This window comes from Natrinema pallidum DSM 3751, assembly GCF_000337615.1.
Taxonomy (GTDB): domain Archaea; phylum Halobacteriota; class Halobacteria; order Halobacteriales; family Natrialbaceae; genus Natrinema; species Natrinema pallidum.
Genome location: NZ_AOII01000021.1, coordinates 1 through 57671, shown reverse-complemented (window position 1 = coordinate 57671; position 57671 = coordinate 1). Strand labels below are relative to the sequence as shown.

Genomic DNA, 57671 nt, shown 5'->3' with positions numbered 1-57671 from the left:
CGTGGACGCTGCACTGGATATAGCGATATATCGTGTATACCGGTTCGGACGGGTACTCCGCTTGAAATCCGAATGGCCGAAAGCACCGTTGAACGTGGCTCCGCGAAACTCATACCCACGCAGTGCCGAGATGGATCGCCCGAACGGTTCCGATACCGAAGTCCGCACCCTCTCCGCTGAAACCCGCTCAGTGGCGTTCTGAGGGGGCCGACCGGGAAGGTAAGCACCAACTCCGATCCGATGAACATCGCCGCCAGCGGAGTGTACGAGAAGCCACGGGCGACCTGTGACGTCCAGACGGGCACGGCCGCTGTGGTTGCCCTCGAGACCGTCGCGGTCGAAGCCAGTTGTCTTCCAACGATTCCTTCGGATGACTCGCCCACTCCCGTCGACGGTTGAAAAAGACGCGACCCCACCGATGGCCTCTCGACACCGAACTGAACGAACGCTGGCAAGTCGTGATACCACAGCAGTCCACTTCGCCGCAGAATCGGGCCGCTCGAGGCAGAAAGTGGCGACTCGGTAAGACAGCGGGTACTGTACCCCGCCGGATAACAGTCGGATCGACGCAGAGCTGGGTCGGGGCTGGTAGCATGTCGGCCGTGTCGACGGATCGTCGCTCTATCCGACGGAGCGACAGGTCGACTCGAGCACTGGAGAGCTACCACCACCGGTCGGGAAATCGACGATTCGACGCACAGTAGCCAACCCGACAGGGACGATGACCGCGACAGTTGCGTGGAACCCGTTCCCTCAAACGCGTTCGACCTCCAGCACTCGAAGGCGAGATCGATCTGATCGGATTGGTGGATGAATCACCCTCAGCAGGCAGTAGAGGCTGGGACCGCGAGTGACGAGCGACTATCGTTTACCGGCCGCTCGACCATCTCTTGTATCTCGATCTTTGGTACCAACACCGGCTTGTTTTTATCTCTACCTGTATACCTGTTGTCTTCGATTATCCCTACCTCTAGCCCTAGTAGCTGCGCAGTATCGGTGCTATGGATAGAGATAAACTCACTATGATCAAATTATAGGCCGGTCATTTCTTGATTATATGTGTCTGATTAAAAACCTAACCTAATACAAGCCAACAGATAGGCGTCTAAGGAGGATTTGGGAATTACGGCTAACTTGTCGAAATACACTATAGAACTACTACACAATCGAACTATGGCCATACAGAGGCTACTGAATATGTCCCTCTGCACCTCGTGGGGATAGTAATTGAGATAATGAGTGTTCCCATCATATGGCTAACCTATCGAAATCGGACTCTACCGAGTAAATTCATTGAAATCTTTTGATAAACTAAGTCGTCACTCTATGATCGGCTACCACCGCACCGAGCCGGTAGCCACAGCCCATTGACAAGTTTTGGTGATTATTTTCCACGCCCCAATGGAAGGGGGGAAAACTTTGGTACTTTGAAAGGGGGGATGGAAACGGTAAACTGTAGCTTCGCTACAGGTAAACGTTGTCCGAATTCCGGCGGTCGAAACTTTGGCGACGGGAAGGAGAAAGCCACACACTCCGCAGCCCACTCCGCACCCTGTATAGAATCTATTTCTCTCCCTCGCAGCATTCGTGACAAGTCGATCAGCCGGACTCAATGGAAAGACATGGTCAATGGCCTATCCCGTTCGATCAATCCGACCAGCACCATTCTCAATGCGATTAATTGGTACTCTCGCGCAAAGGTGATAGTATCAGTTCCGCACCCTGTATAGAATCTATTTCTAACCCAACCAGCATTCTTCACAATTCGTTCTCTCCGATTCTTTGAGGAAACACGACCAGTGACCCTTACCGATCTGGTAGTTTGTTCAGGATCATTCACAAGTTGTTCTGTTGACCTTCTTGGCGATCTGGCTACCACCGCACCGAATCGGTAGCCGCAGCCCCTCGGAAAATCTGAAAAATTTGCGAGCAAGTTGCTTTAGTTTCAGACCCCCACCCTTTCCGTCAATGTTCTAACCCGAACGTCTTGGTCAAAACTATTACTGTAAGTAATTAATTAGTTGGATCGAAGTTAGTAGACTGACACTTGAAATCTTTTTCCACCCTGTAGTGCCACTATTCAGGCTAACCATATTTATCTCATAGTGTGGTCCCATATCTGGCTGATCTGTGGTACCACAGTTTGATCTTTAACCGAATATGGTACTATCAGTCAATATCAGATTCGTGAAGAACCATTATAGATAGGCCATATACAAAGATTCCATAGATTCAGGCCCTCTACCACCGACATTTGACTAATTACTCTATCTTTTCTATTGTTATTACTATATGGAATCTCCCAAACTGCGTGTAACCCCATTCGCATATCTTGGGTGTAGGGGTTACAGTCCCAAAACACCATTCCGCCGGGTTCTGTTACAACTATACCTTACAATTCCTACCATTCTCATTCCTATCATAGTTACTATGGTTTTCTATCTGGAAATTTTAGTGTGTTACACCTTCACTCGGGCTGTCCTTTAAGATAATTATCCGATTTGGGACCATTAGAAATGGATAAGAACCAGATTATATTACCGGAACCAAAAGAGGGCGTATATTGCGATAGAAAATTACTGAAAATAACTTTATTGCATGGTCATAATCCAACATTGACTCACTTAGCTCGAATAATAGGCAGATTGAATATCGTCGCCTCTGATGGATGGCGCATGGGCGATTCGACGGACACTGAGAAGACTGCGGTCAAAACATACGTTCCGACCTATCAAAAGGAGGAGTGGCAATCCCATGCTGACCGCCTCGACATGAGCCAAAGCGAGTTCGTTCGGACGATGGTTCAGGCCGGCCGTCGGGGGTTCGAATCCGGCTCAACGGAACCCGATTCCTCGGCCCCAGACCCTGGGGGTAACGGCCTCGAGACACAGGTCCTCGAACTACTGTCCGCTGACACGTATTCCTGGGACGAACTCCTCGAGGCGGTCGCCGACGACATCGAGTCGCGACTGGACGAGACGCTCGAAGAACTGCAGTCGGCAAACCAAATTCGATACAGCGGACGCCACGGCGGGTACACGACCGTCGACGGTGGTGGCGATGGTGACTGAACCGCGGACCGACGCCCCGGCGGACGTGGCCGATCCGATCGAGTACTTCCTCGACGATCAGCGATACCACGGGAAAAGCGAGCGGACCCTCGAGGCCTACGAACGTGTGCTCCGACGGTTCGAGACGTTCGTCCGGGAACGCTTTGACATTGAGGCGATCGGTGCGGCCCAGCGTCGCGAGTGTATGGCCTGGATTCACTCGCTGCGCGGCGAGTTCGAATCCAGCACGATCGCGACCTACGCCTCGTATCTCAACCGGTTTTACGATTACATGACCCGCGTCGGCGTCTTCGACGGCAACCCGATGGGGGTAGTCATGGAAGAGATGTCCGAATCGATCGATACGAATCCGACGAGACGGGACCTCTCGGTCGGCGAAATGCGATCGTTCGTCGGCTCGATCGCCCATCCCCTCGAGCGGGCCGTCGTCGTTACCCTCCTGAAGACGGGGATGCGTGTCGGCGAACTGTGCAATCTCGATCTGCGTGATCTTCACCTCGAGATCCCGGCGCTCGACCTCGAGTGGACGCCCCGTGTCGGACTCGAGCGGCGGCCGTCGTCGCTGTTCGTCTCGGCCGAGCCCGCCCGCGGAACGACCGTCAACGGTGAGGAACGGACGGCCTCGAACAAGCGAAAGCGGGAGACGGTCGTTCCGGTCGACGACGAACTTCGACGCGTACTGCTCGAGTGGCTGGCGATTCGACCGGATGCGGTCTCGGGGGCACGGCCGCTCTTTCTCGATACGCGCGACTCGTGGGGCCAGCGGCTCACGCCGTCGGACGTGCGCTATTTCGTCGAGACACACGCTCGAGAGCACGGGTGGTACCGGACTGGCGGCGGTACCGAGGAGAACGTGACGCCACACTACTTCCGGCACTTCTTCACCACGCATCTGCGGGACCGAACCGGCGATCGCGGGATCGTCCAGTACCTCCGCGGCGATGTCGCCGGCGACGTGATCGACACCTACACCCACAACTGGGGTGACCGGGTTCGAGAGACGTACCTCGAGTGTATCTACGAGGTGACTCGGTAACGAGAACGGATCGTGAACCGAGACCACGTCTGCGGTGGACCTGGGTCGCCGTTCGGTCAGTTCCGCGCCAGTCGTTCGGAACGTTGCGTATTTACTACGCTACGACTCAATCGTTCCGTCCCGAATACAACTCGTAAACCCCATAGTGCGATATCAATATGCCGCCGGCTTTCCTCATCGGGCTCGCTCGCGATCGTGGGTACAGCGCGTGCGACTCCGCCGCAGCGGTACTTATCGAACTGCAGGTGAACCGCTGATATCGATAGCATCGGCGATCCACTGCGGCTGCATCGAAAGGATGTCGGGCGGCAGGTCGTTCACGTCGAAGAATCCAACCTCAAGGGCTTCCTCCTCATCGGCTTCAGGTGTTCCCTCTTCGATGGTGCACCGGAAGCAGTTCGTGACGAAGTGGACTGTCTTCCCGGATGAGTACGAAAACACCTGCTGCGCCGGATGGGAATACACGCCCGCCAACTCCTCAACCTCGACGTGAAGCCCCGTTTCCTCCATGACTTCTCGTGAGATTGCCTCCCGAACCGGCTCGCACCGTTCGACCGAACCCATCGGAAGCGCCCACTGTCTCTTATCAGCGCGTTTCATCAATAGCACCTCATCCGCATCGTTACGCACGACCGCAGCGACGCCCGGACGAATCTCGTCCGGCCAAGAATACGGAGGTGATTCCCACGTTTCGATTCCCTCCGTGAACAGATCGGCAAGCGTCGAAATTGTCAGATCTGGCACCTGTAGGTCACGAGCGGATGCAGCAGTCGGTTCCTCATCAGCAACCAAAATCCCGGTGTGTCCCGCGCGGTGAGCACCGAGAACGTCCGTGGCCGGAGTATCCCCGATCACGACAGCGCGCACATCGTCACCCAGTCCATTGAGGGCCATCTCGAACATGAGTGGTTCAGGTTTCCCGACGACCGTCGGCTCCGTTCCTGCGGCCGCTTCGACCGCTCGGACGACGGCCCCGGCACCGGGTGCAGGGCCATCTGGAGTCGGGAACGACCCATCGGGATTGGTGCCCACGAACACTGCTCCCTGATCAATATGCCTCGTCGCCCGCCGGATGTCCCGATAGGACGTCCCTTCATCCGCGCCGACAACCATCGCTCCCGGATCTCTGTCCGTGACCTCAACCCCCTCTGACTGGAGTTCGGTTTCCAAACCCTCACTGCCGACGACAGCGGCCGTGGTCACACCCTGCTGGGCGAGATACTTCGCAGTCGCCCAGCCTGCCGTGACAATCTCGTCTTCCTGCGCGTTGATCCCCAACTCTCGAAGATCGCTCGCAATCGTCCGTCGCGTCGGACGTGGATCATTCGTCAGAAACCGTATCTCCTTGTCCAACTCGTAGAGACGGTTTATCGAGTCAACCGCATCAGGTAGTGGCTCATCCCCGAGGTAGACCACCCCGTCAAGGTCAAGCAGGAGCACGTCAAATCGCTTAGTAATCATACAACAGCGTATTGCGACCAGCCACTTATATTCGCGTGTAATACTCTACTAGGCTACCACGCTGGCCGTGTCGTTACGCGGCAAAGTGAGGCAGGGCGATTTTGTGATGTCCATGCTACAAATCAACCAGCGGACACCGTGTCAGCTGATGGACCCCGGTATTCGGCTCCATCTTGCTTTCGTAGGGTCGACGCGTCACGCGGAGACCCGTGGACGGCATCGAGTTGACGATATCGTCAGGTGTCGACGACCGAACGGGTCCGCTACCGGCTGACCGCGAGTTCCGTCTCGAGGTCGCCGCCGTTCAATAGCGCTCGAACGAGCGCAACCGTCTCGGTCGTCTCCGCTGCGTTCTCGAGCAATACCGTCTCGCTGGGGAACAACTGTTCGCCCAGCAAGAGTCCGTGTTCGCGTGCGGTCGAACCGGTCACCGTCAAGTAAACGCCCAGCCCCGCATCGGCGATGGCGGCTTCTTCTTCGCGGCCCTCTTCGGGGTAGCGGAAGTCGATCCCGGCCAGCGCTCGCGTGCCGAGAACCGCTTGTACGAGCCGTTCGTATCTCGGTTCGATACAGAGCGATCCCTCGTAGTACTCGAGAAAATCGCGATCGAGCGATCCAGAAGCCGGAGCGACTTCGGGCGTAGCCAACAGCGTGTGATAGACGGTATCGCCGAGGCCGGTGACGACCTGTACGTCGGTGTCGGAGGGATCGATCCGAGCGTTGATATCGGCGATCCGGCCGAGCGGCTCCGGCCTGAGTTCGACGACTTCCTCGAGGACGAGATCGGCGCTGTCGAATCCGAGCGCGAACTCGTGGGTCCGCAGGGAGCGAAACGGCTCTTCGCGACCGACGAGCTGGATCGTCGCGTCGTCGGGAGCCCCTTCGACGCCCGTCAGCGGAACCGTCACACTGTCGAAGACGATTCGGCGCGGTTTGCCGGCCCGGTCGTCCCGCACCAGCGTGTACTCGGGCTCGGTCGGATCGTCGACGGCGCTGTAGTCGGCGAGACGATGGTAGACGTCCTCCTCGTCGGGGTCTATGCTCCCCTTCGTGAGCGCCTTTTCGTGGCGAAGCGTCGACGTAATGTCGTCCGCGAGTCCAGGGACCCCGAGACGGTCAGCGAGTCGGTCGAGTACCGACTCGAGGGGTCTGCCTTTGCGCGGCACAGCGATCGGTATCGTCTCGCCCATCGACCGATGGTCTACTGCCGACGGATAAACGAGTTGTGTTTCCGGAATAGCCGCATCTCGGGCCGGAACCGTGACCGATTCAGTCCGAGAACATCGAGCCGAGTTGGTCGCGCCACTCCTGGATGTCCGTCACGTCCGCTTTCACGTCCTCGAGTTCGTCCTCGACCGACTCGACATCGTCTTCTACGTCTTCGAGGTCGTCCGCGACGTCTTCGAGTCCATCTTCGACGTCCGCGATGTCGGCCTCCACGGACTCGACGGCCCCCTCGACCGATTCGACATCCGATTCGACGGTTTCCAGGTCGCCCTCGACGGTGTCGACGGTTTCTTCGACCGTTTCGAGCCCGCTGGCTACCGTTTCGACCTCGTCGTCGACCCCATCGAGATCGGCCGCGAGGTCGTCGACGGTCGCTTCGAGGTCGTCCACGTCGTCGTCGACCGCGTTCAGATCAGCCTCGAGGTCGGCGTTCCACTCGCTGAGATCAGTGACGTCGCCGTCGAGGTCGGCGACCCGTGATTCCGTTCCGCCGAGTCGCTCGTCCACCGACGCGAGGTCGGCTTCCAGCGCCTCGAGATCGGTCTGGAACTCCTCGATAAGGTGTGCGCCCGTGCCGTTCTCCTCGAGGAACGTTTCGATCGCGTCGGTGTAGGCGGCGACTTCCTCGACGCGGGACTGGAGGTACTCGACTTTCGCGATCTCGGGCCCCGAAGGCTCGAGATCGAGTGCTGTCCGAACGGTTTCGAGATCGTCGTCGTCGACCGTCCCGTCGCGGATTTCGGCCGCGAGGCGGGTCGCGATCGAGCCGTCGATGGCCTCGGCGTTGGCCGCCGCATCGTCGGACGCGTCCGCGCGTGCCGGCTCGGTCACCGTCTCGGAAGCGTCGCTCGAGGCGTTGTCAGCCGTCGCGGAAGCGTCGTCGACCGATCCCTCGTCGGCAGCCGGCTCGTCGTCGCTCTCGACCGTATCGGTAGCTAACTCGGGTTCCGCGTCATCCGCGTCGGTAGCCGATTCGGCGTCCGCGTCATCTGTATCGGGAACCGGCTCGGCCTCCGTCTCGTCCGTGTCCGACTCGGGTTCCGAATCGTCAGCCTCGAGTTCGGTCTCGAGATCGGTGTCGAGCGCCGACTCGGCGTCGGCGTCCTCGCTTGCGTCGTCCGACTCGTCGGTTTCCGCGATGGATTCGACGGGGTCCGACTCGGGCTCCGACGCGATTTCGTCTTCGTCGGCGGCAGCAGCCGCCTCCTCGAGTCCGAGGTCGATTTCGGGCTCGGCGTCCTCGTCCGCCGTGGCGTCGTCACCGTCGGCCACTCCGGTCTCGCCGGGTCCGGCGTCGTCCGTCCCCGCATCGTCCGCGTCGGTGCCGAGATCGAGTTCGACCGCGGGCTCGTCGTTCGTATCGCCCGCAGTGACATCGATCCCGGCGTCGTCGTCGGATTCGGGTATCTCGTCTTCCTCGAACCCGAGGTCGATGTCGGGCGTGTCCGTTTCTTCGTCGTCACCCGCGTCGGTATCGGTCGACCCGGGGTCGGTATCGACATCGTCGAAGTCGAGGTCGAGGCCGTCGCCCCCGTCGTCGTCCTCGCTGGCGTCGGTCTCCGTATCGGCGGTTGCGGCGTCAGTCTCGTCGTCGTCCTCGAGTCCCGGCACGGTGTCGGAGTCGCCGGCGATCATGTCCTTGACGGCCTGATTGCGGTCCTCGGAGACGATACTGTCGATAACCTCATCATCGACTTCGTCGGCCTCTACCGTGTCGTCGCCGCCGGTCTCGCGTTCGACGATCGTCGGCTCGGTGAGAAACGCCGCGGCTCGACTTTCGTCGTCGATCTGGATGCCGTAGACCGTCTCGAGTCGCGCGCCTGGCTCGATCGTGGCGGTGAACTCGACGTGGTGGTCCTGATAGGCCGTCCAGTCGTCGCTGTGAAAATCGGGGTGGAACCCGACCTTGTCCATCGGGAACGACTCGGGAATATCCTCCGAGAGCTGAAACGTCACGGGATCATCGCGATTCGACTCGATTTCGAACCGAATCGCGGGGACGGGGAACTCGTCCGCCGTGAACGTCTTTCGGACGGCTATCCCGTCAGTACTGACCTCGATCACGTCATCCGTGTCGGCGGTGCTACTCATATGGACCCAACGTTACGATACCATTACTATAAATCGTGCGGACGGATTCACTCTCGATCTACGACAGATCGACGCGATCGCCGATCTCGACGATCTCGAGTCGTCGGGGATGATCGAAGCTCGCCGCGTGGTGGTGTAGCGCCGTTGGATCGGCGGTAAGCCCTTTCCACATGTCCCAGTGGCTCGGCAGGAGTCGCTCGCACTCGAGGGCGGCGGCGCACTCGATGAGTTGATTCTCGTCGTTGTACCAGCGCGTCCGCTTCGGGTCGCGGGTCCGCTTGTCCGGGATCTGCCCTACGGTGCCGAACGCGAGCGCCGCGAGATCGATCGCGTACTCGTTGCCGAGTTGCTCGAACTCGTCGGTGGGTTTCGTGTCCCCGCCGTGGAAGAACGTCCCCGCCTCGTGCTCGAACACGTAGCTCACGGGGTGGGTCGCATCGGGATCGTTCGCCTGCTCGACGTGAACGGTGAACTCGCCGATCTCGAGGGTGTCGCCCTCGGCGACTTCGGCTAGCTGGTCGCCGGCCACGTCCCACTCGTCGGTCCACGCCTCTTCGTCGCGGGCGACCGCGACGCTGTCGTCGGGTGCGTAGAACGGCGCGCCAGTGTTCGCGAGGATCGGCGCTTGGCTCGGTCCATGAACGTGGTCGGTGTGTTCGTGGGTTGCCAGCACCGCGTCGGCCGCTTCGACATCGTCCGGATCGAACGGCACGGGGATCATGCGAATCGTCCGCGGTGGATCACCCAGGCCGAGGTACGGATCGACGTAAATCGTCGTTCCTTCGCGGCCCTTGACAACGAAGCCGTTACAGCCGAGATACCAGATCGCGACGCCGTCCGGAGTCGCGTCCTCCACGTCGCGAACGAGCCAGTCGCCCCAGTCGCTTCGGATCATACGGGAGGATGCGGTGACCGATTGGGTAAGTGTTGTCGTCTCCGCCGACGCGGTGCCGACCCGCTCTAGCGCGGACGGCGTGGCGCGATCGGACTGAGAGGGACGCAGGTGGTGGACGCGGCCGCGCGTTTCGACCCCGTCGAGTGAGCCCGACTCGTATACCGCGAAAAGCGTCCGTCAGCGACCGTCGGCCGGAGCCTCGGAGACGGCATCGGCGATGCCAGCATCGGTCGGCTCCCGATCCGAACGCGTGACCACGGCTCCAAGGTCGTCGATCATCCGGCGATCGGCGACCCGGAGCAGACCGTTGTCGGTCTCCTCGAGCAGCCCCGCGTCCGTCAGGCGGGGCAGGTGTCGGTGGTGGAGCGCGACGAGCGCTCGATGATGGTCGTCGTCGGTCACCGTAGCGAGTCTTTTATCGGCCGTGACCGCCGCGAACCGGAGCGCAAGATCGTCTTTCCCGATTCCCTGGGGCGTTCGATCGCGGACGAGACGGAGAACGGTTCGGCGGCGGGTATCGGCGAGGGCGTCGAAGAGTTCGTCGCGGGCGGCGGCCGCGGACCCGCTTCGTGCTGTGTTACTCATCGACTACCAGTCGGGGACTCACGTGCAAAAGAACTCCTCCAAACCACTTTGGATGCAGTGTTTGTCCCCTCTCTGTGGGGTGAAATTCAACTAAAGGCGTTATTTCTTCGGAGAACGTCCTCTTTCGTTTCAGTCCGACTGCCGAGCACGCAATCGGTCGCTACCGTCGTTCACTGCGCCCCGACCGCATCGAAACGAATCGATCGGATCGACGAACGAGCGAGGCGCGGAACCGACCGTCTGTCGCTACCAGGTGCCGTGGAACGTATCGAACGAAAGGCTATCGAGCGGCTCGTCACCGACGGCGATCCGGTACTCGCCGGGGGTGAGCATCGGCTTGTGGAACTGCGGACCGTCGTCGGTCGTGATCCGCGGACAGCCGGTGTTGACGAACGCGTCCATATCGAAGTTCCGCAGGCGATCGGGCGTCACCTCGTCCATCGTGATGAGGTAGGCGTTATCGTTGTCGTCGAGGATCTCCTGGGCCATCTCCCAGCGGCCCTGGCCGATCTTGGTACAGAAGATGACCCCCCACTTCTCGGCGTCCATCGCGCGGTGGATGGCTCCGTAGCGTTGTTTCATGAACTTGTCCGTATCCGCGACGGTGACGACGTTGTTGACCGGGTCGGCGATAACGACGTGTTTGTCCGGGTGTTCCATCGCCAGTCCGAGGGGGTGGAACTTCCCGCCGCCGACGTACAGCACCTGGTCCGCGGGCACGTCCGCGCTCGCGTAGTTACAGCCGAGCACCTGCCCCTCGTGGGTGAGCCGATCGTCGCCGCGACGGCTGTGGACCTCGTATCCCTGCTCCTCTAAGAACGCCTTCATCTCGTCGTAACGGTTCATGTGCTGGGCCGTGGTGACGAGACCGACGCCCTCCGTCTCCTCGGGGGGCTCGAGCGTCTCGAGGGACTCCTCCATGATCGGCGTGACCTCGACGTTCGAGAACAGCGGGACGTAAATCACCTTGTCCGTGTCTTTCATCGGCGAGTGGCCGAAGTGAACGAACACGTCGGTGCGTTTCATCAGATAGGTATCGAGATCGCAGGCACCGTAACACGGCTGGCCCGAGAGCATGAACGTCACGTCGTCGTCGGCCAGTTCGCGGAGGTCGTCCGCGACGGCCGGGCCGCGCCGCTTCAGTCCTTCGGGGAACTGGAGTCCGACCTTCGTTGCGTCCCGTTCCTCGATCGCGTCGACGATCTCCTCGAGTTCGTAGTCCCATTCTCGATCGTGCTTGAGACGCATTCCCGTGTTCCGGAGGTCCCCCTCGGTGTACTCCGACTCCTGACTCATTGGCCGCCCTAACGCCCACGGACGTATATACTGCACGCTGTGCCGAGACACGCGTGTTCACCGTGCTCGCGGTAATCGACGGCAACGCGTGCCGGGACTGGGTCGGTCGCCGACCACTGCCGTTCGGCAACCGAAAGCGGTCGCCGCCGTCCGACGGTCGAGTCGACGTATGGGCCGTTCGATCGTTCGTTTTTCGTCCCAACAGTCATAGTACTGGAGCATAAACGAAGCGTTAATGGCAGCGGAACAGGCCGCAGACGGCTATCTCTTCGACCTCTATCGTCGATACATCGGTGAACCGGAGGACCGGACCGACGTCTACGTCGGCTTCGGTCTGTTTCTCGGCGGGATCGGGCTGGCGATCGTCGCCCTCGTACTCTTCGTCTGGGCTAGCACGTTCGAAGCGCGGTCCGGGAGCTACTTCGCGTGGGTCGGTCCCGCGTACGCGCTCGCGATGATGGCGCTTCCCGTAACCATGCTCGGAATCGTCGTACTCCTTCCCTCGGAGCGCCGGATGCTGTACACTTCGGTCGCCGGCATCGCCATCACTGCCGGCGCAGTCGTCGGCTTCCTGGTCGTCTATCCACACCACTGGAACGGCTACGGCGCGAATTACACCGTTCACGTCGTCGCGGTCTACGCCCTCGGACTCGCCGGGATCACCGCCTCGACGGGCGCGGCGCTGATCGCACACTACCTCGACATGGCACAGCAAGCCGAGGCCGTCGCGACCGAAGCCGACGCGGACGACGCCGAACCCGAACTCACCGACGCGGAGGTGCAACGGGACATCGACGACGCGATGGACGGCGTCGAACTCTCGTGGGGCGGCGTCGAACAGACCGAGCACAAACGACTCTCCTTCTCGAGCGACGACCTCGACGATGTCAGTATCGACTCGGACGCCGGGACGACGACGACCCGCTCGTCGGGCGTCGATGCACAGGTCGCGGGCCTCAAGGGACTGAAGGGAGGCGAGACGAAAGAGACCACCTCGAGTTCGACGGTCGACGACCAAACGGCGAAACTGCGGGAACTGCGCGAACAACAGCGGGCGGAGGAGTTGGCCACGGCCGACGACGACGGCGGTGCCGTCGAAACCGTGGCGAAGCCCTTTTCAGGGCTCGTCGAGAGGCTGCGGGCTCTCGTAAAACGGAGTTAATGTCGTTTGGCTGGAGGAAATTCGAAATTGTACCGTAACCTATGAAAGTGGAATTAATGCACATAGATTTATAATCCGTCGGTGGCCTTGCCCACGTATGGCCAAAGGCCTGGACGTCGGTACGATGAACATCCTGTCAGCACAGCAGGATGGGAACGATACGGTTTTCGTGCAACAGCGTAACTCATTCGTCGAGATCGAGTACTCGGATATGGCCGAGCAGATGCTCTCGCGAAGCGAAGTACTCCACATTCGCAAGGACGATAAGGTCTACGTCGTCGGCGACGACGCGCTCAACTTTGCGAATATTTTCAACAAGGAGACCCGTCGCCCGATGAAACACGGGATCCTCTCGAACGACGAACAGAGCGCGATCCCGATGATGAAACTCATCATCGAGCAGGTCGTCGGCGAACCCGCCTATCCCGACGAGAAACTCTACTTCTCGTCCCCCGCCGACCCGATCGACTCCGACCTCTCGACGCTGTACCACCAGAAGACGATCGAGTCGTTCCTCGACGACATGGGATACGACTCCGAACCGATCAACGAGGGCATGTCCGTCATCTACAGCGAACTCGCGGACAACAACTTCACCGGCCTGGGGATCAGCTTCGGTGCCGGGATGACGAACGTCTGTCTCTCCTACTACGCGGTGCCCGTCATGAAGTTCTCCGTCGCCCGCGGCGGGGACTGGGTCGACGAGCAGGCCGCTCGCGCGACCGGAACGCCCGTCGACAAGGTCACCTCGATCAAGGAGGACGACTTCGAACTCGACTTCACGACCGATGTCGGGGGCGTCGAAGGGGCGCTTTCGATCTACTACGAGAACCTCCTTGACTACGTCATCGAAAACATCGTCAAAGAGGTCGACGAGGAAGACGTCGAGGAAGGGCTGGACGTCCCTGTCGTCGTCACCGGCGGGACCTCGAGCCCGAGCGGCTTCGAGGCGCTGTTCCGTGACCACCTGGCAGACGCGAACATTCCGTTCTCGATCAGCGGCGTGAGCCACGCGAACGAACCGCTGTACAGTGTCGCCCGCGGTGGTCTCGTCGCCGCACGCTCCGACGAGGACGCCGAACACCGACAGGACGACGAGGACGCGGAAGCGGCGGCCGCAAACGAATAAGTCTCGCAACCGCGGACTGCGATTCTTTCGGGACGCCACGGCGAGCGACGGATCTCGAGGTCACTCGCCGACCGACTCCTCGTAGAAGCGGTTGAACGCGTCCCGCCAGGACTCGGGCTCGTTGCCCTCCGGCTGGTGTTCGACGGGGACATCGGCGAACCCACAGTGGGGACACGCGACCGTCGACACTGCTCCGAGGGAGAGCTCTTCGACGGTACCCCCACACCGCGGACACTGCTCCATACCTGTAACTTTCCCGGACCGTCCTTAACTCTATTCGAACCTGTCGCGGCGTGGAAGCTTCCCGCCGGGCCGATTCGTCGGTCCGCGGACGGCGTCGGGTCGTCCGTTGTATTACTACTGCGAATTCAATAACCTTTTTGTATGCAGGCTATGTATGGTGCGGTAATGAGTACGACGTCGTCCCACGGTCCCACGATCGATCGCTGTCACCCTGCAGATGCCACGCCGGTCACCATCGAGGCCGCAGCGCTCGAGTCGACGGCACCGGCGTACCTCCGCGATCTCAAGGAGCGACTGACCGACGAGGGGCTGGTCCCCGCCGAACTGACCGTCGACGCGTGTTTCGACGAGGATTGCTCGCTCGCGACGCAGGCGGAAGTGGATCGCATCCGCGGCTACGTACGCGCCGGGTCCTTCCTCGGTGTCGGCACGGTGACCGTCACCGTCGATGGCGTCGCGGACCCCGAAAAGGTCCGACCCGCGTTGGCGGCCTGTGCGGAACGAGCCGACCGCGACGGGCTCGCGTTCGCTCTCGAGGGACCCATCGCCGTCGACGCGTGAGATGGCCGGTCCATCGCGACGGACGCTCGCTCGCCGTCTCGAGTCGATCGTGGACTTTTCCGACCCCGCGGCCGACCTCGAGCAGTATCTGACGCCGGCGGAGCTTGCGGCCCACATCTGTCATCTGGCCGGGTTGCACGACGACCTCGAACGGCGAGTCATCGATCTCGGAACGGGAACCGGGATGCTCGCGATCGCCGCGTCGCTGGCCGGGGCCCGCCGGGTCGCGGGGGTCGACGTGGACTCGGGAGCCCTCGACCTGGCTCGACGGAACGAACGGACGGTTCTGGACGGGCACGGGGCGGGTAGCGACCGCACTCTCGAGTGGCTCCGCGGGGACGTCACTCGGCATCCGTTCTCGACGACCGACGCGACCGTGGTCTCGAACCCACCGTTCGGTGCTCAACGCGGGAATCGACACGCGGATCGGGACTTCCTCGAGACGGCCGGCGAAATCGCGACCGTGTCGTACACGATCCACAACGAGGGAAGTCAGTCGTTCGTCGAATCCTACGCCGCGGACGCCGGCGGCGAGGTGACACACGCGTTCCAAGCCGCGTTCCCGATCGCGAAGCGGTTCGCGTTTCACACCGAGGCCGAGGAGACGCTCGAGGCCGAGGTCTTCCGGATCGAGTGGGAGTAACAGCTTAGGTTCGTTCGGGACGGATTCCGGGTCCGGAATTACCGTGGTCGCTATCGGCGACGCGTCGAACGCTGATACCCACGAGATAGCTGCCCACCGCGAGCGGAAGACCGATACCGATCGCAGCGCCCGCCCCATCGGCGAACGCTTCCGATAGCGAGACGACTACCGTCATGTGTCCGACCGTGTATTCGATCCCGTACCGAGCGAGTCCGACGCCGAACGGGACGCTGGCGACGAGCGCGAACGTCGGAATAAACCCGCCGGTGATGGCAGCGCTGACAGCGCCGATGCCGACGACCAGACAGGTCGCGGCCACGACCTCGGCGTGGAGTTCGGCCCCGGTCCACGTTTCGACGACGACGTCGGCGACGCGGCCGCTACCGATCGTCGCCCCGACACCTGCTGCGACAGCGAGGGCGAGTACGACCGCGAGGACTCCGACGACCAGGGATACCGCGGGACGGCGACCGACGAGCCAGGGCGGTACGACCGAAACGAGCGAACGTCCCCGTTTGCGGAGTTGACTGCCGTCAAATGATCTATATCTAATCGTTCCGTTCACGACTAAACAGCAACTGAGAATAGCCTGCGACGGGACCGCGATTACCCGACCGCGCCGTACGTCTCTTCGCTCGCGATCGCGACTCGCGTTCCGTCGGCGGCTGCGTAGATCGACTCGTCTTCCCGGTCGAACGTGAGTCCGCCCGCCGCCGTTGTCTCGTTTGCAGCCGGCACCGTCGTCGTCGCGACCGCGTCGGTCTCGGCCGCTGTAACCTCGAGGACGAACGTCCCGTCGTCGGAGTCGATCGTCACGTTCCGATCGGCGATTCGCGCCGTGGCTCGCGACCCGTTCGATTCGTACGCGAGCTCGGTCGCGTCATCCTCTCCCAGTCGGACCTGGTAGACGGTGTCGTTGCCGACCGGGTCCCAGCCGGTGCGTTCGACGTGAACCGCTTCGCGCCAGCCGGGGCCGCCGACGTACACCGTTTCCTCGCCCGTAACGGAGAGTCGGCGGGCGCTGACCGCCTCGAGCCAGAGTTCCCGTTCGTCGCTCGAGACGATCACCCCGCTCGACTCGAGACCCGCGTCGCTCTCGAGTGCCTCGATACCGATGCCGCTGACGAGCGCGTTCTGGACGCCTTCGGCGTACTCGATCGTGTAATCCCCGATCTCGACGGCCGACTCCGAAGACGCGGAAGCCTCGTCGACGACGAGGAAATTGGCGGGGAGGGCGATCCCGGCGAGGACTGCGAGAACGACCATGACCGCCAGCACGGCGGTCCGTTTGCGGCTGCAGCCGAACAGCGAACCCGAGTCGCGGGCTCGCGTTCGGGTTCCGGCCGCGATCTCTCGAACGCGGTCGACGCGTGCGGTGACGGCCCCGTCGCCGCGATCGGTCCCGACCAGTTCGAGCACTCGATCGACCGACGGCCGCTCGCGGCCGTCCGATCCGAGTGTCGGCCGCTCCGACCGCGTGAGTAGCCCCTCGAGTCGCCGCGGGACTAGCGGTCGTTCCGACGCTGTCATCGAGAGCGTGACGACCAATGCAAGCACCGACACGACGGCGATGCCCGGCCCCTGATAGAGGACGTACGTGTTCTCGCCGCCGAACCAGTAGATCGCCCACAGCCGTTTCGTGAACCCGAAAATAAGGATCGCGAGCCAGAGGCGCACCGGATTCGGGCGCTTCCCCCGATGCTCGAGGAGCGCGATGCCGAGAACGAAGCCCAAAAAGAGCCCCAGGGCGTGGCCCTGAATGGCGATCCCGGCCCACGACGGGGCGGTGGGCGGCTGCGGCTGGGCGGTGTAGACGCTGATCGGCTCCCTGAGCGCGTAGAAGAGTCGCAAGAGTACGCTCTGGACGCCGAGAGTGCCCACGATCGTGACGATCGGATAGTGGACGATCGCGAAGCCGGCGAAGGCGAAAACGACGCCGGAGAAGCCGATCACGGGACCGAGCGCGAACAGGCTCGTGACCAGGCCGACGGCGATGACGGCCAGCGGAAAGACCACGAACGCCCGCACTCGAGGGGCGGCATACCAGGCGTCGGCCCGACCCGGGTCGCGTTCGGTTGGATAATGTCCCCAGATGAACTCGGTGAGCGGGGCGACGACGGCCGTCCCGGCCAGGTTCCCGATGAGGTGGCCGGGGCCGGCGTGGGAAAACGCCGCCGTGACCATCCCGAGCGGATAGAAGTACGACCAGGTCCGGTAGGGGATCGTCACCGGCTCGTCGACGTTCGTGAGCCCGTCCTGTACGAAGAGATAGACACAGACCACGAACGCGATGACCACGAGCGACCCCCACGGGACGCCGTAGACGAATCGTGACTGGAGCACGTCACGCCAGCGCCGCGCCGGCCGATGGACCCGCCGCACGACGGCGATCGACCCCACCAGCGCCGCGGCGACGAGGACCGACAGCAGGGCCGCAAGCGAGAACATGTCCCGTGGTTCGAACGGGGGCGTATAGTGATTTGCCTTCAGCGAACGCGCGAGCGGCGGCTTCGAAAGGTACAAGCAGCCGACGACCCGACTGGATGACATGGAACTGCGGGTCACCGAGAGCACCGAGAACGAACTCTCGATCGAAATCGCCGGCGAGGACCACACCTTCATGAACGTGCTCAAAGGCGCACTGCTCGAGCACGACGACGTGAGTGCAGCGACCTACGACGTCAACCCCGAACAGTCGGGTGGTCAGACCGAACCCATCCTGACCATCAAGACCGAGGCCGATGCCGATCCCCTCGAGTGTCTCGAGGACGGAGCCGTGACCGTTCGCGAGAAGGCCATGTCGTTCCGGGACGCGTTCGAGGCGGCCGTCTGAAACGCAGCCGGTAGAGAACCGATCGCACGATTCGATTTCGGCGCTCGTTTTTGTTCGAATCGAGTTCCCTCTCCGTCACCGACAGCGGCGGTTCGATCACGTCGAACCACGGGGATGCTGGCCGCCGCGCCACTCGTCAGCACGTCGCGTAAAAGGCGTAGATGTCCCCGTTCGGGGCGACGTGAACGTCGACTCCTTCCGCGTCGAACCCGGTTCGCATCGCGTCGCCGTACCGCGAGAGGGAGTCCGCGACGATCGCGTCGGCGAGGGCCGCCTCGTCGGTGTAGTCCGCGGCCGAAACACCCGTAATGATGATCGGTCCCTCCTGGGGGATCGCATCGCCACACGCGTGATCGAACCTGCTGGCGTCGACGCTCTCGGGATCGGAGTCCCCGAACTCGCGCTCGACGAGCCGACGGTTCTGGTACTCCGCGTAGGCCGCAAGACCGCTGTCGTACGTCCGACTCTCGGCTGTGTCCCGCTCCGCCTCGAGTCGGTCGTGAATCGCTCCCTCCGTGGCCTCGAGATCGAGCCCTCCCGACTCGGCCCCGTCCCCGGGCGCATCCGGCGGTGATGGTGGGCCGATCCCCGGCAACACCGACGGCGGGACGATCCCCGTCACGAACAGGGCGACGACGATGCCAATGGCGACGAAGATCGGGAGGTAGGGCTTTGCGACCTCGAACCAACTCGGCGTGTCGAGGTCCCGCTCGAGTCCCTCGTAGGTCCGCTCGACCCGCTCGAGGTCCGGATTGCCACAGCGCGAACAGGGCGGGGTATTCCGGACGTGCTCGCGGCCGCAGTTCGAACAGGCCCAGACGTATTCCGGGCCGGTTTCGACGGTTCCGGACGGGATGGGGTCGCGATTACCGTCGGGTGTGCCACCGCTCCCGGCCCCCGAGTCGCGCTCCTCGTCGACGCGAACGATCGCCTTCTCGAAGCTGTTGTGGCCGCAGGCGTCACAGGGTGGGTCGTCATTCGCGTGCGGTTTGCCACACCGCGCACACCGCCACTTCACTGGTAGAAAAGCACGACCGCGAGCGTATAAGGATACTGGAAGCTCGGACACCATCGGTGCCGCGTAGAATAGTCGTTGGAAGCCACTGTTTCCGAGCCACACGACGGTATACAACTTCTGTGGTGTTCACGTATGGTAACACAGCCAGACAAAACTTCGTAGGGAGGCAGTCGGGAGAGCGTCCGCGAGTAGCTTGAAACGAGTATACTATTGACGGATGATCGGTCCCCGTCATAGCTCCTATTAGTGAAACGAAATTCAAATCAACAGTGAATACTGGGGTGGGGAATTGGATAGCAAACTGACTAAACCACAATGGTTATATATGGAACAATTCTATGTCAGAACGTAAAACTAAGAATCAAAAATGGATCGACGAAGTTTCTTAAAAACAGGGGGGTGTATTCCCCTTCTTAGTTTGAGTGGTTGTAGTACAATCAGGGAAAATGACGAAACCGAGACGACCCACCGACATCTTAAATCAAGTTCAGTATGGAACGGGATTTCATCGGAAGTTACACAGACGATATTTATACCAGAACTTTTGACGGATAATGAACGTGTAGAACTGCTCATAACTACTAGTCTTAACATACCTGAAAACATCGATCTACAACCCAAGGAAACGACGGTTCACTTGGTTCTGAGTGATATTGTTGATGAATGGCATGGTAGTTGGGGGGAATCCACCCAACAGACTTGCAACCTATCAGTGGAAATAAAAGGAGAAAAAACAATATCTATTTATTCAAATACTACATTTGAATCGGGTGGTTCGGTCAAAACTAATCGATACGAAAAGATAAGAAATAAAAGTTAATCCTGTTCTAGACACTGTCTAGTTAAGTCAGTTTGAGAAGTGAGCAGGTCGTTGAGTAACTTGCCGAGAGATGCTCGCAGACCTGCTCAGTGAGAGCTATGACGCAGATTTAGAAGAATTTTGTGAGAATGAGTGGACGGCGACGACCGTCTGGGCGTTCGCCGTCCGCCTCCATCAGACCGGTTGTTCACTTCGAGAGACAACAACGATTCTCGCTGAATTAGGCATTGAATGCACTCATGTGGCTGTCTGGAATGGGGTTCATCGGTTGGCTGACAGCGGCTGCGACCCGCCTGAGACGCAGCCGAAGTGAGTCGCGGTTGACGAGACCGCTGTCAAGATAAACGGCGAGTGGTCTTAGTTGTATGCTGCAATAGACACCGCGACAAAACTGATTCTTGATGTCGCATTATTTCGTCGGCATGGCACTGATCCGGCGGCTGCATTTCTGCATCGACTCGACGAGAAACATGATCTCTCTGAGGCTGAGTTTCTCGTCGATCAGTTCGGCTATTGGACTGCCCTCTCCCGAGTAGGATNCTGCATTTCTGCATCGACTCGACGAGAAACATGATCTCTCTGAGGCTGAGTTTCTCGTCGATCAGTTCGGCTATTGGACTGCCCTCTCCCGAGTAGGATTGAGTGGTCGGACCAACTATACCGACCGAAACCTCATCGAAAAGTAGTTTCACACACTCAAAATGCGGATCGACCGCTTCCATACTTCGTGGGTGGGCAGTCGGTCGAGCGTCCGCAAGTGGCTTGAACAGTTCATGCATTACTACAACCGTCAGAGACCGCATCAAGCTCTCGACGGAAAGATGCCGGTCGAGGAGGTGCTGAACTAGACAGTGCCTACTGCCATATTATTATATATCACTCATATTTATGTTTATACACGAGTTCGGTATGGTCAGACCGTGTGCTAACGCTGTCAGTCCATTCTGCCTTATTGTAAACAGAACCGACTGCTGGTTGGCTTGGTAGGTTGCTGATGTCATCTCGCATCCAACAACAACTACCCAACTCTACAAAGAAATCAGACTGTTTAATTGAAAGCTTCGAGAAGTCCCAACTGGCATTATTATTAGATGAACTAGGGCTAAGATACACATCGGGTTGCTCATAATTTATGGAGATTGATGCTGATGGACCAGTTGCTCCTCCAGAAATCGTATATTGTGTATTATATTCTCCATCTTTTGGACTGTTCGGATAATATTCTGCGAGTCCAGATGGGCCTGGGTCAGCATGGTGGTTTCCCCATCTATGTTCCCCCTGCATGGACTCTACTTTATTTTCGATCCAGCAATCACCACAATTCTCATTGAAGACATTATGGGAGAAATCGGCTGCCCACAGATTTTGTCCGGGTTCTGCATCTTCATTGTCAGGTAGCCGATATAAATTCCCATTAACCTGAACACGTCCCATACTATTATCATCGTGTTGATCGTGCGTCTCACTCACTGCCTGGTCATATTGGTACCAATCGTCGCCAACATCAGGATTAGGTGATGGTGAACTTGTACTAACACTTGAAGCACGACTATCTGTCGTTGCTATCGTATTGTCCCTCTCGAAGCTAGTTGAAATCGTGGAGAGTTTGCTGTGGACACTATCAGCCGTCGCAGAAGCGGTTGAGTTTGCATTATTTGAACGATTTGTGGTGTCCAGTCGCTTGGATTCTCCTGATCGATCTGTTCCGTAGCCAATATATGTCTTTGCCCTCCCATCGGAACTAAGCTTATATGCGAAACCAGCTACAAAGTGGTTCTCTAATCTTTCTGATGGTGTTGGTGCAATTTTTGTGGCTTCCTCACGCGAATTTGTATTACGGTTGAATTTTTTGTCGACTTTACGCTGTAGATCCTTTATATCGCCAACACCAACAGGATTATCTACAGTTCCTTTGAGAATGTTAACATTTGTTCCAGTCCGTCCTATGCTCCTAGCTCCACTGATAGTGGAAGAAAATCCAGTTAACGTTAATCCGCTACCGATACTTGCGATTGCACTTCTCCTGGAGATTTTCCAGTTTGGCATGCAATTTCTAATAGTATAGTTGGATATAAATAATTTATTGTTATCCAATCATTTGGAGTAGATGGCGCTCGTTCCCCCACGACTTATTCAAATCTGTCGCATAGCTCCTTCTGAGTGGCTCTGTACGAATTGGTTGATTTAAATTATCTATTATTTCATTTAACAAATTAGACTAAATAAAGGCCCATAAAATAATATATACATTACTTATTTTAATTGGGTGGATATAGAAACACTACCCAATCTCTAGGAACCGCCGCAGACCGCGTGTCGCAACCGATCCCTGGCGACGGACTCTCAAATCCGGACGGGAACGCCGTGCTCGTCGAGGTAGGCCTTCGTCTCCGCGATGGAGTACTCGTCGAAGTGGAAAATCGAGGCCGCGAGGCCGGCGTCGGCACCCGCCTCGGTGAACACGTCGTACATGTCTTCTGGACCGCCACAGCCCGAGGAGGCGATGACCGGCGTGTCGACGGTGTCACAGACCGCTTCCGTCAGCGCCAGGTCGTAGCCGTCTTTCGTCCCGTCCTTGTCGATCGAGTTGACGAAGAGCTCGCCCGCGCCGCGGGATTCGGCTTCGGCGGCCCACTCGAGGACGTCGATGCCGGTCCCCTCACGGCCCCCTTTTTTCGTGCACTCGAACCAGCAGGACTCGCCGTCGATCTCGACGTAGTGTTCGCCGTCCTCGTCGAACCGCCGTCTGGCATCGACGCTGATGACGATACACTGGTTGCCGAACGCGCGCGCGCCCTCGGTGATCAGTTCGGGCCGCTCGAGCGCGCCGGTGGTGATCGAGACCTTGTCCGCGCCGGCTCGCAACGTTTCCTTGATATCCGCGGTGGTGCGGATGCCGCCGCCCACGGTAAGCGGGATGAAGACCTCGTCGGCGACGCGCTCGACGACGTCGAGCATCGTCTCGCGGCCCTCCGCGGAGGCGGTGATGTCGAGGAAGACGAACTCGTCCGCGCCGGACTCGTTGTAGGCTTTGGCCATCTCGACCGGGTCGCCGGTGTATTGCAGGTCCTCGAAGTTGACGCCGGTGTAGACCGCCGGGTTCCCGTCCTCGTCGAGATCGACGTCGATACACGGGATGACTCGCTTGGTCAGTACCATGTGATTCGTACCCGTTCCTTCGGACCGGGGGTAGTAAAGGGGTCTGGATCGGGCGGTCGGCGAGATTCGCCCGTAGAACCCGCGACGCCGGATTCGGTTCGGGTCTGTACGGCTCCTTAGGCCTCCCGGAGGCGCGTACGGAACGCCGCGACGGCGTCCGGCAGCACTTCGAACTGCGCCCGCAGACGCGTATACTCGCCGTATTCGTCGATGAGCGAGACGACGGTCTCGGCGTCGTTGTCCGCGGCTTGTCGCACTCGATCGTCGGTCCACTCGAGCGATCGCAGCGTCTCCGCGAGGACGGACGTCCCGAGCGAGGGATCGGTGAGCGACTCTCGCGCCGACGCGGCCGCGTCGACCGCGGCCGTTCGTACCGTGCGGATCTCGTCGACCGTTTCGGGGACAGCGATCGTTCCGGCTTCGAGACCGTCGCGGACGTGCTCGAGGGCCCGATACCGCTGTTCGAACCGGACAGCCTCGTGGAGGCCGCGTCCCAACTGCTCGCTGTCGATCGCCGTTCGCAGGCCGTATTTCGCGCTCGAGACCGGGTTGATTGCCCGCCAGAGCACCTGTTCGAGGTGATCGTCGAGGTCCGCGTCGACGTCGTCGAGCCAGTCCCGAGCGTCCCGCCGGTCTGGAAGGGCGGCGGCATCGACGCGCTCGGCCGACGCCTCGAGTGCGGCGTCGAAAACCGCCGTCACGTCCGCCGGCTCGGCGAGCCGATCGCGGTGGCGCTCGTCGAGATGGTCCCAGACCGCCGTCGTCGCCGCGCCGAACTCGACCGTGCCAGCACCGGTTCCGATGTCGACGACGGTGGAATCGGGACCGATGTCCCAGTGCCGATCGCCGAGGCGGGTCGTGACGCGCTCGAGGTCCGATTCGAGACGCGCGTACAACAGCGCCGAGCGGAGCAGCCGATCCTCGCTGCCCCGATACGCGACCGACTCGAGTTGGTCGCGGGCGATCGAGCGAACCTCGCGGCGTTCGTCGCGGACGGTTTCGACCAGCCGGTCGTCGTCGATCGCGGCGAACGTCGCCGTCGCCGACCGGGCGCTCTCCCTCGCGTCGCGGGTCGCGTGCAGCCCGTGGTACCGGTCGTTCCCGGTTGCCGAGTCCTCGGTCGCAGCGGCGGCTTCGGCCCGGTGCTCGCGGGTGCTGGCCCGGCCGTCGCGGATCGCCTCCCTAACGACGCCGTTGGGCACCGTCTCGGCGTCGAGCGGGTCCGGAACGCCGGCGAGCAGGGTGTCGACGCGCTCGAGGCCTTCGCCGACGGCGCTGGCCGCGGGGACGACCGGGACCGGCCACTCGATCGGCGGTGCCGGGTCGGTGACGACGGTGGCGGCGTCGGCCGCGGTGAACGTCGGTCCGGTGTCGTCGCTCCAGGGGAGCCCGTTGCAGCCGGCGACGGTCACGCCGCCGATCGCGGCGAGTCCCGCGAGGAACTGCCGTCGGTGGCGGCCACGGCGTCCGGTCATCGGCCGATCGCCTCGCTCGTCTCGGTTCGGTCGTCCGTCGCTTGGGACGTGGTCGCCGTCTCGTCGAGCGTTCCCTCGCCGGCCGCCGCTTCGTCGGTGGGACCGCTCCCCGAGCAGGACCGGTGCTGGCTACTGCGCCGTGCCGGGGGGTGGCCCCCGTAGGGGCGATGAATGCGGACGAGCGTCGCGTCCAGTACGGTCGTCTCGGCTTCGCAGGCTGTCGTCGGTGCCTTCAGTGCCAGACAATAGCTCGTGTGGATGGTCTCGTCGGTCGCACGGACGCCGAGCAGCCGTCGCCGGTAGCAGTCGTCGATCGACTGCTGGTCGACGAGGACGGATGCCGCATCGAAGTCGGTGGCCGCGACGAACGATCGGACGGCGGCCGTGTCGGCGATGTCGGCGAACCGCAGCGCCGCGGCGTCGTCGGCGTCGGTGACGACGAACGACCGGTGAAGTCGCGCGCTCCGATCGTCCGCAGCGGCTTCGGCGGCGTCAGCGTTCGGATACACGATCAGGGACGTACGTTCGGCCTGCACTGCCATCGTCTCGTACGCGTGGGACGAGTCGACGGTAGGATTATCGTCGCCGGTCCCGGTGGTCGAGCCGTTGCTCCCGGTTCCGGCACAGCCGGCGACTGCCATGGAGAAGCCACCGGTGGCAGTCAGCAACCGGCGGCGAGAGAGGGGCGCGGAGGGCATTCGGCCCGCCGATACGTAACCAATCGGTAAATACTTGCTGATTGATTTGACGCAGGCTCAGAAAAAGCGAGTGAGTGGCTGTGGTCGCTCGAGCGCTGCGGTCGTGCGCCGGCGAGAGAGATGTCTTTAAGGTCTCGACCCGGCAACACGCACGTATGTCAGACGACGCGGAGCAGTCGGCAGAACAGGACACGGGAGCGGCCGTCGGCCACGACCTCGTCGCCGACCGAACGACCGCGCCGATGAGCGAGTACTCGGCGCGAGCCGTCCTGATCGGGATACTCGTCGCGCTAGTCGGCTCGGCGATCGCGTTCGGAATACCGTTGCTCGCAGTCGGCGTCTAAGCTAGAAGACGTATTCGTCGTCGTGGCCCATCATGCCGTCGTCTTCGAAGCCGGTGCCGCCGGTTGCTCCCTCCTCTTCGTCGGAGGGTCCACTGGTCTTGTAGGCCTTGATGCCCGTCGAAAGGAGGTCCTCGATCGCCTCCTCGCGGTTGACGAACTCGCCGCGTTCGACCATCTGGGCGATCTGCATCTCGAGGTGTTCCGGTATGGTGATCTCTACTTTCGGCATCTGATTCGGCTTTCGGCGAGGGGGTATTTAGGTTTGACGGGGAGCCAATACCGACGAGACGGAGCCCGGTCGCGGTCGGATCGATGGCGTCTCTCGCGGTGCAACGCCGCTGCAGGGACCGCGTGGGTGAGGTCCGCGGGCCGATTCAACTGCCACCCATTACCGAGTCGATCGCGTCCCGCAGTTTCGTTCCGGGCTGGGTCAGCGTCTGCAACTGTTTGCGCATCCGCCGCTGGTTGAAGTAGCTCGCGAACGCGAGGATCGTCGGGGGCCACAGGCCGACGAACGTTCCGAGTTCGCGTTCGCCCTGAATGAAATAATAGTACAGCGCGAGGCCGACCGACGCCGCCGACGCGACGAACGCGGGCCCCATCGCCTGTTCACCGACTTCCGCCGTTGTCTGTCCGGACATCTCCCGCTCCGTGAACTGTTCTGTGCTTGCCATGCATCGCTATCTCTCGCCGAGACCGTACTAAGTGGTGGCGAGGGTTTCGCGGGAAACACTCGAGTTGTCCCTCGCTTCGTGACCGTTACAGTCAGTTTCGAACCCCGTCCCCGAGTGTCAATCGGGTGTTTCTCGCGGACTGCTCGTGTGTGCGGGCGATCGATGGCTCCGGCCGTCCTGTATCGCGGATGCGAACGTGCCCAGTCACCCGGCGATCGGCGACTGACGACGAGGCGTCACATCTACGTCTTTCGGGACGTACCCACGAGTATGGATGTAACGGACGTGACGGATCTCTATCAGGAGTTCGGTGACGAGCGGCTGCCGCCGGGACAGCGCGAAACCAGTGCGTTTCCCGTCCTCTCGAAGAGTGGGACGCCCGACTGGGACCCCGACACGTGGGAGTTCACCGTCACCGGCGCAGTCGACGAGGAACTGTCCGTCTCGTGGGACGAGTTCCGGGACCTGCCAAGCGTCACCCAGCGCCAGGACTTCCATTGTGTGACCGGTTGGAGCAAGTTCAACTGCGAGTTCACCGGCGTCCCCTTCCCCGAACTCGCCGAACGAGCCGGCGTCCACGACGACGCCGTCCACGTCATGTTCTCCGCGCTTGATGACTACACGACGGATCTGCCACTCGAGGACTGCATGCGCGAGGAGGTCCTCTTTACCTGGGCGTTCGACGGCGACCCGCTCCCCGAGGATCACGGCGGACCGCTCCGCGTCGTCACGCCACACCGGTACGCCTACAAGGGTGCGAAGTGGGTTGACGGGATCGAGTTCCTCACCGAGCCCCAACGTGGCTACTGGGAGCGGCGGGGCTACTCGCAGACGGCGGACCCGTGGCAGGAGGAGCGGTACAGTTAGCGTGCCCGTTCCGGTCGGCGAATAGTTAGGCTGAAGGCCGGGCGGTCCTGACGTGCGGTCGATGGATCGATCGTTGGGCGATGGCCGACTGACGGGTGACACGGCGTCGGTTAACGGTGCCGATGACCTCGTCAGCCGGAGTCGCGAACTCGAGGGTGTTTCTTTCAGTGCGATTCTCGACGGGAGCGCCGAGTCACGCGTCCAGTGGGCTACGCCCGGCGGTCTCGAACTCGTCGGTCGCGGCGTCGCCGCTCGCTTCACCGCCGCCGGTCCCGACCGGTTCGACCGCGTGCGCACACAGGCGAGCCGCGCCTTCGACGGGCTCGTCCACGACGGCCCCGAAGCGGCCCGCCCGCGAGCCTTCGGCGGCGTCTCGTTTCACGACGGCCACGAGCCGGCCCCGCCCTGGACCGGGTTCGACGCCGCCTCCTTCGTCGTCCCGCAGGTGCTCGTCGCCAGGACCGACGATGGAACGTGGCTGACCGCGGTCGGAAATCGCAGCGACAACGTCGACGACCGACTCGAGCGCTGGCACGCGCGCCTGACGGCGCTGCCGGCGATGCGACCAAGCGGGTCGACGCCCGGCGTCGCCGCGACGCGGCGCACGACTTCCCCCGCCACGTGGACCAGCCAGGTCGAGGCGGTGCTCGAGCGGATCGCCGACGGCCGCTTGACGAAAGCCGTCCTCGCGCAGGCCCTTTCGGTGACGCTCGAGGGGCCGGTCGACGTTCCCGCGACCCTCGAGCGCCTGCGTCGACGGTATCCGAACTGTTACCGGTTTCTGGTGAGCCACGATATCGGCGGCACGTTCTTCGGTGCGCCGCCCGAACGACTGGTTTCGAAACGCGGCCAGCGCGTCGAGACGGAAGCGCTCGCCGGGTCGGTGCCCCGCGGGGAGACGCCGGCCGAAGACGAGGAGCACGTCGACCGCATGCGAGCCGACGAGAAGTTCCAGCACGAACACGGGCTCGTCGTCGACGCGATTCGAAAGCAACTCGCCCCGCTCGCGCGCGATCTCACCGTGAGCGACCAGACGATCCGGCGACTGGCAACGATTCAACACCTCCAGACGCCGATCGAAGCGACGCTGTCGGGCGACCGCCACGTCCTCGAGATCGTCGAGGCGTTGCATCCGACGCCCGCGGTCGGCGGCGTCCCACCCGACGTGGCCTGGGAGACGATTCGGGACACGGAGACGTTCGAGCGGGGCTGGTACGCTTCGCCGGTGGGGTGGTTCGACGCCGACGGCGACGGCGAGTTCGCGGTCGCTATTCGGTCCGGCATCGCGGCCGACGGAACGGTGACGCTCTTCGCCGGGAACGGCATCGTCGGCGATAGCGACCCCGACGAAGAGTGGGACGAAGTACAGTTGAAGTACCGTCCGATCCTCGATGAACTGCAGTAGTACCTGACTCCGATGTCCGCACCGAACCGCGCGACCCTGTGGGGTCGCATCCTCACCGACGAACTCGCAAAGGGGGGCCTCGATGCCGTCTGTATCGCCCCCGGGAGCCGCTCGACACCGCTGACGGTTGCGTTCGCCGAGCATCCCGAAATCGATGTTTACTCGCAGTTAGACGAGCGCTCGGCGGCCTACTTCGCGCTCGGACGCGCCCGCCGGACCGGCGAGCCGACGGCGCTGGTCTGTACCTCCGGAACGGCAGCCGCGAACTTCCACCCCGCCGTGATCGAGGCGGCTCAGGCGCGAGTACCGTTGCTCGTATTGACGGCGGACCGGCCGCCCGAACTCCGCGACAGCGGTGCGAACCAGACGGTCGACCAGACCAAGCTCTACGGCGACGCCGTCCGCTGGTACGCCGAGCTTCCGGAACCCGAAGCCGACGAACGGAAGGTCCGGAGCCTCCGGACGACCGCCGCGCGGGCGCTTTCGGAGACCCTCGGCGTCGAGCCCGGTCCAGTCCACCTGAACTGTCCGTTCCGGAAACCCCTCGAGCCGATCGCGGTGCCGGGCGACGTGCCCGACTCCTTTGTCCAGACGACGGCCGGACGGGGACGTGACGGCCCCTTCGTCGATACCGGCGGCGGAACGCGGACGCTCGCGGACGACGATCATCGTCGACTCCAAAACGCGCTCACGGCCGCCGACCGACCGCTGATCGTCGCCGGCCCCGCCGATCCGGCGACGCTCGCGGATTTCGAGCCCGCAGCCGTCGCCGACCTCGCGGACCGACTCGGCGCGCCGGTCCTCGCGGACCCGCTCTCGGGACTCCGATTCGGCCCCCACGTCGGCGGAGCGGACGACGGTGACGACGACTCGCGAACGATCTACGGCGGCTACGATACCTACGTCCCCGAGTTGCCGTCGCCGGATGTCGTGCTCCGGTTCGGTGCGTCCCCCACGTCGAAACCGCTCCGCAACTGGCTGCGGGACGCCGACGCTCGACAGTTCCTCGTCGATCCCGCAGGCGCTTGGCGCGAGGCGACCTTTACCGCGACCGATCTGCTCGCGGCCGATCACGGGACCGTCGTCGACGAACTGCTCGAGACGGTGACGGCCGCAGAGGCCGGGTCCGACGACGCGTGGCGGGCCCGGTTCGACGCGGCCGAGCGCCGCCACTGGGCGATCCGCGACGCGGCGCTGACCCCTGATGCGCTCGAGTCCGCCCCGTTCGAGGGTGCGATCCTCGCGTCGGTGGTCTCGAACGCGCCGGACCCGGCGACGGTCTTCGTCTCGAACAGCATGCCGATCCGGGATGCCGACCGGTTCGCCCGGCCGCGGACCGCCGCCGTGACGATGCTCGCGAATCGCGGCGCGAGCGGGATCGACGGGATCGCCAGCACGGCGCTCGGTGCCGGCAGCACGACCGACGAGCCGCTGGTGCTCGTGACCGGCGACTTAGCGTTCTATCACGATTCGAACGGGCTGCTTGCGGTCGATCGGTGCGATGTCGACGCCACGATCGTCCTCCTCGACAACGACGGCGGCGGCATCTTCCATGAACTCCCCATCGAGGCGTTCGATCCACCGTTCACCGACCAGTTCAAAACGCCCCACGGCGTCGGGTTCGACGCGCTCGCCGACGCATACGGTCTCGAGTTCGATCGCGTCGCGCCCCCGGCGTTTGCGGACGCCTACCGACGGTCCCTCGAGCGCACGGGGACACAGGTACTTGCGGTCGAATTCGATTCGGCGGCGAGTCACCGACGACGCGATGCACTCGAGACGCGAGTCGAGGACGCGCTCGACGGGCTCGAGTCCGACCGCGACTGAGTTCAGGGCCGCAGGACCCACCAGAGTGCACCCGCGTATCCGAGCGGAATCCAGGCGAAGGCCAGCGCCAGCAGGCCGAACAGCGAGAGGAGTTCGACCGATTCGAAGCGGACGATGCCGACGGGAAAGAGCACGCTCCAGACCCCGAACGTCACGGCCGCGATCCGCGGCATCGTCAGTAGATAGCCGATCAGTGCGAGCGTACAGGCGGCGACGACCGCGTTGACCGGGAACGAAAACAGCGGCGTCAGACTCGCGGCGACGAAGAGCGGATAGAGGAGCGCAGCGGTGCCGAGCGAGATGACTGCAGTCTGATCGATCCTCGGCCCGTCCCACTCGAGGTCGACCTCGTCGTTCCAGTCGTGGACGGAGTACGTGGTCTCCTCGGGGTCCGCTGTGTCCGTCGCATCCGTCGTCGCGTCCGACGTGGCCCCCGAGGACGTGGCCGTTTCGGCGCTCGAACGCGCCGTCTCGGTCCCGTCGAACGACCAGCCGGCCGCCGCTTGCCGTTTCGCTCGTTGCCGGCGGCGCTTGGACCGCTGTCGTGCGTGGTGGCTCTTCGTTCCGTCAGTGTCTTCGGTGTCGGTTCGCTCGCTCGTCCGCCGGCCGTTCGCGGTCGTCCATCCGCCGGCCGTATCTGACTCGGCCGTTCCCCTCCCGTTCGTCGTCTGCCCTCCAGTCGCCCCCGTCTCGCTCCCGGTCGATGTCCGCCCGGCATTCGTTCGGCTCGAGGCCGTGGCCGACCGCGCGGACGCGTCGCTCGAGTCGTCGGTGGCCGCTCCGTCGCCGAGGTCGACGTACGCCTCGTGGCCGAGGCGGTCGTACCGCGCGCGCTCCGTCTCGTCCATGAGCACCGATTTCGCGGTCATCACCCGCTGGAACCGCTCGGCTGCGTCGGGGTCGTCGGAGTGATCCGGATGCGTCTCGAGGACACGTTCACGATACGCGGCGCTAATTTCGTCCTGGCTGGCGTCCGGATCGACGTCGAGAACGTCGTAATACGTCTCCCCCATCGAACGGCCGTTCGTTCGGCATCCCTGACCAAAACGATAGGGATTATTGACAGTCACTCGTCGTCCCCGATCAGGCTCGGGGAAACCCGACTCGAGTCCGGACAGCGTGTGGCAGCCCCCGGTTTCGCGGTCTCCCCCGGCCGGCCGTTACACCCGCGAGGTTGGTGTGTTATGGAACAGATATATGATATTACGCTATATGAATTCAGTATCTGATCTTGGCACTGATCTCCCATCACCGGCGACCGAGCGGCGCTGCCGCTCGCCCGTTAATCTCCGGATGACTCTCCGCGTCGAATAGCCGGAGTATAACAGACAGCACGTCAGCGATGGCGTACAGGAGGAGCACCAGTGTCCGATACGGAGACCTATAGTAGCAACTGAAAGTCAATGCACACCTGATCGCATGACGGGGTTGCGATCAGTGTGTAAATCGTTTCAGTTGCTACTATAGACGCCGAGCACGACCGATTTATCCAAGTGCGATTTTGATCTTGATCGATGTCACCGAGCCAACGCTCGGCCATCCAAACATAGTAGTCGACCGGACGTTCACTCGGACGTATGGTCTCTCAGGATCGCCCTCGATTCGCCGCTGGGGTCTCCCGTCAGCAGTCGAATCGTTTCGGCAGTTGTGATCTCCGATTACCGACTTCGTCCCCGGAGGTGTCTCTCTGATGGGGTCGCCGACGGCGTTCAAGGACCTTACGACGCTTCTGGTCGATCTGCTTCGCGTTCGCCTGGCCAGTACTGAAGACGACGACCTGTTAGAGACACACCAGATTCAGCCACTGCCACCCACGGCTATCGAAGACGATTCGAACGTCCGACTCGGCCTCTACTTGCACAGTATCTCCACCCACTCCGGGGAGGGCTCCGAGTCGCCGACAATCGACGACGGACACAAGATTCGACCGCCCCTAGCGCTCGATGGCCAGTACCTGTTGACCGCGTTCCCGAACGCGAACGCCGAAAACGAAGCCGAAGGCATCCACGACCAGCACGAGGTATTGGGGAAAGCAATGCAGGCGTTGTACGATAACAACCTCATCGATCCCGAAACGCTGCCCGACTCCCTTGGCGACCAACAGCTCTCGATCACCTACGATGGCCAGGACCAGCAGGAGGTACTCGAGGTGTGGAACTCGTTCCCCGATGTCCCCAAACAGCCCTGTGCTAGCTACCGGGTCGGCCCAGTCCTCATCGATTCGACCCAGAAAACGGCGTTCGAACGCGTCAGCGAACGCGACGTTCACCTTTCGCGAGACAGCGAGCAGGATGGAGAGGACCAGTAACGCGTCCCGCGGGCAACCTCACTCCTCGTCGTCGGTCTCGACGGGCGTCCCGTGTGAGATCGACACGATCCGCCAGCGGCCGTCGTCGAGTTCGAGTTCGAACGTCATCGGGATTCGGTGCGAGCCGGATTCCTCGTCGAACTCCAGGGCGACGTGGGCCGACTCGTCCGTAGTGCGGCGGAGCCTTCCGGCGACCGACGCGTCGTTGATGTTCTTGGCGACGACCTCCTTATACGAGAGCGGTTCGACCGCCGCATCCGAGTGATAGAGCGCCTGGATGGCCTCGTGGTCTTTGGTTCGGATACCGTCGTAGAAGTGCCAGATGACGTCTTCCGGCTCGAGATCGCCGGTGCGTTCGGGGCTCTCGGATGGCGATGCGGGCTCGGCAGCCGCCTGCTCGGCGGACGACGCCTGCTCTTGCTCGGCCTCGCTCGAGGGCGTCCGATCGTCGTCGTCCGTGGCTTTCGGTTCCCGATCCGTGGGCGACCTCGCCTCGGCGTCGGTCTCCGACTCGGACTGGTCGTCGAGACCGTATTTCAGTTTGAACAGCGTCTCGACGTCGCGGCCGACGGTCTGGTTCTCGTAAGTCCGGAGTTTGTCCTCGTACTGGAAGAAGTCCCCTTCGATGGCGACACCGCCGGCCTCGTTGGCGTACTGCAAGCCGAGAACGACGTGGTCGAAGGTAATGGTGATGTCGTCGAGGGCGGTTGCCGAGTCCGTCAACGGGTGGCCGTCGTGGGCTTCGGTGGCGGCGATGTAGGCCGCATACTTCGCGACTTTCCTGATGACCGCCGGCGTTATCGAGAACAGTCCGAGGAACTCGTAGTCGAAGCCGTCGGTGTCGACGGTGGCGTCGGCGGGCCAGACGTCCTTCCAAATCCGGCGGCGAATCCGTTCCTGCGGAACGTCGAACAGGACCGAATGGGCGATGCGGCGTTTGAATGCCGGGTCGATCCCGCTGCGTTTGTTCGTCGTCAGCAGCGCGACGCCGTCGAACGACTCGAGGCGCTGCAACAGGAAGTTCGTCACGTTGTTCGCGTAGCGGTCGGTCGAGTCGCCCACATCCGTGCGCTCGCCGAACAGCGAGTCGGCCTCGTCGAACAGCAAGATCGCGTTCGAGCGTTCGGCTTCCTCGAGCAGCGCCGCCAGCCGGCTTTCAGTCTCGCCGATATACTTGTTGACGATCTGGGAGAGGTCGACCCGGTAGAGATCGAGGCCGGTTTCGTTGGCGATGACCTCGGCGGCCATCGTCTTCCCGGTCCCCGGCGGACCGTAGAAAAGCGCGACGACGCCGTCGCCCCGATCCCCCGGTTCGCCGAACCCCCACTCGCTGGTGACCTGGCCGCGGTACTGGAGGTGGCCACAGAGTTCTCGCAGGTGGGTCTTCGGTTTGTCGTTCAGATAGATGTCGTCGAAGGTATACCCCGGTTCCATCGGCTCGGCCAGCGCCTCGAGGTTGCTCGCCGAGTAGCGTTTACACGCCGCGTAGCAGTGCTCGCGGGTCAACGCTTCGTCGACAGGAGCGAACAGGTCTCCTTCGTGAGCCTCGGGCTCGTCGCGGTCTCCGAGGGCATCGCTGTCAGCCTCGGTGCGACAGAGATAGCGGGCGGTCTCGACGGCACGACGGATGTCCCGCTGTGGCAGCCGGAAGTTCGTGGCGAGGTTCGTCACGAGGTACTCCTCGGCGAACTCCCCGCGGTACTCCTCCCAGACGGCCACCCGCGTCTCGTAGTCGGGAAACGGACAGTGGGCGGTCTCGACGCGATGGTGCTCGAGGTCGACGTCGGGCTTCCAGGGATCGGTGTGGGAGAGGAAGACGTCGCCGGGTGCGTCGTCGAGGCGGTCGACCACGGTATCAACGGAGCCTCCCTCGTCAGCCGTAATCTCGAGGTCCCCGCCCTCTTCGTCAAGCGTCGGTCCTTCTTCGTCGCCCGTGATCGCCTCGACCCCTTCGAGGTGGATCGCCGCCTCTTGCAAGGCGGCCTCGCGGATCAGACGGGTAATGAGTTCGTCGTCCTCGAAGATGGCGGCAGCATCGGCGCGGAGGACCGGTTTCTCGGGCTCAGTGAGCACTCCTGGCAAACGGTCTTTTCCGGTTCCATCCTCGCCGGAGAAATAGTAAACCGTCGGTCTGTCGACCTCACGCGAGCGTTCGGCAGTCGACTCGAGCATATCTGTCGTTTCGGAGTCAAAAATGAGATCGTCAAGCCTCGACTCGTCTTGTTCGATCGTGACGGTGTCAGCAAGAGTGGGATCAATGGTATGGTCACCTTTGAGGTAGCGGACGATGCGGTCGTCGACGGATATAGTGTCAAAACCGGGCGGTTGGCTGGCTTTTCCGGCGTGACGGACGAGTAAATCGTACTCGAATAGGGGTGACGTAGTAGCGAGTGCCTCTCCTGGCGAGACAGTGTTGTCGTGTGTCCCATGCCCCATTCGGATGAGAATATTTTCCAGAACATTCACTGTCGGAAATATAGGCTGGCCCGTCCCGGCAAGTTCGCCATAGATTGATGTCACTCTCCTGTCGAATTCGGGTGCGAGCGTGAGTAAGAATACGTCGAGATGGACCCGTGAAAGGTCGAACGACTGTGCAACTCGATCAAGTCGAAGTTCAGTACCTGTTTCTCGTGCTCGGCCAAGGTTGTGCTCGAGCTCGGCCGCTAACTCCGCGAGCGTCGTTTGGAGGGCGACGGTTGGCGACTGTTCCGTGGACTGATCTGCTTGTTGTTTCTCTCCAACAATTGACCGAACTGTCTGTCCGACAGTTGCGAGGGTTCCGACAGCGTCTACAGCGATATCGGATTCCTCTGTCGCTGGTTGATCCACATTCGATTTATCGACCCCCATCTCCGTTTCAGTTAGCGCATTCAGTGCGACCAAGACTCGATCGAATTCTGCTTGGAGATGGTCGCCAGCCCGTTCGTACATACTACCAGATCATGTATGGGAACAAATAACCTTTCGTCTCGCTAATCAAGTGGAGAATACAATCTGTTCGGGATGAAGAAGAGATACAAGTATAAAAGAAAGAATTATTGTGTGGCGGTTTGAAAATATTGATAATGGCCTATAGGGATCGGACAGCAACCGAACGTTGCCTCGATCACGGAGGACGGCGATGAAAAATCGCTCCGACCGAACCCGATCACGAACGTCGACCGACGAGACGGACACATCACAATCGGCACGTCGTCAGTCTCGAACGGCCACAAAGGCGGAGACCGGGCAGATGTCCGGCCAGACGGTATCGACGACAGGAGCGGCTGTCGATGCATTGATCCAGCGCGTGCCACAGGCGGCAGCGCCTCAGGATCCCGGATTGGGTCCGTTAGCCAGCGCTCGCGCCGAAGCGGTTCGTGAGCGCATTGAGGAACGGCCAGCGGCGGTCCCCGACGATAACTCACGGCAAAACCTCGCATCGCTCCAGCGAAGCACACAGGCCCAGCACGACACTGGCTCTGCGGGTGACACGGGTGTGCCAGACTCCGTCCGGGAGGTACTTTCATCTCCCGGCCGCTCGCTGAACGCTTCTATCCAGCAGGCGATCGAAGAGCGTATGGGTGACTCGCTGGGCGACGTTCAGATTCATACGGGGCCGAAAGCGGCAGAAGCCTGCCAAGAGATCAACGCCCGCGCGTTCACCGTCGGTAATCATATCGCGTTCAATGCTGGCGAGTACGACCCCTCTTCACCCGAAGGTCAACATGTCTTAGCGCACGAACTCGCGCACGTCCGTCAACAGACTGGTGGCGCGATTTCCATGTTGCCCCAAGAAGGACTGGAGTTAGAGATTGATCCGGATCCGCAGTTGGAACGTGAAGCTGAAAAGACCGCTCAGAAGGTGATGACCGGCGACGAGTGGGGCATTCAACGGCTGGCTCAGACAGCTGTTCATATACAACGAATTGACAAGACACGTCGCGATCTCCTCACGGGTGATGTCTCGCTTAACGAGGTCGAAACTGGTCTAGAGGAAGCCGAACTGAACTCTGTTGATACCGATATTGACTCCGATCGCCTTCGGGATGCATACAAGTACGCCGAGTATGCTGTTTCAGCTGGGGCTACCACCGGAATCGCACAAACACTGAGTACAAAATTCAGTCTTAGCCAGCCAGAAGCAATAGCTGTGTCACTAGCCGTTGGAGGGACGATTCACGTCGGGAAGGATCGAATTCACCGTAACGATTATTATATTATTTATGAAGTCGGCAAACGCCTTGGAATTGAAGACCGGGTGTTGGCTTTCTTCGAGCAAATGGGTATTGACTTGCCAGTTGGCACAGACACTGAGGCTGGTGAAGGAGGCCAAGTATAGATATGAAAGCTGTAATTACCGGTGAAACTGACGAGCTAATCGGTGTCAATTTGCGGGATAACAATGGTGTAGAGCACGTTTTGGATGTCCGAAAAAAAGATGGAGAGATAACGGCACATGATCAAGATGCCTATCCATACAAGGCAGCCAAACAATCAAACAATGACGCAGTTCATCTGGAACAGACACATGCCTACGCCAGATACCACGCCCAGCGCGAGCGCGGATACCCAACGTTCGAACCTAGACTGACACCGGAGTGGCTTGCTCATACGCTCGGGGCAGTCTTCGATCTCGATTTCGAGGAGTTTATCGACTACTTCGGCGAGTATGCTCACCAATATCATAGCGCACTCCGGCCAGATATCGATCCAATCGTTGAGGTTCCCCACAACGAGGCTGGCGGTGGAATCGTCTTCCGTGCAGATGTATTTCTGAGTCTGGATTTTCAGGACTATCTCGCCGCTCTTGATGAGTTGGATCCACTCAACTACGTCGAGGGAATTACGGACGATTACGATCTGGTGTCGGCATTGCGGGATATGGTGACCGAACGCCTAGATGCAAGTAATGACCCGCTCGAGGAAGTCTCTGCAGTGGATGTTCTCTACCAGACAAAAGGCTCACTCGGCGCTGTAGAAGAGAAAACCGTCGGCCAGCGCTCACACACACAGGACCGACCAGCAGATGCCCAACTCCAGATGACGCCACCGCAGACAACCCTGGAAAACGATCTTTCGCCGGAGATTATTCAAGGATTAGTGTTGCACCACTTGACGTGCCAGGTTCGAGACGCATATCTTCGCTTAGGAATCGAGCCACCGGAACCGTTCCGCATTCTGGGCCAGGGTCTCTACGAGCAAACGATCCGCTACCAGCATACGGACGTATACGAACCGTATCATCTCACTGATGCCGAGATTGAGGGATATCGCCAACCAGGCTTCAACACGGGTGCAATTGAGAGTGGCGCACTTACAGGACCGTCACAAGCAAAAACACTGAGTGGACTGATTAAACGTGCGTTGTTCGGCGGGTAGGCTCTCTGATCCATTTCTGATAATATGAAACAAGAGTCATTATATTAACATCTGGTAGTAGGTGTGAGGGGTTTCAGTGGTCAAATGTAGATCAAAAATGATGACGCCCACGAGCGCAATCATGAAAGCCCGGTCCAATCGAGTCTAGGCGCGAACCACGAGTGACGAGGTAGAGCCATCGCGATCAGAACGTTATCAATCCCGAACGGCCACAAAGGCGGAGACCGGACAGGTATCTGACCAGGCGATCGAAGAGCGTATGGGTGACTCGCTGGGCGACGTTCAGATTCACATGGGGCCGAAAGCGGCGAAAGCCTGTCAAGTTGCCAAGTAGCGTTTACACGCTTCGTAGCAGCGCTCACGGGTCAACGTCCCGTTGACAGGAGTGGACAGGTTACCCACGTAAGCTTCGAGTTCGTTGTGGTCTTCGCAGTCGTCGCCGTCAGTCCCGGTGTAACGGAGATAGCGGGCGGTCTCGATGGTACGACGGATGTTCCGCTGTGGCAGTTCGGAAGGTCGTGGCGAAGGTCGTCACGAGGTACTCGTCGCGGTATTTCTCCCAGACGGCCACCCGCGTCTCGCAGTCGGGAAACGGACAGTGGACAGTCTCGATGCGAAGCGTAGGCCGATTGCGGGTCGGCGCTCGCTCGGCCCGAGACGGACGACGTGTCCGAAAGCATCGTAAGGGCGGACAGAAGCCGATCGAACTCCGCCTGCAAGTGGTCCCCGTAGTGGTCGTACATGTCGCTACCCTTGCCCAGTAAATTGATAGGACGTTATATTTGCTGCCAGCAGCCATCCGGTGTAGCGGAAAATACTATCTCCGCAATCAATCACAAAAATAACAGTCGTGCTGTTTGATCATTCTGATATGCATTCGCCGGACGCCCTACAAACAGTCGCCCGCGCCGACTGGAGACCGGAGTGGTGATCCATGGGGGAGCACACAAAGCGGGAGCGAACGACGCGTTCGAAGCAATCCTCCGATTCCCGGGAGCGTGATTCCCGGACGACCTCGAGGACGGAATCGCGATCACGGACGAGCGATCACCGATCGGGGGAGACCCGCACCCGATCGGCGGACCACGACGAACTGATCGCCGGCCCGGCCGCTAACCCACCGACAGTCCCCGAGGGAACGGCGCTCCCGGCACCGGGCGAACGCGCACGGCGCAAGCGCGAGTGGAGCATTCAGCGCTCGCTCGAGGGCACCGACACGACCGAGGGCGAGGTTCCCGGGCAGGTCCTGGATGTGATCGGCAGCGGGGGGCGGCCGCTCGAGTTCGGTCTCCAGCGCACGTTGGAGGACCGGATGGACGCCGATTTCGGGAACGTGCGGGTTCACACGGGGCCGAAAGCAACCCAGGCGGCCGAGGCGATCGACGCGAAGGCGTTCACCTGCGGGAACGACATCGTGTTCAACGCCGGCGAGTACGACCCGCAGTCGGCGGACGGCCAATTCCTGCTGGCCCACGAACTCGCCCACGTCAAACAGCAACACGGCGGCGCGCCGCTGTCGATGATGCCCCAGAGGGACGCCGACCTCGAGATCGATCCCGATCCAGGCCTCGAGCGGGAGGCCGATGAGGCCGCGAAAGAGGCGCTGCATGGTGAGGACCCCCTAACCGTGAGTCGGCTGGGCACCGAGGTACACGTTCAACGTACACCAAAAGATCTGTCAGGATACCTTCAGGGGATGACCGAGACAGAGGAAACAGTCATCGCGGAAGGCGGCACAGGGACTCTCCTCGGGATCGATCCGGAAAAGTTAGAGAAATTACAGTCATCGGTTGAGACGCTCGAGGAAATTGCAGCCGAGATCAGCGACCTCAGTACAGAGATGGGCGTGACTGTCGATCCTGCCGCTGGCGCAACGACGATGCGCGAGGAGACCCCGACGCCACTCGCCGACGGGTTGGCAGTGACGGTTTTGCACGATGCCGACTTCACGGAGATGGACCTCTCATCGGAGCAGGAGGAATTGGTTCGCAAGCACAAACAGCTTGTCTCGGAGTTTCAGACCAACTGTCGAGAACTCATCGCCGAACTCCACGAGGAGGACCTGCCTGACGAGAACACATTTCGAGAGTTTCTAGTCGAGGCAGGAGTCAGCAGCGGCGTTGCAGCGGCACTCTATAAGGCGATCGAGTCTCAAACGGACTATGCGACGTTCGCATCGATGATCCAATCCGAAGCTGAGATGGTCGGTTCTCAGGGTGCCGGTCTCCTTGAGAATATCACTGTCGCGTTTGGCGCGCTACTGACTGGCATCGCGCTCAATTACGGCAAGAACAAACTCACTGATGATAAAACCGACGAGGACGAATACTCGCCGGAGGATTACAACTAGAGGTGGTTTCGAGATGCAAGCAACAATAGACGGCGAACGAGAAACCGAGAAGGGAAAAACCCGGTTTGGGATCCGGATAGAAGATAACCAGGGCGTCGAACATGGGATTGAACTGGGTCTGAATGGAGAGATCCACCTCCACAAACAAGAAGGATATCCAGATAAGCCACTGAATCGAACGCCCGAAGAGAACGAACACGTCAGTCAGGCACGCCGGTATGCCAGATACTACGTCGCTCAGGAGACCGAGTACGACGTGCTGTCCTGGGAGCGGGACACCGCGTCAATGAACCGCGTCAAAACGGCGATCGAGTCACTCGATGAAGAGGCATTCGAACGGTATTTCGGGACGTACTTCGACCAGATAAACAGTCGATTGCCAGAAGTGAAAGCACCTGTTTCAGAACCCGATGCTGTCGACGACGAGTTTGTCCTCTATATGCTCGATGTCTACCTCAACGAGAGTGACCAGATAGAGGCAACCTCCGGCATTCACTTCCTCTATCTGGACGACGAGCGTGAAAAACAGGTGGTGCTAGGCGAGCAACCGTTTCCCAAACGTGATCCCGATGCGCGATTGCAACTGAAGCCCAATTATTTGCCATCACTAGCCGTTGCGCAGGAATTTTTCGCCTATCACCTGCGCTGCCAGATCCGAGATTGCTATATCCTTAGGGGCGAACAGCCACCTGAAGCGTATCGAGTGATCGGGCCGGGACTATATGACGCAGCCACACGGTATCTCCGAGAACAGCGACCATATCTTCCCTATCACAAACTGAACGCAGATATCTCTGGATACACACTCGAGTTCGATTACGGGTTGGGTGAACAGGGGAAAGAAATGGTCCGGATCGCTGGGGCTGTCGCAGATGAAAAGTAGCGTATGGCGACCCCGGCTGTCCGGTTGTCGGCGGGTCAGTAGTCGAACGAGACTAGCCGACGACTAACGACCGATATGAATTCCTGCTAGATGAGATGACGCCGTATAATCTGCCTGACCACGTCATAATCAGCACCGCACAGCACTACACTAGTGGTGTGGCTGCGATGGAAAGTATTGCTGTAGCGGTGAGGACTGCTTGACTCGGACCTTCAATGGTCCTCGAGGAACGACTGGACGTGGATCTCTCGAACGTGCGCATCCATACGGGTGCAAAGGCCGCCGAGGATGCTGATACCATCGACGTAAAGACGTTCTGCGGGAACGCGATCGTCTTCACCGAAGCAGCCGCGGTATGCGCCTGAGTATCGATCTTCAACGTCTCACGGACGATCTGGAGGAGAGTCCCGTTCCCAACATTCATCGAACTCTGCCGCGTCGCTCTCGCTGAGTAAGTCTGTGAGCATCGATCCAGACTACACCCTACGATCTGCTCACGTCTCACACTGGCCTACCTATACACTAGTATAAGAACTGAATGTTCTTATGATGGCAATTAATATATAATAACTCGAATGAAAGCGTAGATGACTATCGCCCGGACTGTCGCGCTATCGACTGCCGTGTCACCCACGGAGGGCCGATAGATGGCCAGGAAGAAGGCTCACCGGAAGCGGCGGTCGACTGACGAGCACGAGACCGACCGTGAAGCGGGTCGAACAACCACGCAGACACGAACTCGCTCGAGTGCCAGTTCGACGAGTCGCCAGCAGACGCCGACCGAACGTGCCAACCCGATGCTCGCCCACGCGATTCTTTCGCCGGAGAAGGGAGACATCGTGGCATCGGGATCGCCTGGCCAGCAGGCCCGCGAGCAGTACGAGCGCAACATCCAGCGCGCGATGGACGGCACCGCCACCTCACAAGACGAGGTACCTGACCAGGTGTTGGACGGCATCGGCAGCGGCGGCATGCCCCTCGAGTGGTCGGTTCAGGAGTTACTCGAGGAGTAGATGGGGACAGATTTTTCGAACGTACGCATCCATACGGGGGCCAAGGCCGCTGACGCGATCGACGCGAAGGCGTTCACCTGCGGGAACGACATCGTGTTCAACGCCGGCGAGTACGACCCGCAGTCGGCGGACGGCCAGTTCCTGCTGGCCCACGAACTCGCCCACGTCACACAGCAACACGGCGGCGCGCCGCTGTCGATGATGCCCCAGAGGGACGCCGACCTCGAGATCGATCCCGATCCGGGCCTCGAGCGGGCGGCCGACGAGGCCGCGAAAGAGGCGTTGTCGGGCGAAGAGTCGCTGACGGTGAATCGGCTGGGGACGGATGTCCACGTGCAGCGAGCGCCAAAGCACGAGGCGCTGGAGACGCTGGCAATGCTGGAACTCGAAAACGAAGACGAATCGGATATTAGCGAGTTTCGGGAGAGCCAAAACCAAAACCGGATCAAGTACCTCCGCGAGGTGGTCACTGACTTCTACGAGGAGGCGGATGAGGTAACTGCCGACGTAGAGCAAAAAGGAGTCCTCGAAGGCCGCCTCTATATGAAAGAGCACGATATCGGGGAGAAATTGGCGGAACTCAACGACGAACTCGAGGACAAACTCGAGGACGTGGCGTTGACAGACGACCAGCGCCAGAAACTCGAGAGTGGGATCGACACTGGCGACTGGGTTAACCTCGGGACACCCATCGCGTCGTATCTCGTGGGCTCTCTGCTCACGCCGCTTGCAGGGTTAGTCACGGGACTCGGCCTCGTGAGCCTGAAAAACTGGTTCGGCAACCTCGATGGCGATATCCAGGAGCGCATGCAGAAACTCACCAAACAACTCGAGGATCAAGGTTATCTGACTAGTGAAGGTGAGTCGACTGGTGACTTGGATATGGATGCGGAGTATGAACAATGAAGGCAGTTATTACAGGAGAGTCCAAACGAATCGGTGTTAAAGTTCAGGATAATAATGGTGTAGATCACGGAATCGAAATGATATGTGACGGAGAGATCAAGTACCACGAACAAGACGGGTACTCGGATTACCCAGCAGAGCGCACGCAGGCGGAAAACGAGCACGTCCGACAGGCCCGGCGCTTTGCCAAGTGGCACGTCTACAAGGAACGGGGGTACGAGACGCTGCCTCGCCACGAGAATCCGGACTGTCTCGTCGCTGCGATGATCGCGGTGTCAGCACTCTCCAGCGACACCGTTGAGGGGCACTTCGGCGACCTCAGGACCCAACTTGAGAGCCACTACGACGATTCATCGTTGGACCTCCCCTTTGATGACGCGCACCCCGATGACGTGTTCATCTACCGGAAAGACCTCTATCTCTCGCCCGATCCTCTGACAGAGGATTCATCGCTGGCCGAGCAGTACAACGACCTTGCGGCTGAGATTCGGGCAGACCTGAGCGTAGTCTTCGACGAATCCGATAACCTCGAACACCAACTCTCGTCTCTGTTCAACCACGAGGACCGACTGGAGACTGAGCTTCCGTCGTTCGACCTGGAAGCAGTGTCAGAGATGCACTCTCTACACACTGACGGTAGAACCGAACAAACCACGACAGCCGAATCACCGCTGGACCGCGAGCCCGATGCACAGATCGAACTCCCGCCGCTAAATCTTGAGCAGTTCGAACTGTTCAAACTCCTGTTAGTGACGAATCTGAGCGCCCAGGTTCGCGATCGATTCCTGATGATGGGTGAAGAGCCGCCGGAAGCGTTCCAACACCAGGGCTTTGGCACCTATCGCGGCACAATCAAACAGCAGATCAATGATATGTACGAGCGATATTATCTGTTTGCCGAATCACCGAGTACGTGGACCCCTACGCGCTCCTAAGATGGGCAAGCGACGGGCGAACCGGAAACGCCGGTCACATCAACACCGCGAGACCGATCGTGAAGGGGAGCAAGGGCACACTGCGTTCCGGACTCGAGCCCAAACCCACTCGAGTACTCGATCGACGACGCGCCAGCAGGGGCCCGTCGCACGAACCGACCCGATGCTGGCCCATGAACTCGCCCACGTCACACAGCAACACGGCGGCGCGCCGTTCTCGATGATGCCCAAGCCGAATGGGGAACTCGAGATCGATCCCGGTCCGGGCCTCGAGCGGGAGGCCGACGAGGCCGCGAAAGAGGCGCTGTCGGGCGAAGAACCGCTGACGGTGAATCGGCTCGGCACGGATGTCCATGTGCAGCGACTGCCGAAAGGGAAGATGTTCGACGCGCTCGCGCTCTTCGAAGGTCAGGACGACGCAGGTGAATTCCGGGAGACGCAGAACGACCGGCAGTACGCATTCCTTCTGGACGAGATTGCGACGTACGCAGAGGCGAATAGTCGGTTAGCAGAAGTCGATTCGATGCGCGAGTTCCAGGAACTCGTAACGGACATCGATGTCGAGGAGACCGATCTCAGCGAGAACGGGACGGAATACGTAGACAAAGAACTCCCGTCGAAGTCCGAAATCACGCAGGCAAAGGAAAACATCGAGGCATGTGTTTACCCCCATAGAGTTCCTGGCTGAGCCACTGAGACGGCTGAAAACAGCACCCTCTATTTGATTTATATATCTCTCAGTNGGCGGTCGAATTTTACGGATTTCTAATTGAATTCCCCGATTTTGAACCTACTGTCCTCCTGCGATTTCTGGGGGTAAACACATACACATCGAGAAGTCGCTGCAGGATTCGCTCGATCAGATCGCCCTTACTGACGACCAGCGGGACCGCATTAAGAGCGGGCTTTCAAGCGGTCTCTGGACGGACGTGGGTGCATCGACTGGGGCGACAGTGTTGGCAGCACTGTTGACCAGTTCGACAATCGGCGGGGCGGTGGCAAGTATCGGGTTCGGAACCGTCTATGCCTACGCGGACAACAACTGGGACGGGCTCAGTGGCGACCTAGATGAGCAAGCCCAGCAGCTCATGGAGATCATTAAGGAAGATATCTGGCAGGCCGAAGAGGGCGACTCGACTGGCGATGCCAAGAGTAGAAGGTGATTAGAATGGATGCCCTAATTACAGGAGAGTCCGAGCGAATTGGTCTCAGCATCATTGATAACAATGATGTTGAACATCTGGTTGAAATGGGTTCTGACGGTGAGATCAATTATCATGAAGTGGAGGAATACGCAAACGATCCGGCTGGCCGAACGCCCGAAGAGACCGAGCACGGTAATCAGGCTCGCCGGTTTGCCAAGTGGCACGTCTACCGCGAGCGTGGTTACGAGACCCTGCCCCGATACAAGAACCCGGATGCTATCGTCGGCGCAATGATGGCCGTCGGTGCGACGCCGCCAGCAACAGTCGACGAATACTTCGGCGAGTTCATCGAGTGTCTTCGACTTCACGATGCTGACAGGACTACGGAGTTGCCCGTCAACGGGATCGATCCAGCCGACATCATCGCCTACCGGCAGGATCTGTACGTCGAACCGGACCCGCTCGAACAGGAGCCGCCGATGACCGATCGGTTTGCCGAGTATTTCAGCGACCCGGCACAGACCCTCGAGAACGTGTTTGGCGATGTGGATCCCTCGCTCGAGGACCTGACGGCGCTCGTTCAGGGCGATGCGGAACTGGCCGTCTCTCTCCCGGAGTTTGAAATCGAGGCGGTTTCGGACGTGCATTATTTGCACGGCGATAGGATCACTGCCGAGCGAACCACTGGGGACGGCCGCCACGAGCGCGAACCGGACGCGAGTCTGGAATTGCTCCCGTTAGACCCCGAGGTATTCGATTCGACTCGCGAGTTGCTGTTCTCCCACCTCGGGAATCAGGTCCGCGACTGCTATCTCCTCATGGGGTGTGAACCGCCGAGCGTCTTCCAGCAGCAAGGTCTCGGGACGGTCGAAGGAACGAGAAAGCAACAGATGTACAACCAGTACGAGGAATACTACTCGACAGACAGCCCGGTGTCGTCTTGGAAACCAGGCAACGGCTAACGCACAGGCGAATAGCACAGATTCCAGACCGCTCGTCAGAGGTTCTCGAAACCGCAGCCGATGTACGTCGTCCATGATGTGGTCGAATGGTAGTGTTCAGATAAGCTGATTCCATACGAAGCTGAACGATCTGAGCCAGTCATCGGCAGTTTCTGCTTCGGCATTGCTAAAGCAGTTTGAGAAACAGNCAATTAGCCCTTGCTGAGGGTGCATATCTCCCCGATTGGCCGCCTGCTACGAGACAGTGGCGAAATTTACTGGGGCTAAACACGTACCTTGGAAGAAAGCGACGTTTCGGCTGTTATTACTCCTATAGTGGTGTGAATAGGTAGTGTTCAGATAAGCTGATTCCATGCGAAGCTGAACGATCTGAGCCAGTCGTCGGCAGTTTCTGCTTCGGCATTGCTAAAGCAGTTTGAGAAACAGAAAGTTCGTCGCTTTATCTCTCGAAAGACACGTTCAACAGCATTCCGATTTCCATGTTTCTCGTATCTGAAATCGAAGCCGTGACGCTGACATGCATCTTGTAACGAATGCGATCCATCGACGAGAAACACGGCGTCGGAGACGTCGTGTTTCTTGGAGAGTTCCGTAAGAAACGAATGAGCAAGAACCTTCGTTGTTGTCGGCTCAAGCTTTGTATGGAGCAATTCGTTTGTCTTAGGATCAACTGCGTTCGAAAATCGATTTGCGATTTTCGCAGCCCATCAGAACGCAAAGCGTTCTGAGGACGGCGTACAGCCAATACTGCTCACTATTCAGTTGGATCACAGTCTCGTCAACCGCAACGTGATCCGGACACCGATCAGATTCGGGCTGTAGATCGGCCTTGTGAACCCAATTGNACCGCAACGTGATCCGGACACCGATCAGATTCGGGCTGTAGATCGGCCTTGTGAACCCAATTGTGAACGGTTGATCGAGCGCGTTCGACACCGAATATCTCAAGAATAGATACAGTATTCGAAAGCGAGAGTCCTGCGAGATGCAGCTGAATACTGAGCTTCATCAGCAATCACGGTGTCGCTTCTCGTTCAACAAACTCTAAGTTGATCTCGTCTAAACAACCATTGAGGCGGTCGTTTTCGGGCATAGATCACTCAGAAAACGAACCGCCTCATCCTTCATCCTTATCTGAACACCGCCTNCTAAACAACCATTGAGGCGGTCGTTTTCGGGCATAGATCACTCAGAAAACGAACCGCCTCATCCTTCATCCTTATCTGAACACCGCCTGTGAATAATGGCATATACTTTGAGGGAGGTATGCTGGAGTATCCAGATCTTTCCCTCTCACGGAACAGAAGTGTTCTGTGTCAGATTGTATGTTATTGGTTCACAGGTGATTTTGAAATGCCATCGAATCTCTGTCTTGCGTTTCTCCTTCTAGACAGTGCCTTACTAAATAGAGCGTGTCATAGAAAGCGTCACGTACGAAGCAGCAGGGTGCGGAAAGTGTGTCCAGCACAACCGCGNCATATTTAATAATTGAGTAAATCTCTTCTAAACAACCATTGAGGCGGTCGTTTTCGGGCATAGATCACTCAGAAAACGAACCGCCTCATCCTTCATCCTTATCTGAACACCGCCAGCGCGCAGGGTAGCAGGATTTAAGACTGTGGACCTGTACCACTCTACCAATGAGCCGTCTCGCCGGTACCGTGTTCGCCGTTCTCGGTACCGACGGGTCCGTCGCTCGGCGGCGGCCGCGGCGATTCCGACCGGGCCTTTGAGCCCGTACTATACTACTCCCCCTGTTCCGGTCTGTTTCGCATTTCCCGAAACTGCAGTATTTTGGGTTAGCAGCATCTCTGCCTTTAATTTACGAAATAGAAACCAATGAATTTAAGTCTATCCTGCGGATTTACTCGAGTACGATATGACCCGCGTGGCACTTGCGTTTTCGGGCGGTCTGGACACGACGGTCTGTGTCCCGCTGCTCGAGGAAGAATACGGATACGACGACGTGATCGGCGTTACCGTCGACGTCGGCCAACCGGCCGAAGAGTTCGACGAAGCCGAAGAAACTGCCGAGGCGCTCGGCCTCGACCACTACGTCGTCGACGCGCGAGCGGAATTCGCTCAACTCTGTCTCGAGAGCGTTCGCGCGAACGCGACCTATCAGGGCTACCCGCTGGGAACGGCGCTTGCCCGTCCCGTGATCGCGGACGCGATCCTGGAGGTCGCGGAGGAACAGGACTGTACTGGCATTGCCCACGGCTGTACGGGCAAAGGCAACGACCAACTGCGCTTCGAGGCCGTCTGGCGTAGCTCCGACCTCGAGGTCATCGCCCCCGTGCGCGAACTCGGCCTCACCCGCGAGTGGGAGAAAGAGTACGCCGCCGAGAAGGACCTCCCCGTCGAGGGCGGCAGCGGCGGCGACTGGTCGATCGACACCAACATCTGGAGCCGCTCGGTCGAGGGCGACGACCTCGAGGACCCGAACTACGTTCCCTCGACGGAGATCTACGCGTGGACCGAAGACCCCTCCGACGAGACCGAGGAGATCGAGATCACCTTCGAGAACGGCTACCCAGTCGCCGTCGACGGCCAGGAGTACGAGCCGGTCGCACTCATCGAACACCTCAACGAACTCGCCGGCAGCTACGGCGTCGGCCGCACTGACATGATGGAAGACCGCATGCTCGGGCTGAAGGTCCGCGAGAACTACGAGCACCCCGGCGCGACGACCCTCCTTTCGGCCCACGAGGCCCTCGAGGGGCTCGTTCTCACGCAGGAGGAGCGCCAGTTCAAGACCCAGATCGACCAGCAGTGGTCCCAGAAGGGCTACGAGGGGCTGATCGATGCCCCGCTCGTGAGCGCGCTCGAGAGCTTCATCGACGAGACCCAACAGCGCGTGACCGGCACGGTCACGATCCGCTTCGAGGGCGGCCAGGCCCGCCCGGTCGCTCGCGACAGCAAGTTCGCGGCCTACTCGGCCGAACACGCCTCCTTCGACACCGAGACCGTCGGGAAGATCAAACAGGAAGACGCCACCGGCGTCGCGAAGTACCACGGCTTCCAGCGCCGCCTCGCGAACGAGGCGATCGCGGCCAACGCCGACGCCGAGGCAGTCGAACTCGCGACCGACGGGAGCGGGACGGGAGACGACCAGTAATCATGACCGAGGAGAGCGCTCACGACGGCGGTAAGTTCACAGCCGATGGCGGGGGACAGTCCGACGAACCGCACACCTCGTCGGCGTCTCGCTCTGACGGCGGCGACGAGGGCGGTGAGCGATCCACCGGATCGCGATCTTCGTCGGATCTCCGATCCGACGGTGTCGTCCGCCGGGACCGCTTCAGCGGTGGCCCCGCCCGGAGCTTCCTCTCCTCGCTCGCGGCGGACGAACGCATCTTCGAGGCCGACCTCGAGGTCGACCGCGCACACACGGTCATGCTCGCCGAACAGGGCATCATCGACGACGACGTGGCCGGCCAGATCCTGACCGCTCTCGACGCGATCGAAGTCGACGGCCACGGCTCCGTGCCCGACGGCGAGGACGTCCACGAGGCCATCGAGACCGCAGTCATCCAGCGCAGTGGCGCGGACGGCGGGAAGATGCACACCGCACGATCGCGCAACGACGAGGTCGCGGCCTGCATCCGCTATCGCCTGCGCGAGGACGTTCTCGAGGCGATCGAGACGACGCTCGCGCTGCGCGAGTCGCTCGTCGATGTCGCCGAAGCGCACACTGAGACGATCATGCCCGGCTACACGCACCTCCAGCCCGCCCAGCCGACCACCGTGGGACACTGGGCGCTGGCCTACGAGGGCGCGGTTCGCCGCGACACCGAACGCTTGCTCGAGGTCTACGGCCGGATCAACCAGTCGCCGCTGGGTGGCGCGGCGTTCGCGGGCACGACCTTCGACATCGATCGCGAGCGCGTCGCCGACCTGCTGGGGTTCGACGGGCTGGTGGTAAATTCGATGGACGCCGCCTCGAGTCGGGATTTCCTGCTCGAGACGACCCAGGCGCTGTCGACCCATGCGACGACGCTGTCGGGGCTGGCGGAGGACGTGATCATCTTCGCGAACCGCGGCTTCGTCGATCTGGCCGACGACTACTCCTCGACGTCGTCGATCATGCCCCAGAAGAAGAACCCGGATACGCTGGAACTGGTCCGCGCGGTCGCGGGCGACGCGGCCGGCGGCGTCCAGGGGCTGACGACGACGCTGAAGGGGCTGCCCCGCGCGTACAACCGCGACCTCCAGCGGGCGACGACCCACGCCTGGGAGACCGTCGACGCGGTCACCGAGGCCAGCGAGGTCGCGGCGGGCGCGGTGGCGACGGCCGACTGGAACGAGGCGACCCTCGCCGCGGCGGCCGGCGACGGTTTCTCCACGGCGACCGGCGTCGCGGATCTGTTGGCGGCCAACGGGGTACCGTTCCGGACGGCGCACGAACTCGTGGCCCTCGCGGCCGACAACGGTGCCGACTACGACGCGCTCGAGGCCGCAGCCCAGGACGTACTCGGCGAATCGCTCGCGGCCCACGTCGAACCCGCGGCCGTCGAAAAGGCGCTCGAGCCGGCCGAAAGCGTCGCGAGCCGCGACTCACAGGGTGGCCCCGCGCCCGACGCGGTCGCTCCCCAGATCGAGTCGGCTCGCGAGTCGCTTGCGGCCGACGAGGAGTCGCATGCGGCCGCGACCGACGGGCTCGAAACGGCACGCGAGGCGCTCCGGTCGGAGGTGAACGGCTATGTCTGAGGCCGGCTGTCGCCCATCCGGAACGAGACCACGAGCGACGCCACACGCCGCCGTTCGGCCGGGTCGGCGGCGATCCCCGCAAGGGGACAAAACACCGAATAACTGATATGCTGAACAAAAATTGCCGCCATTTGGGTATGATGCCCCGTTAGAGGGGAGTGAAGCTATTATAATTTTATTGGTAGGTTCGAAGGATTTAAGGTATCCCGGTACACACATGGGAGTACAATGACCGACTGCGTCGAGTGTGGGGCCGAAGTATCCCTGCACGACGATCTGGAAGTGGGTGAGATCATCGACTGTACGACCTGTGGAGCCGAGCTGGAAGTCGTCGACACGGAGCCGCCAGTCCTCGAGCGAGCCCCCGAGCTCGAAGAGGACTGGGGTGAGTGACCTTGCAAGTAGGACTCCTCTACTCACGGATCCGCAAGGACGAAAAGCTCCTCCTCACCGAGCTTCGCGAGCGTGACCATGAGGTCACGAAGATCGACGTCCGCAAACAGACCTTCGACATCGCGGCGGCTCCCGCGGCGTTCGACGGCCTCGACATCGTCGTCGATCGCTGTCTCGCCACGAGCCGGAGCCTGTACGCCACGCAGTTCTTCGAGACCTACGGCATCCCCGTGGTCAACAGCCACGAGACCGCAGCCATCTGCGCGGACAAGGTACAGAACAGCCTCGCCCTCGAGAAGGCGGGCGTACCCACGCCCGCGACGAAGGTCGCGTTCACCAAAGAGACCGCGATGGACGCCATCGAGGAGTTCGGGTATCCATGCGTGCTCAAACCCGTCGTGGGGTCGTGGGGCCGCCTGATGGCCAAGATCGACTCCGAGTCGGCCGCGGAGGCTATCCTCGAGCACAAGGCGACGCTGGGTCACTACGAGCACAAGGTGTTCTACGTCCAGGAGTTCGTCGAGAAACCCGGGCGTGACATCCGCGTGCTCGCGACCGACGGCGAGCCCATCGCGGCGATGGTCCGTTCGTCGGACCACTGGATCACCAACGCCGCGAAGGGTGCGGAGACGGACGCTTTCGACCTCGACGACGAGGCCCTGGCGCTCGTCCGGAAGGCCAGCGATGCCGTCGGCGGCGGCCTGTTGGGCATTGACCTGATGGAAACCGGCGATTCGTATACGGTCCACGAGGTCAACCACACCGTCGAGTTCAAGGCCCTCGACGACGCCGTCGAGACGGACATCGCAGCCACCGTCGTCGACTGGCTCGAGGGGAAAGCGCAAGCGGCCGCCGACGAACTCGAGGTGACCGTCTGATGGCGGTCGGCACCGAGACCGGCGCGGACGCAAACGACGAGACGGTCACCGCGAGCGTCATCGGCGGGAGCGGCTTCACCGGCGGCGAGTTGCTGCGACTGCTCGCCGGGCATCCCAACGTCGAGATTACCGAGGTCACGAGCCGGTCGAAGGCCGGCAAGAGCGTCGGCTCCGTCCATCCGCCGCTGCGCGGATCGGCCCTGCGCTTTACCGAACCCGCGGATTTGGAGAGCGTCGACGTTCTGTTCGCGGCGACGCCACACGGCGTCTCCATGGGCCGGATCGACGACTTCTTCGAGGTCGCGGATACCGTGGTCGACCTCTCGGCGGACTTCCGCCTCGAGAGCGAGGCCCAGTACGACGAGTGGTACGACGGCCACGAGGCACCCGAATACCTCGAGCAGGCGGAATACGCCCTTCCCGAGATCAACCGCGAAAACCTCGCAGGTGCCGAACTCATCGCCGGGGGCGGCTGTAACGCCACCGCGACGATCCTCGGGCTCTACCCGCTGTTCGAGCACGATATCCTGGAAGGCGGCGAGCAGGTCGTCGTCGACGTCAAGGTCGGCTCCTCCGAGGGGGGAGCCGGCGGCGGCGAGGCCTCGAGCCACCCCGAACGCTCGGGGGTCGTGCGTCCGTACGCGCCGACGGGCCACCGCCACGAGGCCGAAATCGAACAGTTCCTCGGTACGTCGGTCGCGTTCACCTGCCACGCCGTGGATATGGTTCGCGGCGCGAGCGCGACGAACCACGTCTTCCCCTCGAGCCCGGTCTCGAAGGGCGACCTCTGGCAGGCCTATCGGGGTTGCTACGAGGACGAGCCGTTCGTTCGCATGGCCGCCGGCGGCTCCGGTGTGTATCGGTATCCGGAGCCAAAGGCGGTCGCCGGCACCAACCTCGCTGAGGTCGGTTTCGAACTCGACCCGTCGAACGAGCGCATCGTCGTCTTCTCGGCCATCGACAACATGATGAAAGGCTCCGCGGGGCAGGCGGTCCACGCCGCCAACGTCGCGCTGGGGCTCGAGGAGACCGCCGGACTCGAGTTTACGGGACTGCATCCCGTAGGGGCTCCCTGAGATGACGACCGTTGTCAAGATCGGCGGTGCACGCGCCGTCGATCCTGAGGGCGCGCTCGCGGATGTCGCCTCGCTCGTCGACGATGGCGAGGATGTCGTCCTGACCCACGGCGGCTCGACCGCCGTCGACGAGACCTTGGAGGAACTCGGCAAAGAGCCGACGTACGTCGAAACGCCCGGCGGCGTCGTCGGGCGCTTTACCGACGAGGAGACGATGGACGTCTTCAAGATGGTCATGCCCGGCAGGCTCAACACGGACCTCGTGGAGAGCCTGCACAACGAGGGCGTCGACGCCGTCGGCCTCGCCGGCACGGACGGCAAACTGCTCTGTGGCACGCGCAAGTCCGCCGTCCGCGTCAAAGAGGACGGCAAGAAAAAGATCAAGCGCGGCGACCACTCGGGGAAAATCGAGTCGGTCAACGCCGACCTGCTCGAGACGATCCTCGCGGGCGGCTACACGCCAGTCGTCTCCGTCCCCATGCTTGGCAAGGAGAAGTCGGGCGGCTACACCGCGGTCAACGCCGACGCCGACCGCGCCGCTGCCGCCATCGCGGGCGCGCTCGAGGCCGACCTCGTCGTCCTCACGGACGTCTCGGGGATCTACGAGGACCCCGACGACGAGTCGACGACGATCGACTCGGCGTCGACCCCCGAGGAGTTCGAGGCGGTCAAAGACGCCGCCGAGGGGTTCATGACGAAGAAGGTCATGGCCGCCGAGGAGGCCCTCGAGGGCGGGGCCGCGTCGGTCACCGTCGCGACGGCCAACGCGGACGAACCGATCACGAGCGCGCTGGCCGGTGCGGGGACGACCCTCGAGCCCGGCGCGCTCGCGGACGAACACGACGCTGACACGGAGGCCGACGAATGAGCGACCTCGATTTCATCTCCGGAAGCAAACCGATCGGTATCGAACGCGGTGAGGGGCCGTACCTCTACACCGACGACGGCACGGAGTATCTGGACGCCGGTGCGAGCTACGCCTGTACCCCGCTGGGTCACTCTCATCCGGCGGTCGTCGACGCGGTACGGGAGCAGGTCGGTGACCTGACGTTCGTCGACTCCTCGTATCCCGTCCAGTCGCGCGAGGACGCCTACGCTGCGCTCGTCGCGGCCGCACCGGACGGCCTCGAGTCGGCCTGGTTCTGCAATTCCGGGACCGAGGCCAACGAGGCCGCGCTGAAGTTCGCCCGCTCGGCGACCGGCGAGTCGAAGATCGTCGCCGCGACCCGCTCGTTCCACGGGCGGACGATGGGGTCGCTCGCGGCCACCTGGAAGGACAAGTACAAGAAGCCCTACGAGCCCCTGGCCGGCGACGTGGAATTCGTCCCCTACGGCGACGGCGAGGAACTCGCCGCTGCCGTCGACGACGAGACGGCAGCCGTCATCCTCGAGCCGATCCAGGGCGAGGGCGGGATCAACGTCCCGTCGGCGGGGTACCTCGAGACGGCCCGCGAACTGACCGCGGAAGCCGGCGCGGCGCTCGTCTTGGACGAGGTTCAGACCGGAATGGGTCGCACCGGCGAGCTGTGGGCCTGTCAGCACGCGGGCATCACGCCGGATGTCCTGACGACGGCGAAGGGACTCGGCAACGGCCTGCCCGTCGGCGCGGTCGCGGTCCAGGACTGGATCGCCGACGGTGCGGCTTCCCACAACGCCACGTTCAGCGGCGGCCCCGTCGTCGCCGCGGCCGTCCACGCGACGATCTCGACGCTGGTCGAGGCGGAGTATCCCGCCCACGCCGCCGAGATCGGCGACTATCTGGTCACCGAACTCGAGGCGGCGCTGGGCGATGCGGTCCGCGAGGTCCGCGGCCGCGGCCTCCTCGTTGGCATCGAGTTGAAACGCGGGGCGAACCGGGTCGCTCGTGACCTGGCGATGACCCAGCAGGTCCTCGCGTTGCCTGCTGGCCGGACCGTGCTACGTCTGCTGCCGCCGCTCGTGATCGATGAGGCCGAAGCGGAGCAACTCGTGGACGCGCTGACGGCGACCATCGAACCCGAGACCGACTCCCAATCATGAGTGCGACCATGGAAGACACCGCCGACGTCCCGCTCGAGGCGGCCCGCGACCTCCTGATCGATCTCGTCGCCACGCCGTCGCCGTCCGGCGAGGAGGAGGCCGCCGCCGAGCGCCTCGTCGAGTTCTTCGACGCCTACGGCCGCGAGGCCCGGATCGACGCGGTCGGCAACGTTCGCGCCCCGGCGGACGACGCCGTCCTCCTGACCTCACACGTCGATACTGTCCCCGGCGAGATTCCGGTCCGCGTCGACACTGCTGACGCCGCGGACGAGGACGCCGCGGTCGCCAACGCGGGCGAGGACCTCCTCTGGGGGAGGGGCAGCGTCGACGCGACGGGGCCGCTGGCCGCGATGGCCGTCGCGGCCGTCCGGACCGGCGTCTCCTTCGTCGGCGTCGTCCAGGAGGAGACGAGTTCCCTGGGTGCCCGCCACCTCGTGGCCGATCGGGAGGCCGAACCCGATGCCGTCGTCAACGGCGAACCGAGCGGTGCGACGGGGATCACGCTCGGCTACCGTGGCTTCCTCAACGGGACGTACGTCGCGACCAGCGAATCGGGTCACACCTCCCGGCCCGAACCCAACGCCATCCAGCACGCGACGGACTGGTGGACGGGCGTCGAAGCCGCGTTCGAACAGGACGAGTCCGCGCCCGTCTTCGAGCGCGTAACCGCCAAACCCGTCGCCATCGACGGCGGGATCACCGAGGACGGCCTCTCCGTCGAAGCGACCCTCGAGGCCCAGTTGCGGGTCCCCCCGTCGATAGACGTCGAGACGGTCCGCGAGACGGCCGAAGCGGAACTCGAGATCGGGACCGTCTCCTGGGACGAGCCGATCCCGCCGGTGATGGAGAGTCCCCGTACCGAAGTCGCTCGCGCCTTTCGGGCGGCCATCCGCGCGGAGGACGGCGAGCCACGCTTGCTCCGCAAGACCGGGACCAGCGACATGAACCTCTACGCCGACGCCTGGGACTGCCCCATGGTGACCTACGGCCCCGGCAACTCCGAACTCGACCACGCGCCCGACGAACGGCTCTCGCTGCCGGCGTTCGATCAGGCGGTCGCGGTCCTCGAGCGGGTCGCGACGACGCTTCGCGAGGGCGACGAATGACGGCGACGAAGACACCGACAGCAGCGCAACCACAGACACGCGGTGATCAACCATGACGACCGATTCCGATCCGACACACTTCCTCGACATCGACGACGTTTCGCGCGACGAACTCCTGACGATCCTCGAGCAGGCCGGCGAGTACAAGCGCGCCCAGCGGGCGGGTGCGGATCACGCCGACCTCGACGGGCAGACCCTCGGGATGATCTTCCAAAAACCGAGCACGCGGACCCGCGTCTCCTTCGAGACGGGGATGACCCAACTCGGCGGCCACGCCGTCTTCCTCGGGGAAGACGACATCCAACTCGGCCGCGGCGAGCCGCTGAAAGACACCGCACGGACCCTCTCGCGGTACGTTGACGCGGTGATGGCCCGCGTGTTCAAACACGAGAACGCCGAGGTGCTCGCGGAGTACTCCTCGGTGCCCATCGTCAACGGCCTCACCGACGACGCCCATCCCTGTCAGACGCTCGCTGATCTGCTGACGATTCGCGAACACATGGGTGGACTCGAGGACGTCTCGGCGGTCTGGATCGGGGACGGTAACAACGTCGCTCAGTCGTTTACGCTCGGCGCGGCGCTGACCGATATCGACCTGACGGTCGCGACGCCCGCGGGCTATGGGATCGACGACGATGTCCTCGAGCGCGCGCGGACCCTGGGTGGCGATCCGACGGTCACAACCGATCCCGTCGAGGCGGTCGGCGACGCCGATATCATCTACACGGACGTCTGGATCAGCATGGGGCAGGAGGACGAACGCGATGTCCGTATGAACGACTTCGAGGGCTTCCAGGTGTGTTCGGACCTGCTCGAGCACGCCCCCGAGGCGTCGGTGATGCACTGTCTGCCGGCCCATCGCGGCGAGGAGATCACCGATGCGGTCATCGAAGGCGACCGTTCGATCGTCTTCGATCAGGCCGAGAATCGGCTCCACGCCCAGAAGGCGTTGCTGCGTTGGTTGCTCGAGTGAGTCCGCCGTCCCGACGGGAGCGGGCCACGCTGCGGGGCGATTCTACCCGCGATACGTGGAGAGTCGCGGGACGACGGCGGCGTACACGACACCGAGCGCGATGCCGTAGACGACGTGATCGATGATCGGTCCG

At 61.4% G+C, this 57671-nt stretch carries 47 protein-coding genes and 5 pseudogenes; 32 read left to right on the top strand and 20 right to left on the bottom strand.

Features of this window, described 5'->3' with window-relative positions:
• The first annotated feature begins 2675 nt into the window (after positions 1–2675).
• Both C487_RS02490 and C487_RS02485 read left to right on the top strand, forming a co-directional pair.
• Positions 2676–3071: a DUF5805 domain-containing protein gene (locus C487_RS02490; protein WP_006184095.1), complete on the top strand. Its 396-nt coding sequence runs from the start codon at positions 2676–2678 to the stop codon at positions 3069–3071.
• On the top strand, positions 3061–4107 hold the full coding sequence (locus C487_RS02485) for a tyrosine-type recombinase/integrase (RefSeq protein ID WP_006184094.1): 1047 nt from the start codon (positions 3061–3063) through the stop codon (positions 4105–4107). Before C487_RS02490 ends, C487_RS02485 begins: the two co-directional genes overlap by 11 nt.
• 231 nt (positions 4108–4338) lie before the next feature.
• Here the strand turns inward: C487_RS02485 and C487_RS02480 are convergent, their stop codons facing one another.
• From C487_RS02480 to dph2, 6 genes are all read right to left on the bottom strand, one after another.
• On the bottom strand, positions 4339–5568 hold the full coding sequence (locus tag C487_RS02480; protein WP_006184093.1) for an HAD-IIA family hydrolase: 1230 nt from the start codon (positions 5566–5568) through the stop codon (positions 4339–4341).
• 263 nt (positions 5569–5831) lie between these two features.
• Entirely contained in the window at positions 5832–6758 is a 927-nt protein-coding gene (locus C487_RS02475) for a hypothetical protein (RefSeq protein WP_006184092.1), read from the bottom strand.
• Between the two features lie 79 nt (positions 6759–6837).
• Positions 6838–8886 carry a midas domain-containing protein gene (locus tag C487_RS02470; protein ID WP_006184091.1) on the bottom strand — a complete coding sequence of 683 codons (2049 nt, stop codon included), beginning with the start codon at positions 8884–8886 and terminating at the stop codon, positions 6838–6840.
• Positions 8887–8944: 58 nt separating this feature from the next.
• A complete protein-coding gene (locus tag C487_RS02465; RefSeq protein WP_006184090.1) occupies positions 8945–9781 on the bottom strand; it encodes an MBL fold metallo-hydrolase in 837 nt (278 codons plus the stop codon).
• A gap of 177 nt (positions 9782–9958) precedes the next feature.
• Complete coding sequence (locus tag C487_RS02460) at positions 9959–10366, bottom strand: DUF7344 domain-containing protein (RefSeq protein WP_006184089.1); 408 nt, start codon at positions 10364–10366, stop codon at positions 9959–9961.
• Positions 10367–10612: 246 nt separating this feature from the next.
• The gene (gene dph2, locus C487_RS02455; RefSeq protein WP_006184088.1) at positions 10613–11662 is read right to left on the bottom strand and encodes a diphthamide biosynthesis enzyme Dph2; all 1050 of its coding nucleotides are present in this window, start codon (positions 11660–11662) and stop codon (positions 10613–10615) included.
• 235 nt (positions 11663–11897) lie between these two features.
• On the opposite strand from dph2, the gene C487_RS02450 reads away from it, so the two are divergent.
• Entirely contained in the window at positions 11898–12824 is a 927-nt protein-coding gene (locus C487_RS02450; protein WP_006184087.1) for a DUF7139 domain-containing protein, read from the top strand.
• A 97-nt stretch (positions 12825–12921) separates the two neighbouring features.
• Positions 12922–13953: a disk-shape morphogenesis protein volactin gene (locus tag C487_RS02445; protein ID WP_006184086.1), complete on the top strand. Its 1032-nt coding sequence runs from the start codon at positions 12922–12924 to the stop codon at positions 13951–13953.
• A 60-nt stretch (positions 13954–14013) separates the two neighbouring features.
• Here C487_RS02445 and C487_RS02440 read toward each other — a convergent pair whose 3' ends face one another.
• A complete protein-coding gene (locus tag C487_RS02440; RefSeq protein ID WP_006184085.1) occupies positions 14014–14196 on the bottom strand; it encodes a zinc finger domain-containing protein in 183 nt (60 codons plus the stop codon).
• Between the two features lie 165 nt (positions 14197–14361).
• Between C487_RS02440 and C487_RS02435 the strand changes: the two genes are divergently transcribed.
• Together C487_RS02435 and C487_RS02430 are read left to right on the top strand one after the other, a co-directional pair.
• On the top strand, positions 14362–14757 hold the full coding sequence (locus C487_RS02435) for a hypothetical protein (RefSeq protein ID WP_006184084.1): 396 nt from the start codon (positions 14362–14364) through the stop codon (positions 14755–14757).
• A gap of 1 nt (position 14758) precedes the next feature.
• Positions 14759–15400, top strand: a complete 642-nt coding sequence (locus tag C487_RS02430) for an METTL5 family protein (RefSeq protein WP_006184083.1) — start codon at positions 14759–14761, stop codon at positions 15398–15400.
• A gap of 4 nt (positions 15401–15404) precedes the next feature.
• Here C487_RS02430 and C487_RS02425 read toward each other — a convergent pair whose 3' ends face one another.
• Complete coding sequence (locus tag C487_RS02425; protein ID WP_241431053.1) at positions 15405–15965, bottom strand: hypothetical protein; 561 nt, start codon at positions 15963–15965, stop codon at positions 15405–15407.
• A gap of 41 nt (positions 15966–16006) precedes the next feature.
• Positions 16007–17848 (bottom strand): rhomboid family intramembrane serine protease, encoded by a 1842-nt coding sequence (locus C487_RS02420; protein WP_006184080.1) that lies wholly within the window; start codon positions 17846–17848, stop codon positions 16007–16009.
• Positions 17849–17948: 100 nt separating this feature from the next.
• On the opposite strand from C487_RS02420, the gene C487_RS02415 reads away from it, so the two are divergent.
• Positions 17949–18233, top strand: a complete 285-nt coding sequence (locus C487_RS02415; protein WP_006184079.1) for a DNA-directed RNA polymerase subunit L — start codon at positions 17949–17951, stop codon at positions 18231–18233.
• A gap of 136 nt (positions 18234–18369) precedes the next feature.
• Here C487_RS02415 and C487_RS02410 read toward each other — a convergent pair whose 3' ends face one another.
• On the bottom strand, positions 18370–19251 hold the full coding sequence (locus C487_RS02410) for a hypothetical protein (RefSeq protein WP_006184078.1): 882 nt from the start codon (positions 19249–19251) through the stop codon (positions 18370–18372).
• A gap of 890 nt (positions 19252–20141) precedes the next feature.
• Between C487_RS02410 and C487_RS21945 the strand changes: the two are divergent.
• Positions 20142–20919, top strand: a pseudogene (locus tag C487_RS21945) (IS6 family transposase).
• A 28-nt stretch (positions 20920–20947) separates the two neighbouring features.
• Here the strand turns inward: C487_RS21945 and C487_RS20060 are convergent.
• The 4 genes from C487_RS20060 to C487_RS02390 form a co-directional block, all read right to left on the bottom strand.
• Complete coding sequence (locus tag C487_RS20060; protein WP_152422458.1) at positions 20948–22117, bottom strand: hypothetical protein; 1170 nt, start codon at positions 22115–22117, stop codon at positions 20948–20950.
• 297 nt (positions 22118–22414) lie between these two features.
• Positions 22415–23230 carry an imidazole glycerol phosphate synthase subunit HisF gene (gene hisF, locus C487_RS02400; RefSeq protein WP_006184075.1) on the bottom strand — a complete coding sequence of 272 codons (816 nt, stop codon included), beginning with the start codon at positions 23228–23230 and terminating at the stop codon, positions 22415–22417.
• A 116-nt stretch (positions 23231–23346) separates the two neighbouring features.
• On the bottom strand, positions 23347–24705 hold the full coding sequence (locus tag C487_RS02395) for a hypothetical protein (protein ID WP_006184074.1): 1359 nt from the start codon (positions 24703–24705) through the stop codon (positions 23347–23349).
• Positions 24702–25403: a hypothetical protein gene (locus tag C487_RS02390; RefSeq protein ID WP_238705275.1), complete on the bottom strand. Its 702-nt coding sequence runs from the start codon at positions 25401–25403 to the stop codon at positions 24702–24704. Before C487_RS02390 ends, C487_RS02395 begins: the two co-directional genes overlap by 4 nt.
• 155 nt (positions 25404–25558) lie before the next feature.
• On the opposite strand from C487_RS02390, the gene C487_RS02385 reads away from it, so the two are divergent.
• A complete protein-coding gene (locus tag C487_RS02385; RefSeq protein WP_006184072.1) occupies positions 25559–25747 on the top strand; it encodes a DUF7550 family protein in 189 nt (62 codons plus the stop codon).
• 1 nt (position 25748) lies between these two features.
• On the opposite strand, the gene C487_RS02380 is transcribed toward C487_RS02385, so the two are convergent.
• Entirely contained in the window at positions 25749–25976 is a 228-nt protein-coding gene (locus tag C487_RS02380; protein ID WP_006184071.1) for a ribbon-helix-helix domain-containing protein, read from the bottom strand.
• A 145-nt stretch (positions 25977–26121) separates the two neighbouring features.
• A complete protein-coding gene (locus C487_RS02375) occupies positions 26122–26421 on the bottom strand; it encodes a hypothetical protein (RefSeq protein WP_006184070.1) in 300 nt (99 codons plus the stop codon).
• A gap of 270 nt (positions 26422–26691) precedes the next feature.
• On the opposite strand from C487_RS02375, the gene C487_RS02370 reads away from it, so the two are divergent.
• From C487_RS02370 to menD, 3 genes are all read left to right on the top strand, one after another.
• Entirely contained in the window at positions 26692–27288 is a 597-nt protein-coding gene (locus C487_RS02370) for a sulfite oxidase-like oxidoreductase (RefSeq protein WP_049907816.1), read from the top strand.
• A gap of 61 nt (positions 27289–27349) precedes the next feature.
• Positions 27350–28693 carry an isochorismate synthase gene (locus C487_RS02365; protein ID WP_006184068.1) on the top strand — a complete coding sequence of 448 codons (1344 nt, stop codon included), beginning with the start codon at positions 27350–27352 and terminating at the stop codon, positions 28691–28693.
• A gap of 12 nt (positions 28694–28705) precedes the next feature.
• The gene (menD, locus tag C487_RS02360) at positions 28706–30520 is read left to right on the top strand and encodes a 2-succinyl-5-enolpyruvyl-6-hydroxy-3-cyclohexene-1-carboxylic-acid synthase (RefSeq protein ID WP_006184067.1); all 1815 of its coding nucleotides are present in this window, start codon (positions 28706–28708) and stop codon (positions 30518–30520) included.
• A gap of 2 nt (positions 30521–30522) precedes the next feature.
• Here menD and C487_RS02355 read toward each other — a convergent pair whose 3' ends face one another.
• Entirely contained in the window at positions 30523–31533 is a 1011-nt protein-coding gene (locus C487_RS02355) for a J domain-containing protein (protein ID WP_006184066.1), read from the bottom strand.
• 677 nt (positions 31534–32210) lie between these two features.
• On the opposite strand from C487_RS02355, the gene C487_RS02350 reads away from it, so the two are divergent.
• Positions 32211–32828, top strand: a complete 618-nt coding sequence (locus C487_RS02350) for a DUF4255 domain-containing protein (RefSeq protein ID WP_006184065.1) — start codon at positions 32211–32213, stop codon at positions 32826–32828.
• Between the two features lie 18 nt (positions 32829–32846).
• On the opposite strand, the gene C487_RS02345 is transcribed toward C487_RS02350, so the two are convergent.
• Positions 32847–35759: an ATP-binding protein gene (locus C487_RS02345; protein WP_049907814.1), complete on the bottom strand. Its 2913-nt coding sequence runs from the start codon at positions 35757–35759 to the stop codon at positions 32847–32849.
• A gap of 301 nt (positions 35760–36060) precedes the next feature.
• Here C487_RS02345 and C487_RS02340 point away from each other — a divergent pair, with 301 nt between their 5' ends.
• From C487_RS02340 to C487_RS02300, 10 genes and pseudogenes are all read left to right on the top strand, one after another.
• Positions 36061–37149 (top strand): eCIS core domain-containing protein, encoded by a 1089-nt coding sequence (locus tag C487_RS02340; protein WP_338045810.1) that lies wholly within the window; start codon positions 36061–36063, stop codon positions 37147–37149.
• Between the two features lie 2 nt (positions 37150–37151).
• Positions 37152–38189, top strand: coding sequence for a hypothetical protein (locus tag C487_RS02335; protein WP_006184062.1), 1038 nt, complete (start codon positions 37152–37154; stop codon positions 38187–38189).
• Positions 38190–39123: 934 nt separating this feature from the next.
• On the top strand, positions 39124–40539 hold the full coding sequence (locus C487_RS21390; protein WP_006184061.1) for an eCIS core domain-containing protein: 1416 nt from the start codon (positions 39124–39126) through the stop codon (positions 40537–40539).
• Between the two features lie 13 nt (positions 40540–40552).
• Complete coding sequence (locus C487_RS02325; protein WP_006184060.1) at positions 40553–41422, top strand: hypothetical protein; 870 nt, start codon at positions 40553–40555, stop codon at positions 41420–41422.
• Between the two features lie 221 nt (positions 41423–41643).
• A pseudogene (locus C487_RS19205) lies at positions 41644–41760 on the top strand (eCIS core domain-containing protein); the annotation flags it as partial.
• Between the two features lie 309 nt (positions 41761–42069).
• A pseudogene (locus tag C487_RS02320) lies at positions 42070–43341 on the top strand (eCIS core domain-containing protein).
• On the top strand, positions 43338–44276 hold the full coding sequence (locus tag C487_RS02315) for a hypothetical protein (RefSeq protein ID WP_049907813.1): 939 nt from the start codon (positions 43338–43340) through the stop codon (positions 44274–44276). Before C487_RS02320 ends, C487_RS02315 begins: the two are co-directional and overlap by 4 nt.
• Before the next feature lies 1 nt (position 44277).
• Complete coding sequence (locus tag C487_RS21810; RefSeq protein WP_049907812.1) at positions 44278–44964, top strand: hypothetical protein; 687 nt, start codon at positions 44278–44280, stop codon at positions 44962–44964.
• Between the two features lie 241 nt (positions 44965–45205).
• Positions 45206–45439 (top strand): hypothetical protein, encoded by a 234-nt coding sequence (locus C487_RS02305; RefSeq protein ID WP_152422457.1) that lies wholly within the window; start codon positions 45206–45208, stop codon positions 45437–45439.
• Positions 45440–45558: 119 nt separating this feature from the next.
• Positions 45559–46383, top strand: coding sequence for a hypothetical protein (locus C487_RS02300; RefSeq protein WP_006184053.1), 825 nt, complete (start codon positions 45559–45561; stop codon positions 46381–46383).
• 96 nt (positions 46384–46479) lie between these two features.
• On the opposite strand, the pseudogene C487_RS20040 reads toward C487_RS02300, so the two are convergent.
• Positions 46480–46566 (bottom strand): annotated as a pseudogene (locus C487_RS20040) (IS6 family transposase); the annotation flags it as partial.
• A gap of 152 nt (positions 46567–46718) precedes the next feature.
• Positions 46719–47476, bottom strand: a pseudogene (locus C487_RS19200) (IS6 family transposase).
• Between the two features lie 786 nt (positions 47477–48262).
• Between C487_RS19200 and C487_RS02295 the strand changes: the two are divergent.
• From C487_RS02295 to argF, 9 genes are all read left to right on the top strand, one after another.
• The gene (locus tag C487_RS02295; protein ID WP_006184052.1) at positions 48263–49501 is read left to right on the top strand and encodes an argininosuccinate synthase; all 1239 of its coding nucleotides are present in this window, start codon (positions 48263–48265) and stop codon (positions 49499–49501) included.
• Between the two features lie 2 nt (positions 49502–49503).
• Entirely contained in the window at positions 49504–51093 is a 1590-nt protein-coding gene (argH, locus tag C487_RS02290; RefSeq protein WP_006184051.1) for an argininosuccinate lyase, read from the top strand.
• Positions 51094–51321: 228 nt separating this feature from the next.
• Complete coding sequence (lysW, locus tag C487_RS02285; protein ID WP_006184050.1) at positions 51322–51486, top strand: lysine biosynthesis protein LysW; 165 nt, start codon at positions 51322–51324, stop codon at positions 51484–51486.
• A 2-nt stretch (positions 51487–51488) separates the two neighbouring features.
• Positions 51489–52364, top strand: coding sequence for a lysine biosynthesis protein LysX (lysX, locus tag C487_RS02280; RefSeq protein WP_049907823.1), 876 nt, complete (start codon positions 51489–51491; stop codon positions 52362–52364).
• Positions 52364–53440 (top strand): N-acetyl-gamma-glutamyl-phosphate reductase, encoded by a 1077-nt coding sequence (gene argC, locus C487_RS02275; RefSeq protein ID WP_006184048.1) that lies wholly within the window; start codon positions 52364–52366, stop codon positions 53438–53440. The genes lysX and argC overlap by 1 nt, the downstream gene beginning before the upstream one ends.
• A gap of 1 nt (position 53441) precedes the next feature.
• Entirely contained in the window at positions 53442–54308 is an 867-nt protein-coding gene (locus C487_RS02270) for an acetylglutamate/acetylaminoadipate kinase (RefSeq protein WP_006184047.1), read from the top strand.
• Positions 54305–55459 (top strand): aspartate aminotransferase family protein, encoded by a 1155-nt coding sequence (locus tag C487_RS02265; protein WP_006184046.1) that lies wholly within the window; start codon positions 54305–54307, stop codon positions 55457–55459. The genes C487_RS02270 and C487_RS02265 overlap by 4 nt, the downstream gene beginning before the upstream one ends.
• Entirely contained in the window at positions 55456–56565 is a 1110-nt protein-coding gene (locus tag C487_RS02260) for a [LysW]-lysine hydrolase (protein WP_006184045.1), read from the top strand. Before C487_RS02265 ends, C487_RS02260 begins: the two co-directional genes overlap by 4 nt.
• 52 nt (positions 56566–56617) lie before the next feature.
• The gene (argF, locus tag C487_RS02255; protein WP_006184044.1) at positions 56618–57538 is read left to right on the top strand and encodes an ornithine carbamoyltransferase; all 921 of its coding nucleotides are present in this window, start codon (positions 56618–56620) and stop codon (positions 57536–57538) included.
• Positions 57539–57671 lie beyond the last annotated feature (133 nt).

Coding starts and splice junctions, on each gene's coding strand:
- C487_RS02490 (WP_006184095.1), top strand. CDS start 2,676: ATGGGCGATTCGACGGACACTGAGAAGACTGCGGTCAAAACATACGTT.
- C487_RS02485 (WP_006184094.1), top strand. CDS start 3,061: ATGGTGACTGAACCGCGGACCGACGCCCCGGCGGACGTGGCCGATCCG.
- C487_RS02480 (WP_006184093.1), bottom strand. CDS start 5,568: ATGATTACTAAGCGATTTGACGTGCTCCTGCTTGACCTTGACGGGGTG.
- C487_RS02475 (WP_006184092.1), bottom strand. CDS start 6,758: ATGGGCGAGACGATACCGATCGCTGTGCCGCGCAAAGGCAGACCCCTC.
- C487_RS02470 (WP_006184091.1), bottom strand. CDS start 8,886: ATGAGTAGCACCGCCGACACGGATGACGTGATCGAGGTCAGTACTGAC.
- C487_RS02465 (WP_006184090.1), bottom strand. CDS start 9,781: ATGATCCGAAGCGACTGGGGCGACTGGCTCGTTCGCGACGTGGAGGAC.
- C487_RS02460 (WP_006184089.1), bottom strand. CDS start 10,366: ATGAGTAACACAGCACGAAGCGGGTCCGCGGCCGCCGCCCGCGACGAA.
- dph2 (WP_006184088.1), bottom strand. CDS start 11,662: ATGAGTCAGGAGTCGGAGTACACCGAGGGGGACCTCCGGAACACGGGA.
- C487_RS02450 (WP_006184087.1), top strand. CDS start 11,898: ATGGCAGCGGAACAGGCCGCAGACGGCTATCTCTTCGACCTCTATCGT.
- C487_RS02445 (WP_006184086.1), top strand. CDS start 12,922: ATGGCCAAAGGCCTGGACGTCGGTACGATGAACATCCTGTCAGCACAG.
- C487_RS02440 (WP_006184085.1), bottom strand. CDS start 14,196: ATGGAGCAGTGTCCGCGGTGTGGGGGTACCGTCGAAGAGCTCTCCCTC.
- C487_RS02435 (WP_006184084.1), top strand. CDS start 14,362: ATGAGTACGACGTCGTCCCACGGTCCCACGATCGATCGCTGTCACCCT.
- C487_RS02430 (WP_006184083.1), top strand. CDS start 14,759: ATGGCCGGTCCATCGCGACGGACGCTCGCTCGCCGTCTCGAGTCGATC.
- C487_RS02420 (WP_006184080.1), bottom strand. CDS start 17,848: ATGTTCTCGCTTGCGGCCCTGCTGTCGGTCCTCGTCGCCGCGGCGCTG.
- C487_RS02415 (WP_006184079.1), top strand. CDS start 17,949: ATGGAACTGCGGGTCACCGAGAGCACCGAGAACGAACTCTCGATCGAA.
- C487_RS20060 (WP_152422458.1), bottom strand. CDS start 22,117: ATGCCAAACTGGAAAATCTCCAGGAGAAGTGCAATCGCAAGTATCGGT.
- hisF (WP_006184075.1), bottom strand. CDS start 23,230: ATGGTACTGACCAAGCGAGTCATCCCGTGTATCGACGTCGATCTCGAC.
- C487_RS02395 (WP_006184074.1), bottom strand. CDS start 24,705: ATGACCGGACGCCGTGGCCGCCACCGACGGCAGTTCCTCGCGGGACTC.
- C487_RS02390 (WP_238705275.1), bottom strand. CDS start 25,403: ATGCCCTCCGCGCCCCTCTCTCGCCGCCGGTTGCTGACTGCCACCGGT.
- C487_RS02385 (WP_006184072.1), top strand. CDS start 25,559: ATGTCAGACGACGCGGAGCAGTCGGCAGAACAGGACACGGGAGCGGCC.
- C487_RS02380 (WP_006184071.1), bottom strand. CDS start 25,976: ATGCCGAAAGTAGAGATCACCATACCGGAACACCTCGAGATGCAGATC.
- C487_RS02375 (WP_006184070.1), bottom strand. CDS start 26,421: ATGGCAAGCACAGAACAGTTCACGGAGCGGGAGATGTCCGGACAGACA.
- C487_RS02370 (WP_049907816.1), top strand. CDS start 26,692: ATGGATGTAACGGACGTGACGGATCTCTATCAGGAGTTCGGTGACGAG.
- C487_RS02365 (WP_006184068.1), top strand. CDS start 27,350: ATGGATCGATCGTTGGGCGATGGCCGACTGACGGGTGACACGGCGTCG.
- menD (WP_006184067.1), top strand. CDS start 28,706: ATGTCCGCACCGAACCGCGCGACCCTGTGGGGTCGCATCCTCACCGAC.
- C487_RS02355 (WP_006184066.1), bottom strand. CDS start 31,533: ATGGGGGAGACGTATTACGACGTTCTCGACGTCGATCCGGACGCCAGC.
- C487_RS02350 (WP_006184065.1), top strand. CDS start 32,211: ATGGGGTCGCCGACGGCGTTCAAGGACCTTACGACGCTTCTGGTCGAT.
- C487_RS02345 (WP_049907814.1), bottom strand. CDS start 35,759: ATGTACGAACGGGCTGGCGACCATCTCCAAGCAGAATTCGATCGAGTC.
- C487_RS02340 (WP_338045810.1), top strand. CDS start 36,061: ATGTCCGGCCAGACGGTATCGACGACAGGAGCGGCTGTCGATGCATTG.
- C487_RS02335 (WP_006184062.1), top strand. CDS start 37,152: ATGAAAGCTGTAATTACCGGTGAAACTGACGAGCTAATCGGTGTCAAT.
- C487_RS21390 (WP_006184061.1), top strand. CDS start 39,124: ATGGGGGAGCACACAAAGCGGGAGCGAACGACGCGTTCGAAGCAATCC.
- C487_RS02325 (WP_006184060.1), top strand. CDS start 40,553: ATGCAAGCAACAATAGACGGCGAACGAGAAACCGAGAAGGGAAAAACC.
- C487_RS02315 (WP_049907813.1), top strand. CDS start 43,338: ATGAAGGCAGTTATTACAGGAGAGTCCAAACGAATCGGTGTTAAAGTT.
- C487_RS21810 (WP_049907812.1), top strand. CDS start 44,278: ATGGGCAAGCGACGGGCGAACCGGAAACGCCGGTCACATCAACACCGC.
- C487_RS02295 (WP_006184052.1), top strand. CDS start 48,263: ATGACCCGCGTGGCACTTGCGTTTTCGGGCGGTCTGGACACGACGGTC.
- argH (WP_006184051.1), top strand. CDS start 49,504: ATGACCGAGGAGAGCGCTCACGACGGCGGTAAGTTCACAGCCGATGGC.
- lysW (WP_006184050.1), top strand. CDS start 51,322: ATGACCGACTGCGTCGAGTGTGGGGCCGAAGTATCCCTGCACGACGAT.
- argC (WP_006184048.1), top strand. CDS start 52,364: ATGGCGGTCGGCACCGAGACCGGCGCGGACGCAAACGACGAGACGGTC.
- C487_RS02270 (WP_006184047.1), top strand. CDS start 53,442: ATGACGACCGTTGTCAAGATCGGCGGTGCACGCGCCGTCGATCCTGAG.
- C487_RS02265 (WP_006184046.1), top strand. CDS start 54,305: ATGAGCGACCTCGATTTCATCTCCGGAAGCAAACCGATCGGTATCGAA.
- C487_RS02260 (WP_006184045.1), top strand. CDS start 55,456: ATGAGTGCGACCATGGAAGACACCGCCGACGTCCCGCTCGAGGCGGCC.
- argF (WP_006184044.1), top strand. CDS start 56,618: ATGACGACCGATTCCGATCCGACACACTTCCTCGACATCGACGACGTT.